The sequence below is a fragment of the Mesorhizobium sp. M0227 genome (genome assembly GCF_040321855.1).
In the GTDB taxonomy this organism is placed as follows: Bacteria; Pseudomonadota; Alphaproteobacteria; order Rhizobiales; family Rhizobiaceae; genus Mesorhizobium.
Genome location: NZ_JAMYSJ010000001.1, coordinates 1 through 57671, shown reverse-complemented (window position 1 = coordinate 57671; position 57671 = coordinate 1). Strand labels below are relative to the sequence as shown.

Annotated in this window: 41 protein-coding genes, 1 tRNA gene and 1 pseudogene (1 of these 43 running past the window's edge); 25 read left to right on the top strand and 18 right to left on the bottom strand. The window is 62.5% G+C overall.

Annotated elements, in window-relative coordinates; translation table 11 throughout:
* The 9 genes in view from tssK to NKJ00_RS00175 are tightly spaced (at most 9 nt apart) and all read left to right on the top strand, a layout consistent with a single transcriptional unit that may run on beyond the window.
* Positions 1 to 654, top strand: partial view of a type VI secretion system baseplate subunit TssK gene (tssK, locus tag NKJ00_RS00215; RefSeq protein ID WP_023809148.1) — the final stretch only. The gene continues 681 nt to the left of window position 1, outside the view; 654 of the gene's 1335 nt are visible here — the last part of the coding sequence; its start codon lies off the left edge, out of view; it ends in the stop codon at positions 652 to 654.
* Positions 655 to 658: 4 nt separating this feature from the next.
* Entirely contained in the window at positions 659 to 1981 is a 1323-nt protein-coding gene (icmH, locus tag NKJ00_RS00210) for a type IVB secretion system protein IcmH/DotU (RefSeq protein ID WP_023809149.1), read from the top strand.
* A gap of 1 nt (position 1982) precedes the next feature.
* A complete protein-coding gene (tssM, locus tag NKJ00_RS00205) occupies positions 1983 to 5519 on the top strand; it encodes a type VI secretion system membrane subunit TssM (RefSeq protein ID WP_352440780.1) in 3537 nt (1178 codons plus the stop codon).
* A complete protein-coding gene (gene tagF / locus NKJ00_RS00200; protein ID WP_023809151.1) occupies positions 5501 to 6049 on the top strand; it encodes a type VI secretion system-associated protein TagF in 549 nt (182 codons plus the stop codon). Before tssM (NKJ00_RS00205) ends, tagF begins: the two co-directional genes overlap by 19 nt.
* The gene (locus NKJ00_RS00195; protein ID WP_023809152.1) at positions 6042 to 6914 is read left to right on the top strand and encodes a DUF4150 domain-containing protein; all 873 of its coding nucleotides are present in this window, start codon (positions 6042 to 6044) and stop codon (positions 6912 to 6914) included. The genes tagF and NKJ00_RS00195 overlap by 8 nt, the downstream gene beginning before the upstream one ends.
* A 9-nt stretch (positions 6915 to 6923) precedes the next feature.
* Positions 6924 to 7349 carry a hypothetical protein gene (locus NKJ00_RS00190; protein ID WP_023809153.1) on the top strand — a complete coding sequence of 142 codons (426 nt, stop codon included), beginning with the start codon at positions 6924 to 6926 and terminating at the stop codon, positions 7347 to 7349.
* A gap of 3 nt (positions 7350 to 7352) precedes the next feature.
* Entirely contained in the window at positions 7353 to 7832 is a 480-nt protein-coding gene (locus NKJ00_RS00185) for a hypothetical protein (RefSeq protein ID WP_023809154.1), read from the top strand.
* Between the two features lie 3 nt (positions 7833 to 7835).
* Positions 7836 to 8921, top strand: a complete 1086-nt coding sequence (locus NKJ00_RS00180) for a DUF2169 family type VI secretion system accessory protein (protein WP_050592625.1) — start codon at positions 7836 to 7838, stop codon at positions 8919 to 8921.
* Positions 8918 to 9961, top strand: a complete 1044-nt coding sequence (locus NKJ00_RS00175) for a hypothetical protein (protein ID WP_023809156.1) — start codon at positions 8918 to 8920, stop codon at positions 9959 to 9961. Before NKJ00_RS00180 ends, NKJ00_RS00175 begins: the two co-directional genes overlap by 4 nt.
* 1 nt (position 9962) lies before the next feature.
* Here NKJ00_RS00175 and NKJ00_RS00170 read toward each other — a convergent pair whose 3' ends face one another.
* Genes NKJ00_RS00170 through NKJ00_RS00160 form a run of 3 tightly spaced genes read right to left on the bottom strand, consistent with a single transcriptional unit; the run spans position 9963 to position 13897 of the window.
* A complete protein-coding gene (locus tag NKJ00_RS00170; RefSeq protein WP_023809157.1) occupies positions 9963 to 11126 on the bottom strand; it encodes a hypothetical protein in 1164 nt (387 codons plus the stop codon).
* A 10-nt stretch (positions 11127 to 11136) separates the two neighbouring features.
* Positions 11137 to 11559 carry a DUF6484 domain-containing protein gene (locus NKJ00_RS00165; protein ID WP_378978123.1) on the bottom strand — a complete coding sequence of 141 codons (423 nt, stop codon included), beginning with the start codon at positions 11557 to 11559 and terminating at the stop codon, positions 11137 to 11139.
* A gap of 10 nt (positions 11560 to 11569) precedes the next feature.
* Entirely contained in the window at positions 11570 to 13897 is a 2328-nt protein-coding gene (locus tag NKJ00_RS00160) for a type VI secretion system Vgr family protein (RefSeq protein ID WP_023809159.1), read from the bottom strand.
* 240 nt (positions 13898 to 14137) lie between these two features.
* Between NKJ00_RS00160 and tagH the strand changes: the two genes are divergently transcribed.
* The 8 genes from tagH (at position 14138) to NKJ00_RS00120 (ending at position 28692) form a co-directional block, all read left to right on the top strand.
* On the top strand, positions 14138 to 15184 hold the full coding sequence (gene tagH / locus NKJ00_RS00155) for a type VI secretion system-associated FHA domain protein TagH (RefSeq protein WP_352628276.1): 1047 nt from the start codon (positions 14138 to 14140) through the stop codon (positions 15182 to 15184).
* Between the two features lie 303 nt (positions 15185 to 15487).
* A complete protein-coding gene (tssL, locus tag NKJ00_RS00150) occupies positions 15488 to 16987 on the top strand; it encodes a type VI secretion system protein TssL, long form (RefSeq protein WP_352628274.1) in 1500 nt (499 codons plus the stop codon).
* A 22-nt stretch (positions 16988 to 17009) separates the two neighbouring features.
* Complete coding sequence (gene tssM, locus NKJ00_RS00145; RefSeq protein ID WP_352628272.1) at positions 17010 to 20567, top strand: type VI secretion system membrane subunit TssM; 3558 nt, start codon at positions 17010 to 17012, stop codon at positions 20565 to 20567.
* A gap of 165 nt (positions 20568 to 20732) precedes the next feature.
* Entirely contained in the window at positions 20733 to 21512 is a 780-nt protein-coding gene (locus tag NKJ00_RS00140; RefSeq protein WP_023809163.1) for a PP2C family protein-serine/threonine phosphatase, read from the top strand.
* Positions 21512 to 23980, top strand: a complete 2469-nt coding sequence (locus NKJ00_RS00135; RefSeq protein WP_023809164.1) for a serine/threonine-protein kinase — start codon at positions 21512 to 21514, stop codon at positions 23978 to 23980. The genes NKJ00_RS00140 and NKJ00_RS00135 overlap by 1 nt, the downstream gene beginning before the upstream one ends.
* 105 nt (positions 23981 to 24085) lie before the next feature.
* Positions 24086 to 24496 (top strand): DUF1036 domain-containing protein, encoded by a 411-nt coding sequence (locus tag NKJ00_RS00130; RefSeq protein WP_023809165.1) that lies wholly within the window; start codon positions 24086 to 24088, stop codon positions 24494 to 24496.
* Positions 24493 to 26862 carry a M23 family metallopeptidase gene (locus tag NKJ00_RS00125; protein WP_023809166.1) on the top strand — a complete coding sequence of 790 codons (2370 nt, stop codon included), beginning with the start codon at positions 24493 to 24495 and terminating at the stop codon, positions 26860 to 26862. Before NKJ00_RS00130 ends, NKJ00_RS00125 begins: the two co-directional genes overlap by 4 nt.
* 216 nt (positions 26863 to 27078) lie before the next feature.
* Positions 27079 to 28692: a caspase family protein gene (locus tag NKJ00_RS00120; protein WP_023809167.1), complete on the top strand. Its 1614-nt coding sequence runs from the start codon at positions 27079 to 27081 to the stop codon at positions 28690 to 28692.
* A 37-nt stretch (positions 28693 to 28729) separates the two neighbouring features.
* Here NKJ00_RS00120 and NKJ00_RS00115 read toward each other — a convergent pair whose 3' ends face one another.
* Positions 28730 to 29266: an OmpA family protein gene (locus tag NKJ00_RS00115; protein ID WP_127321072.1), complete on the bottom strand. Its 537-nt coding sequence runs from the start codon at positions 29264 to 29266 to the stop codon at positions 28730 to 28732.
* 161 nt (positions 29267 to 29427) lie between these two features.
* Here NKJ00_RS00115 and NKJ00_RS00110 point away from each other — a divergent pair, with 161 nt between their 5' ends.
* Positions 29428 to 30057, top strand: a complete 630-nt coding sequence (locus NKJ00_RS00110) for a DUF6931 family protein (RefSeq protein ID WP_245273063.1) — start codon at positions 29428 to 29430, stop codon at positions 30055 to 30057.
* On the opposite strand, the gene NKJ00_RS00105 is transcribed toward NKJ00_RS00110, so the two are convergent.
* The 6 genes from NKJ00_RS00105 to NKJ00_RS00080 all read right to left on the bottom strand — a co-directional run bounded on the left by NKJ00_RS00105 (position 30039) and on the right by NKJ00_RS00080 (position 36859).
* Positions 30039 to 31283 carry a caspase family protein gene (locus tag NKJ00_RS00105; protein WP_352440785.1) on the bottom strand — a complete coding sequence of 415 codons (1245 nt, stop codon included), beginning with the start codon at positions 31281 to 31283 and terminating at the stop codon, positions 30039 to 30041. The two genes, NKJ00_RS00110 and NKJ00_RS00105, sit on opposite strands and share 19 nt — an antisense overlap.
* Positions 31284 to 31290: 7 nt before the next feature.
* On the bottom strand, positions 31291 to 32397 hold the full coding sequence (locus NKJ00_RS00100; protein ID WP_352609935.1) for an OmpA family protein: 1107 nt from the start codon (positions 32395 to 32397) through the stop codon (positions 31291 to 31293).
* Between the two features lie 186 nt (positions 32398 to 32583).
* Entirely contained in the window at positions 32584 to 32883 is a 300-nt protein-coding gene (locus NKJ00_RS00095) for a hypothetical protein (protein ID WP_245273064.1), read from the bottom strand.
* Between the two features lie 17 nt (positions 32884 to 32900).
* Positions 32901 to 35450 carry a caspase family protein gene (locus NKJ00_RS00090; RefSeq protein WP_023809172.1) on the bottom strand — a complete coding sequence of 850 codons (2550 nt, stop codon included), beginning with the start codon at positions 35448 to 35450 and terminating at the stop codon, positions 32901 to 32903.
* A gap of 515 nt (positions 35451 to 35965) precedes the next feature.
* Positions 35966 to 36042, bottom strand: a tRNA-His gene (locus tag NKJ00_RS00085).
* Positions 36043 to 36400: 358 nt separating this feature from the next.
* Positions 36401 to 36859, bottom strand: coding sequence for a phasin (locus NKJ00_RS00080; RefSeq protein WP_013530255.1), 459 nt, complete (start codon positions 36857 to 36859; stop codon positions 36401 to 36403).
* Positions 36860 to 37106: 247 nt separating this feature from the next.
* On the opposite strand from NKJ00_RS00080, the gene NKJ00_RS00075 reads away from it, so the two are divergent.
* Positions 37107 to 40886: a PAS domain S-box protein gene (locus NKJ00_RS00075; RefSeq protein ID WP_352628735.1), complete on the top strand. Its 3780-nt coding sequence runs from the start codon at positions 37107 to 37109 to the stop codon at positions 40884 to 40886.
* A 260-nt stretch (positions 40887 to 41146) separates the two neighbouring features.
* Here the strand turns inward: NKJ00_RS00075 and NKJ00_RS00070 are convergent, their stop codons facing one another.
* Positions 41147 to 43105: an acetoacetate--CoA ligase gene (locus tag NKJ00_RS00070; protein WP_352440787.1), complete on the bottom strand. Its 1959-nt coding sequence runs from the start codon at positions 43103 to 43105 to the stop codon at positions 41147 to 41149.
* A 271-nt stretch (positions 43106 to 43376) separates the two neighbouring features.
* Between NKJ00_RS00070 and NKJ00_RS00065 the strand changes: the two genes are divergently transcribed.
* Positions 43377 to 45230, top strand: a complete 1854-nt coding sequence (locus tag NKJ00_RS00065) for an AsmA family protein (protein WP_352440788.1) — start codon at positions 43377 to 43379, stop codon at positions 45228 to 45230.
* 23 nt (positions 45231 to 45253) lie between these two features.
* Here the strand turns inward: NKJ00_RS00065 and NKJ00_RS00060 are convergent, their stop codons facing one another.
* From NKJ00_RS00060 to NKJ00_RS00035, 6 genes are all read right to left on the bottom strand, one after another.
* Positions 45254 to 46072 carry an ABC transporter permease gene (locus tag NKJ00_RS00060; protein ID WP_013530251.1) on the bottom strand — a complete coding sequence of 273 codons (819 nt, stop codon included), beginning with the start codon at positions 46070 to 46072 and terminating at the stop codon, positions 45254 to 45256.
* A 4-nt stretch (positions 46073 to 46076) separates the two neighbouring features.
* Entirely contained in the window at positions 46077 to 47051 is a 975-nt protein-coding gene (locus NKJ00_RS00055; protein WP_023809176.1) for an ABC transporter permease subunit, read from the bottom strand.
* Between the two features lie 8 nt (positions 47052 to 47059).
* Positions 47060 to 48199: an ABC transporter ATP-binding protein gene (locus NKJ00_RS00050; RefSeq protein WP_013530249.1), complete on the bottom strand. Its 1140-nt coding sequence runs from the start codon at positions 48197 to 48199 to the stop codon at positions 47060 to 47062.
* 82 nt (positions 48200 to 48281) lie between these two features.
* A complete protein-coding gene (locus NKJ00_RS00045; protein WP_352440789.1) occupies positions 48282 to 49379 on the bottom strand; it encodes a polyamine ABC transporter substrate-binding protein in 1098 nt (365 codons plus the stop codon).
* A gap of 334 nt (positions 49380 to 49713) precedes the next feature.
* The gene (locus NKJ00_RS00040; RefSeq protein ID WP_352609933.1) at positions 49714 to 50664 is read right to left on the bottom strand and encodes a DMT family transporter; all 951 of its coding nucleotides are present in this window, start codon (positions 50662 to 50664) and stop codon (positions 49714 to 49716) included.
* A 149-nt stretch (positions 50665 to 50813) separates the two neighbouring features.
* A complete protein-coding gene (locus NKJ00_RS00035; RefSeq protein ID WP_352628269.1) occupies positions 50814 to 52256 on the bottom strand; it encodes a helix-turn-helix domain-containing protein in 1443 nt (480 codons plus the stop codon).
* A 226-nt stretch (positions 52257 to 52482) separates the two neighbouring features.
* Between NKJ00_RS00035 and aceA the strand changes: the two genes are divergently transcribed.
* The 3 genes from aceA to NKJ00_RS00020 all read left to right on the top strand — a co-directional run bounded on the left by aceA (position 52483) and on the right by NKJ00_RS00020 (position 54758).
* Entirely contained in the window at positions 52483 to 53772 is a 1290-nt protein-coding gene (gene aceA, locus NKJ00_RS00030) for an isocitrate lyase (protein ID WP_023809180.1), read from the top strand.
* 59 nt (positions 53773 to 53831) lie between these two features.
* Positions 53832 to 54074: an SMc00767 family acetate metabolism repressor gene (locus tag NKJ00_RS00025; RefSeq protein ID WP_006202762.1), complete on the top strand. Its 243-nt coding sequence runs from the start codon at positions 53832 to 53834 to the stop codon at positions 54072 to 54074.
* A 231-nt stretch (positions 54075 to 54305) separates the two neighbouring features.
* Positions 54306 to 54758, top strand: a complete 453-nt coding sequence (locus NKJ00_RS00020) for an ANTAR domain-containing protein (protein WP_128302648.1) — start codon at positions 54306 to 54308, stop codon at positions 54756 to 54758.
* 67 nt (positions 54759 to 54825) lie between these two features.
* Here the strand turns inward: NKJ00_RS00020 and NKJ00_RS00015 are convergent, their stop codons facing one another.
* On the bottom strand, positions 54826 to 55539 hold the full coding sequence (locus NKJ00_RS00015; RefSeq protein WP_023809182.1) for an HAD family hydrolase: 714 nt from the start codon (positions 55537 to 55539) through the stop codon (positions 54826 to 54828).
* Positions 55540 to 55702: 163 nt separating this feature from the next.
* On the opposite strand from NKJ00_RS00015, the gene NKJ00_RS00010 reads away from it, so the two are divergent.
* On the top strand, positions 55703 to 57139 hold the full coding sequence (locus tag NKJ00_RS00010; protein ID WP_023809183.1) for a glutamine synthetase family protein: 1437 nt from the start codon (positions 55703 to 55705) through the stop codon (positions 57137 to 57139).
* A gap of 62 nt (positions 57140 to 57201) precedes the next feature.
* Positions 57202 to 57566: pseudogene (locus NKJ00_RS00005) on the top strand (four helix bundle protein).
* Positions 57567 to 57671: the final 105 nt, after the last annotated feature.

Here is a 57671-nt window from a genome sequence, read left to right as displayed (position 1 = left end):
AGCGTCGAAGATCTGCTGATGCTCAATCTCGCCAATGCGGCGCGTCCGCGGCTCGCCCACATGCTGGCGCAGGATGTCTTCCATCCGGCCGAGCTTTACCTGGAACTTGCCGGGCTCGCTGGTTCGATGGCGACCTACGGATCGAGCGCGCGGCGCCTGGGCGAATTACCCGCTTACGATCACATGGCGCCAGGCCCCGCCTATTCGGCGCTGGCGGATGCGCTGCGCTCGCTCATCCTCAGCCTGCGTTACATCGAGCCTAAATCGCGTGCGCTGCCTGTCATGCGGCATTCGACCAATGTCTGGAAAATCCGCATCGACAACCCGAAGCTGCTGGTGGCCAGCCGGATCGTCATCCGGGTCGGTTCGGAGCTGTCGGAGGACGCGCTGCGCAAGATATTCGTCAATCAGGCGACTGTCGGCTCGGCCGACCAGTTCGAGGGCCTGTGGAAATCGCGATTGCCCGGCATTCCGCTGAAACCGCTTCATTCCCAGCCGCGCGAGATCCCCTACGATGGCGATCGGCTGTGCCTCGAGCTGGACCAGAAAAGCGAGCATTGGGCCTCGCTGCTCGATGCTCCCGGCTTTGTCATCGGCGTTTCGGGCGTGTTGCCAAGCGAGCCGCAGGTGGACTGCTATTCGGTGAACAGGTGAGATCATGAGCCGCGATGATCCGTTCGGACTGTCGGATGATCGCGAACGCACCCGCATACGACTGACCGGCGCGCCGATGCCGCGACCGATGGCGCCGCTGTTGCCGGGGGCGGTGGTAAAGCGGTCTCGGACCCACCCGAACGCGCTTGTCAACGCATTCGCACCCTTGCTCGAGTTCGCTCCCGAGCTCGAGAGTGCGCTGCCGCCGGAGAATCCGGAAACGTTGCGCACCCGATTGCTCGAAGAACTGGTTCGGGCACGCGACATGGCAATGTCGACGGGATCCTCGATGGAGAGGGCCGACCAGGCAGCCTGGATCGTGGCGGCGTTGCTCGATGATCTGGCTCTGAACACGCCCTGGGGTGGGGCCAGCGCCTGGCCTCGGCAGCCGCTTGTGGTCATGCTGCGTGGCGATGTCGATGCCGGCACGCAGTTCTTCACGCGTCTCGACGAACTGGAACGCCATCCCAACCGCGATCGCGAATTGCTGGAACTGCAGTATGATTGCATGGCGCTCGGTTTCCGCGGCAAATATCGCGTGCCTGGGCGATCAGGCGACCGTTCGCTCAATGCCGTTCGCGTGGCGGCGGCACGCTTCCTGCGCGATGCCGACGCTGAAGGCGCGCCACTGTCGCCAAACTGGAAGGGCGTGATCGCATCCGACGAGCCGCAGCGCTTCATCGTTCCGATCTGGGTCATGGCGCTCGGTGCGGCGGTTGTTTCCACAGCGATCCATATCGGGCTCTCGATGGGACTGAGCAGCCAGGCGGTCGAGCTTTCCGCACTTGTGCGCACCTTGCCGCCGCCTGCACGCGGCGACATCAGCCGTACGTCGCCCAAGGTCGAGGCCCCGCCGCCGGAGAAAGTGGATTTTGCGCTGTTGCCGGAATTTCAGGCCGGTGCACCGGCCGACCTCAGATCCGCCCTCAGCGGCACCGAGAGCGTCTCGCTGGCCAAGCTGATCATCCAGGCCTCCAACCCCGAACTGTTCCAGTCGTCGCGGCCACAACTGACCGAAGGCTTCGAGCCTCTGATCGGTTCGATCGCCAAGGTGATCCTCGCCAATCAGGAGCTGATCGGAAACATCACGGTGATCGGTCATACGGACGGCGTTCCTCTGCAAAAGACCAATCCGCTGTCGACCAACCAGCGGCTGTCCGAGGCTCGCGCCCAGACGATTGCCGACATGCTGGTCCAGAACGGAGTGCCACGGGACCGCGTCCATTCCGAGGGCCGCGCGGCCACCGATCCAGTGGCCAGCGACAGCACGCGCCAGGGGCGAGCCTTGAACCGCCGCGCCGAGGTGCTTGTCGAAAAGAGGCTGTGAGATGTTCATCCTGCGCTTCCTCTGGGCGGTTCTGACATCGCGCTGGCTGTGGACGCTGATCGGCATCACGCTGCTTTCCCTGGTCATCTGGGTGTTCGGTCCGATCGTCAGGGTCGGTGCCTACGAACCGTTCGCCTCTGAAAATGTGCGCATCGTCATCATCGCGCTGCTGGTCATCTTCTGGCTGATCTGGCTGATCGTCGCCCAGCGCCGGGCGATCCGCGCCAACCGCCTGTTCGTCGCCGACATTGCCGCGCCCGCGGTGGAAAAGCCGCTGAGCCCCGGCGAAGAGAACGTCGCTGCCGTGGGTGCCAAGTTCGCCGAGGTGATGGCCGAACTGAAGCGCCGCAAGCTGGGCGGCCGCAAGTTTCTGCGCGACATGCCGTGGTATGTGATCGTCGGGCCGCCGGCCACCGGCAAGACCACGGCTCTGCGGCAGTCCGGACTGAATTTTCCGATCGACCTCACCGACGACCTGCAAGGGGTCGGCGGCACCCGCAACTGCGACTGGTTCTTTTCCGAAAACGCGGTTCTGATCGATACCGCCGGCCGCTATGTGCAGCAGGAGAGCCAGCCCGATGTGGACGCGGCGGAATGGCTGGGCTTCCTCGACCTTTTGAAGAAGCATCGCGGCCGCCGCGCGCTCAACGGCGTCATCGTGGCGCTTTCGATCGACGTGCTTTCGGAGGGCGACGAAGCCATCAAGGCGCACGGCCGCAAGATCCGCCGCCGGTTGGCCGAGCTCAACGACCGGCTCGAAATCCGCCTTCCGGTCTATCTGATGCTGACCAAGGCCGATCTGATCAAGGGTTTCGAAGCCTTCTTCGGCGGTCTGTCCACCGCCTCGCGCGAGCAGGTGTGGGGAACGACCTTCGCGCTGGATGCGCGCGTGGATGCCAAGACCATCGAACGCGAAATTTCGACGCTGGCGACGGAGCTGGAGCGGCGGCTGGTGCCGCGCCTGGAGGATGAGGAAAAACTCGCCGCCCGTGCAGAGATCTTCCGGTTTCCTGCCCAACTCGCAAGCCTGTCCGAACCGATCCAGGTGCTGGTCGAGGCGATGTTCGGCGAAAGCCGGTATGAAGAGGCTGCATGGCTGCGCGGCCTCTACCTGACGTCGGCGACTCAGGAAGGGGCGCCTATCGACCGACTGACCGCGGCGCTGTCGTCGTCTTTCGGTCTTCCGCCACGGCGGGTCCTGCCCGCACCAAGGGTCGAGAAACGCAGCTTCTTCCTGAAGAACCTGCTCACCGAAGTCATCTTCAAGGAAGCAGGCCTGGGTACGTTCGACCCGCTGGCGCAACGCCGCCGCGCCTGGATCTGGCGGGGCGCGGCGGCTGCCTGTGCCACAGCGGGCTTGCTGGCCAGTGCGGTGTTTGCCTGGTCCTACTACGACAACCGCAATGCGATCTCGGCCCAGGCAAGCCAGTTCGAAGCGCTGCAGACGCCGTTGACCTCGGCTGCCGCAAACCCGGCATCGGTGCAGCAGCCTGCCATCGACGGCGCGCTCGAGGCAATGGACGCGGTCTCAAATGCCCGGACAGCACCGCCGGCCGCTGTCCAGGATCTGCTAGGGCCATCGGCCTCGGCGGAACTGGTGCGGGCTCAGACCGACACCTACGATCACGCCTTGCGCAACGTGCTTGAGCCGCACATGGTGGCCCTTCTCGAGGCCACCATGTGGCGGCAGATCCGCGATCCGGATTTCATGCTCGGCGCTCTCAAGACCTATCGTATGATGACGGGTCTGTCGCAGATGGATCCCGACTACACCCAGAACTGGTGGGTCAACAGCCTTCCCGAATTCGCGGCCGCAGCACCATTTCCAACCGCCGATGCCGAAGAGCATCAGCTTGCGGCCATCCGCCGGATGACGGTCGACGAAAGCTATATCGAGCCCGACCAGGCGCTGGTTGCCGAAGCGCTGAAAACGGTATGCACGATTTCATTGCCGGCGCGTGCCTACAAGCAATTGCTGGCCGATCCGGTAGTGGCCGGGCTCAAAGAATGGATTCCGGCGAATTTCGCCGGTCCCAACGGCGCCAAGGTTTTTGCGCGTCGCTCCGGCAAGACGCTTCGCGTCGGCATTTCGGGAGCATTCACCTATGCAGGCTTCCATGACGCCGTTCTCGACCGGATCGAGGATGTGGCAGCACAAGCGGCGCTGGATCGGGCGGTCTTCGCCGGGGGCTGCTCCGAGAACTCCGAAACGTCCGTGTCGGCGCTGTCCGAGGACATCCTGAAGCTCTACTACGACGACTATATCGCACAGTGGGACAGCTTCCTGCGCGATATGAGGCTGGCGCCGTTGAGCGACCTCAATGTCGCCAGTGAGAATCTGAAGGATCTTTCCAGCGCCGATTCAGCGCTGAAACGCCTGCTCACGGCGGTCGTTCAGGAGACCGAGCTTACCCGGTCCGATGAAGCGCCGGCCGACGACAAGGCGGCGGCCAAGGGCGGCTCGAAACTGCTCGGCAAACTCGGCAAGCTCGGCAAGATCGTCAAAACGGGGGCAAAGCTGCTTCCACGCGCGGGCTCAGCTGACGAGGTGGATCTTACCGGCAACCTGGTGGCCGAACACTTCAAGCCGCTCAAAGGTGCTATTGCCGAGGTCGACGGCCAGCCGCCAGCACTCGACGCCGCGGTGGTGGCTTTGACGGCGCTGTCCAACGTTTTGCAGACGGTCACGGCCAATCCCGATCCCCAGGATGCCATCAAGAAGCAAGGCGGCCTCGCCGAACTGACGGGGGCGGTCGCAAGGCAAGCGCAAATCCTGCCCGACCCGGTCGACGACTGGCTCGGCGGTGTCGCCGGCGACACCAGCGGGTTGACGCAAAAGGCGGTCACCTCGGAGCTCAACGCCATCTGGCGCGCCGACATCCTGCCCTTCTGCCAGGCGGCGCTCAACGACCGCTATCCGTTCAGTCCCGAAAGCGCGGTGGACGTCAATGTCCGCGACTTCGCCCGCCTGTTCGGACCGGCGGGCCTGATCGACGCGTTCACCAACGACCATTTGATCAGCTATGTCGACACCGCCAGCCAGCCGTGGAAATGGCGTGCCGATTTCGGCCTCGACCCTTCGGCGCTGGCGGCTTTCGAGCAGGCCAGGCGGATACGCGACGATCTCTTTCCCGGCGGTACAGGACCGGTGATGAGCTTCACGCTGGAACCCAAGGACCTGTCTCCGAACGTCACGCGCGTAACGCTCAATCTCGATGGCCAGACCCTCGTCTACTTCAACAACGCGACGCGGCCGCAACCGATGACCTGGCCCGGCAAGGACGGCACCGGGGTCATCTCGCTCGCCTTCCAGCCCATCGATGGTTCGCCCGAAATCATGCTCAACGAGACCGGCAGCTGGGCGTGGCTGAGGATGCTGCGCAGCGGCCGATTCACTGGAACCTCGCTGTCCGATGTCTACAGCCTGCGGCTGGGCACGAAAGGCATGTACGCCGATTTCGAGCTCAAGGCCGCCAGCGTCGAAAACCCTTACAACCTGCAAATGTTCAAGAAATTCTCATGTCCGCCGCAGATATGAGCACCGGCTTCTTCGGCAAGATTCCGGCGACCGGAGATTTTGTCGCCGCGAACTTGCCGCGAGCGTTCATCGACCGCTGGGACCGGTGGATGTCGATGGAACTGCGCGAGAGGCCAGACGAGGGGGAATTGGATTCGCGTGTCTGGCGCTTCATCGTCAAGGGCGGCATTTTCGGCGACCAGCCCTGTGCCGGCGTCTGGCGCATGAGCGAGGATCGCGTCGGCCGCCGTTATCCGTTCGCCATCGTCCGGCTTGGGGCCCCGCCGGAGCCGGGCGACCCGTGGTACGATGCAGTGGCCTCGCTTCTTCAGAACTGCGTCGACAACTACTGGGCGCAGACCCGGCTGGCCGAAAGCCTTCAGATTTTGCCACCTCCGGGCGCCGCCGCCGCGACCGACAAGATCGCATTCTGGAGCGACGACTGGGAGGTCAGGGAGTTCGGCTTCGCCGACATCCACGACCTTGCTCAAAATGCCCTGCCCGCGATGCGCGGCATCGCCGGAGACGGCGGGGTCCTGAGCCATGGGTAACACGGTCTACGCCGAAAAGATGGGCTTCTTCCACCAGGCAAGCGGCGGCAAGGGCGTCGCGCCGGGCGACGTCTGCCTCAGCCCGCCGCCGCCGCCAGCGGGACCGGTGCCGGTTCCATATGTCAACATGCTTTCGGCCAGCGATCTCATCAAAGGCAGCAAGAGCGTCAAGGTGCAGGGAACACCGACGGCGCTGGAGAACTCTTCCGAAGTGGCGCTGAGTACGGGCAACGAAGCGGCCACGCCTGGACTTGGCGCCGGCGTGGTCACCCATCGCATCAAGGGTAAGGGCTCGTTCAAGCTCTGGTCGTTCACGGTCAAGGTCGAGGGCAAGGGAGTCTGCCGCCACGGCGATCCGATGGAGCAGAATACCGCGAGCCCGCTGCCGAACACGGTCGACGTGTCCGCCATGGTCGACTTCTCGGTGGTGCTGGGCAAGGACGCGATGAAGGAAGACTGCCCGCGCGACTACAAGTACTCGGAGGACTATACCCCCACGACCGAGACCCAGCGCGCTTCCGTGCAGGGGCAGACCTGCTGGCAGTGCAAGAAGGACCGCGCCAACATCCTTCGTCGGGCTTCAGGCCCAGCCAAGGACAAGGCGCTGAAGGACATTGACAAGAAAATCAAAAGGCAGACTGACGGCAAGGTCACGATGATCGCCGATCACCAGCCGCCGCAGAAGACCGCGTGGGAGATGGGAGCGTGCCACGATCCGGGCAGCTTCGCCCAGCGGATGCGCGACCTTCCGTGCCAGCCGCATTGTCATGCTCACAGCATGGAGCAGTCCCAGGATATGCGCGCACTGGATCGCCGCGAGCTTTACGATGCGATGAACAAGCACATTGGCGGCCTGGGCATATAGAGATATGAAATGATCTCGATAACGTATCAAGACATCTATGATCGTTGGACAGACGAGTTGAAGATCGTCGTGCCACCATTGCTGGAATGGTGGCATGACCTTCGTGCGCAGGAAGTCAACAGGGAGCTTGTCGACGCCCGCTGGCCGGCGGGACCAGCGAGTCACCCTCGGGTCATTGCCCTGTTTCGGAAGTACTACTTCGAAACGACGCGACTGAACGACTTGCTTTCGGGCGGCGGGCCGGAGCCCGGGAGGAGCGAGATGTGGGGCTCCGAGGCCAAGCAGTTGTCCGAAGGGAGCGAGGGGGACGGGCCGGTCCCACCCGTGACGTTGCTCCTCTCCTGGCTGGGCGACACCGAGCCCGAGCTGGCGGACTTCATGAGGCCGTTCGACTTCATTCCCATCGGGGAAGATCCGGAATTCGAGGAGTCCTGAGCGATGGCACTGCTCGTCAACCACAACATCCAGAACGGGACCTACCGGCTGCTGCGCGCGCCCGGTGACGTCCGAGGCCGCGCGGAAGGGACGGCGCCGGGGACCGGCTCGGCTGGACATCGCAGCCTGTTCGCCGCCTATCTGCTCGATTTCGTGGACGTGTTCGCTGTCGCGTCCGAGACATGGAACGCGAGTGTCGAGGAGCGCATGGAGACCGGCCTGCCGATGGGCGAGGCAATCCTCCGAACGATCGAGGCCAAGGGGCTTGCCGGCCCCGCCGGCCACCCGAGGGTGGTCTGGCTCGTGCGCAAGTACTGGCTCGCGTGCGACAAGGAAAACCGGCGTTCCGCGTCGAGTGCGGTGCCTCCCGAAGTGTTACTTCTCGAGTGGCTGATCCAGGGCGGCCATGACGACTATGCGACGCTGCTGACCGCGATGCCCTACTGGCCGATCGGCCTCGACGAACACGGCAATTGGTGCTGAGCGATGGCGTTCGCGGTCGGGATCGAGAATCGCACGCCGTTCGCCACCGCAACACATGTGCAACTCGACGCCGACGGCCAGGAAGTCCTGGTCGTCATGTTCTCGGCAAGCTTCGATGCGCTCGACGGCGCACCGGCACTGGACGTCTGCGAAGACCAGATGCCGGTCGCGCTCTGGGATATCCCGTTCGGCGATCCAGCCAATTCCTCCAATCGCTACGAAGCCGATATTGCGCCGCATAAGCCGGCCGCCGAAATCCTTGTCAACGGTTCGGCGCACGCGCCGAACCGCCGTCCGGTGGCGGAGATGCAGGTCGGTTTCCGCGTCGGTGGCTTGCAAAAGGTGCTCAACGTTGTCGGAGACCGCATCTACGATGCCGGCGGCTACAGTGCGCCGGCCCTGTTCCGAACCATGCCGATCGTTTACGAGCGCGCCTATGGTGGGACGCTGCCAGATGGCCGGCTTGACCGACGCAACCCGGTCGGCGTCGGCTATCACCATGCCTCGTCCGCCGATCCGGCAGTGCGAACACAAGCCCCGAATGTCACCTACCCCGCCGAACCTTATCTCAGTCCCTCCGATCGGCCCAGACCGGCCAGCTTCGGCCCGCTCGGGCGGGGTTGGATGCCGAGACTGCCGCTCGCGGGCACCTACGACCAAGCCTGGATCGACACGCAGTGGCCACTGCCTCCCGGGGATTTCGATCCGCGCTACAATCTGTGCGCCCCGGCGGACCAGCACCTGCCGGCAATCCATGGCGGTGAGACTGTCACGATCATCGGCATGACACCGAACGGCCGCTGGGACTTCCGCCTGCCGCGCATCGTTGCGCCTGTGCGGCTGATCTATGACGACCGGGTCGAGGAACGTCCGTTTGCCGCGGACACGGTGATTGTCGAGCCGGATCTGTGGCGCGTCACACTGAAAGCGCGCTTTTCACACGTGACAAAACGGAACACGCCGGCGCTGCGGGAAATCGTCTTCGGCCATGTCACGCCCGCCTTTCTCGTGGCCCGGCGCAAGCGCAAGAGCTATCTCAGCCCGCGTGGCGGCGACGGCACAGTCGACCGCGCCGTGTGGCAGCCATGAAGCGGCCGCTCTACGTCGCCGGCGGCGGCGCCGTCACGCCCGCCGGGCTGAACGCGCGGCAAACGATCGCAGCCATTCGGGCGAGCCTTTCGGCCTTCGAGGAAATCACGCTCGCCGAACCGTTCGGAGTGCCACAGGTAGTCGCGCGCATACCCACTCACCGGCATCTGCGCCGCAACGAAGGCGAATGGCTGGTCAACATGGCCGCCCGCGCTATCAACGAAGCGCTCGGCGCGGGCGAGCCGGGGGTCGCGGCGGCCACCGCGCTGCTCATCACGACGCCGGAGAGCTTTCGCAACCATCCGGCTTTCGTTGATATTCCGGCGCGCGATTTCCTGGCCGCGGTTGTCGACGCAACAGGCCTGAGATTCCACCACGCCTCGTGCGTCATCGACGGCGGCGCGGCGGCAAGTGTGGGACTGATAGAACGGGCGCTTGCACTGATGGAGGATCAAGGCGCCGCACAAGTGCTGCTCGGTGGCGTCGACAGCCTCGTCAACCACACCGACCTCGGCCGGCTCAGCCGGACCGGACGTTTACAGGGCGCGGACAACGCCCAAGGACTGGTTCCTGGCGAGGCGGCCGTCTTCGTGCGGCTGCTGCGGGAACCTGGCCGCGAGCCTGTCGTGGCCGCTATCCATGGCATCGGCATGGCCCAGGAGACGGACAGCATCCTTTCCGAGCGCTACAGCCAGGGCCGCGCCATGCTCGGCGCGCTGCGCGACGCCGTTTCGGGATCGGGACCATCGGAACCCGACATCGACTTCGTCGTCTCGAACGGCAATGGCGAGCGCTATCATGGCTGGGAGATGCTGATTGCCCGACCGCGCTTCTATCGCACGCACCGCACCCTGATGGCGACGGCCTATCCGGCGATGACGGTCGGCGACACCGGCGCGGCCAGCGGCGCGCTGGCGCTGATGCTGGCCGCCGACAGTCTTGTCCAGAATTATGCGCCGGGATCGATTGCCATGTGCGAAGTCGCATCCGAGAACGGATTGCGCGCCGCCGCCGTCGTGGCGCGGGCGAACCGCCGATAGATTACATCCAGGCCGGGAACCGGCGCGTCCTGCGCCAATCGGTCAGCGGCGTATCGGTTGCCGCGATGGCCGCGCGCAACGCGTCGAGCCGCAACCGGCGCATCGAATGGAAAGGCGTGCGGCCGCGCCCGCCCCGTCCCTCGTCCCACCAAGCAGCAACGCGATCGGCGACAGGCAACGGGCTGTGGTTCAGAGATTCAAACGCCTTCCCCAAATCGGCCGGGTCTATCGTGAACAGGTCGGTGTCGTTGAAATCCACCTCGAACAGATCGCGCATCGCCAGCCCGGCGGCAAAGACAAGTTCCGGTTCGCGCATCTTCTCGATCAGCCAGGGCATCACCGACGGATCGCCAAACAGGCCGATCGACGCCGTTGCCGCCACGCGTAGCAGGGGCTGGCCGAGGCGCGTCTGCAACCAACCTTTCGCGGCCTTGGGCGGCGTTGTCAGCAGGCGTATCTCGATCGCCGCCTCCGCTTGGTCCGTCTCCGTCAGCACGATCTTGTCGATCACTGGGTGCGCGGACCGCGCCTCACCAAGCAGGCAAGCGGCGAAGGCGGCCGCAAGACGTTCTCTCGCCGTCTCGCCATCAAGGCCAGCCAGGACTGCCGGAAGCAGGTCGCGCCGCCCGAGCCCACCGGCGAGCCGAACGGCGCGCCGGCGGACGTTCGCGTCGGAATGGCTGGCCAGATCATGCAGGCGCGGTCCCGGATCGACGCGGTGATGCCAGAGCGCAGACAGCCCAAGGCAGCGTAGTCGCGCATCGCTTGTGTCCAGCCATTGCGCCACGAAGGGACGCAGGTTATCGCGCGGCGTGCGCGCGATCGCAGCGGACAAGCTTGAAAAGCCGGCTTCACCCACGCTTACGCCGGCGTCGATTGCGGAGGTTACCAGTTTGGCATCGCTCCAACGCATTGCCAGAGTGCCGAGCACGAAAAGTTCGCCTGGTTCGGCGTAGTCAGCAAAGCGCGCTTGAGCAGCTTCCCAACCGGCCTTGCCGGCTGCCATGAGCCCTTCAAGATTGGCTTCGAGACGCTGGTCTATGCGACCGATATCGGTTTCGTCGAGGATTGGACCGTCGATCTCCCGACGACGGCGCAGCCACAGGAAAGCCGCGTCCTCGGCATGCTGATCCACGATGGCGGCGATGGTCGCGACGCGGTGCATAGGCAACGCCTCAATTGAGATGCACGGCCCCACCGCGAATACGGTTGGTCCCGCTGGCCTGGCTCGTCAACTGGCTGCCGCGAATGGTCACGCGGCCATTCTTTTCCAGAATGATCGACGCCAGGCCGCAGCGCAGTTCTATGCGCTCGTCTCCGGTGATGACGACACGGTCGCCTTCGCGAGCGACTTTCAGCTCCCTGTTCTTGTGCGCCGGATCGACGATGCGTCCAACGACCAACGGCCGCGTTGGATCACCCTCCTCGAACAGAAGGGCCAGTTCTGAACCGATCGCCGAAATGTCCAGTTCAGTCAGGCTGCGCGCCGCAATCGCCGTCTCGCGCGGATTGCCAACGAAGACAACAAGCGGTGCCCCGCCCTCGAAACCGATCAGCAGGCCGATCACGACGCCGTCGATACGATCCAGCACTTCCATGATGACGCCCTCAGTTGTTGTTGATGGTGCTTCCCTTGACGATCACGTCGCCGTCGGCCTTGACGGTAATCTTGCCGCTGCCCTTGAGCGTTATGTCCTTGCCGTCGGCAACAATGGTGCCGTCCTTTTTCATCGTGATCGACGCCGAGCCGCATTTGAGTGTGATCGAGTCACCCGCCTCGATCACCAGGTTCTTGCCGACCTTGATCGAGCTGTCGTCCGCAATCTGGATTCCGCTGCCCTTGCCGACCTTGAGCGCGTGCCCGCCTCCGACATCGGTTGCGTCGTCAGCGCCGATTTTTGCCGACCTGCCTTTGCCGATTTGCGACGACTGCGCGCCGCCGATGGCGAAACTCTGGTCCGCGCCGATTTTCACGCTCTGCGCGGCCGCGATTGTCCAATTGTCCGCCGCTCCGATGGTGTGAGTCTGTCCGGCCCCCACTGTCATCGAGCGCGATGCGCCGATCTGATTCGTCTGGACGGCGCCAACGCTTCGGGTTTCCGCTGCGCCCACTGAATCCACTCGCGCCGCGCCCACGGTGATCGTCTGGATCAACCCGACGGTCTGCGTGTGATTGGACCCGATCGTCTCCGTCGAGTTCGCGCCGATGCCGATCGTCTCGTTCGAGCCAACCGTAAGCGAGCGGTTGACGCCCACCGTCTCGGTATCGTTCTTGCCGATGTCGGTTGTCTGGTCGACGCCGACCTTGACTGTCTTGTTGTTGCCGACGTCCTCGTCGAGGTTGTGGCCGACGGAATGCTTGGCGTCGTGGTCGATGCGGTCCGACTGATCGTGCTGCACCAGCTTGGTACGGTCATGCTTGATCAGAAGGTTGTGGTCCTTCTGCGCCTGGAAATTGACCAGTTCGGAGCCGGCCTTGTCCTCGAACATCAGCTCGTTGTAGCCGCCGCCGCCGAGCGAGGAGTCCGACTTCCAGCCGGATTGCGTGGCACTCGCCGGCAGCCCGTAGGGCGGCATCTGCGAGGCATTGTAGACCCGGCCGGTGATGATCGGCAGGTCAGGGTCGCCTTCGATAAAGTCGACGATCACCTCCTGGCCGATGCGCGGTATCTGGATGAAGCCCCAGCCGCTGCCGGCCCAGGTCTGTGAGACCCGCACGAAACAGGAGCTGTTCTCGTCCTTCTTGCCCAGGCGATCCCAGTGGAACTGCACCTTCACCCTGGCGTATTTGTCGGTGAATATTTCCTGGCCTGACGGACCGACCACGGTCGCCGTCTGCGGCCCACGCATGATCGGTCGGGGCGTGATCCGTGGCGGACGATAGGGCAAGGCGGTCGGCGCCACGCCCAGGATCACCTTGAAGTTCTCGCTGTCGACGTCGGCATGGCTTCTGTATCCCGGATCGAACAGCCTGTATTCGGCGCTGACCACCAGATACTCCTGGTTCTGGTCCTCGCGCGGAAAGCCATCGAGCTTGAACGTACAGCCCGAAAACAGGCCGCGCACGGTGCCGACCGCGGCGATACGCTGGTGGACGGCCTGGATCTCCTCGCGTCGGATCGCGGCCAGGTTGTCGCCCCGGCCGACTTCGAGATGCGCGCCGGGCTGGCGGTAGTTTTCGCCGGCGGCCAGCTTGTGACTGAACGGCTGGGCCGACTTGGCCATAAGGTCGGCGCCCGGCTTCTTGAAATCATAGTCGGTGTGGGCATAGGCGCCCGGACGCACCGAACTGCCCGGTATCCATTCGGTGATGTATTCGACATCGCGCCGGGAGCCCTGCCCTTCAAAATGATAAGGTACTTTCTCGTAGCCCGGCGCCGGCTTCAGCTTGCTCATCGCATCGGTCAGGACAAGCGTGTGTTTGCCCTCGTCATGCTCGAAAAAATACAGGATGCCTTCATGCTCGAGCAGCCGCTGGACGAAATCCAGATCGGTCTCGTCATATTGTACGCAGTATTCGCGCGGAGGGTAGGAACCCTGCAGACGCAGATCGAACTCCGCCGTGCTGTATTTCTTGAAGACGTCCTTGACGATGTCGACGACGCTCTTGTTCTGGAAAATACGGCAATCGGTGGTGTTGCCGAGGAACCAGAGCCACGGCCTGACGACCGCTTCGTAGTAGGCCAGCCGGTCTTCTATGCGGGTCAGGCGAAACTCGGACACAAGGCCGCTGAACCAACGTTTCGGATCGGATTCGCCTTCCACCGAAACGACACCCCCCAGCATCTTCAGCGGATCGATATCGGGGCTGGGGCTGACGAACCCTACCGTATAGGCCAAACAACGGCTGATCTCATCGCGACCGACAAGATGCGTGAAGGTCAACAGCTCGGCGCCAACCGGTGTTTGCACAACCGTGGCACGTTCGTTCGGCATGGGTCGTGCCCCTCCTGGACGCGGCCGCCGGCAGTGGGTTTGAAGTTCCCGCATCCAGGAACTTTTTGGCCCGCCGCACCAGGCTATGTTGAGCCTACCACATGTTGTCCGGCCGACCAAAGAGATGCACAGCGGAAAAACCTTACCCTGCCGATGCATTGGCTCGAAACGCCGCTGTCCTGTTGGATGTGCAAACTGCTAGAATGTGGAGTATCGATCAGCGTTCGACGGCGATCCTCGATGTATATCAGTCTGCAAATCAACAATGTCGACGCCTTGCCTGCGGGCATCTCGACCAGTTACGCGGCGCGTGATCGCGGCTTCGAAATCGGACGCGAGGCTTGTGATTGGACCTTGCCGGACCCCGACAAGTTCATCTCCGGCCGGCATTGCGAGGTTCGCTACGAGGCAGGCGCTTTCTGGCTGCACGATGTCTCGCGCAACGGAACCTACATCAACGGATCGAGCCAGCGCATGACCGGCCCGCATCGGCTGAGCCATGGCGACCGGGTGCTGATCGGCCGCCATGTCATCTTCGTATCGATCGACGACGAGCCCGCCACGACAGGCCATATCAGTTCGACACAACGAGAAATGCCGGCCGCGACAGGCCGGCCGCTCGAATTCGCCGCCGAGCCGTTCTTCACTCCTTCGGAGCAACATTCCGGGCAGCGGGTTCCGGCTCCGGCGTTCTCGTCGCAACCGCCTCTCCCCTCGACCAGAGACGAAGTGCTGCGGGAAATCGCGATCGCGGCCGGCATCTCGCCGGAATTGCTTCAATCGCGCGATCCGCATGAAGTTGCCGCCGAAATCGGCACGGTCCTGCGGACTGTGGTCGAGGAACTGACCATGCTTTTGAAAGCGCGCACGGCCGCGAAAATACTGGCCAAGAGCACACAACGGACGATGATCAGCGCCGCCGACAACAACCCCCTGAAGTTCGTCCCGGGAACCGACGACATCCTCGAAATCATGTTCGCCCGCCGCAGGGCCGGCTATCTGGATGCCAGGCGCAGCATCAAAGATGCATTCCGCGATCTCAAGACGCACGAATTCGCCACCTATGCCGCCATGCAAGCTGCGCTGTCGCGGCTGCTCGACGATCTGTCGCCCGAGGCGATCGGAAAGAAACTCCCCCCGACATCGTTCTCGTCTAAGAAAAGCCAGGCCTGGGACGCTTTTGTCGCGACCTGGCGAACCATGGAGGAAGCCCACGAGAACGGCATGCTGGACATATTCCTGGCCTATTTCAGCGAGGCCTATGCCAAGGCCGACAAGCAGAAATAGACAGGCCCAAAGGGGGATGCGAGGCTGAAGTCGACGAAGAAAACCTCTTTGGTGCGCGGCATCCGGTTCCAATCGAGAGTTTGTGAGATTACGATCGCATACGACAATTCGCTAAGCGGCTAAGGCTGATCGACCTGGGGGTCTGCGGCAAATGTCATCTTTCGGCGGGATAGTAAGATATAGCCTACCTTCCTCCGGACACTGTCAGGGTCGGCAGGGGTTGCGTTTCCTTCACCTGACGAGAAACCGTTTTGCGCCTGTCTCACCCAGTCGCGGGCACACCGCCTGCACGGACGATCGTCCATGAGTTCGAAGGACGATCCTTTCGGCCCGGCTGGCAAGACCGTCATTCGCGCCCCTCCACGGCGTGAGCGAAAACCGGCGCCGGTCCCTCAAGTGCCCGTCGCGGATGACGGGCAAACCTCGCAGATCAAGGATTCGACCGTATTCGATCCCGGCATCGGCCGGCATACACCGCCGGGCTGGGCATCCGGGACAGTGATTTATCAAGGAGCCCCTTCCGCTTCGGCAGGAAGCGGCGCTTCCGAGGCAGCTCTACGGCAGGAGACCCTGCTCAATGTCACGGACAGTGTCAGATATTCCGCGGCAAACCCGATCCTTGCCGCGGCCGCACCATTGCTGATGCTGTTCGGCCAGTTCAGGCTTATCCCCGTCGAGAGACAAGCCGAGCCGTTGGCCGAACATGTCACTGAGGCGATCGATAGGTTCGACAGGACAGTCGAGAAATCAGGTGTTGCCGAAGAGGATGCGCGGATTGCGAAATTCATCCTCTGCGAAACCGCCGACGATCTCGTCGGCAACCTGCCTTGGCCACAGAAAGATACTTGGGCGCAGCACAGCATGCTGTCGCAGTTCTTTCACGTCGAGCCCAGCGGCACAGGCTTCTTCGAAGCGCTGAACAAGGTCCTGGCCAGTCCCGAGGCACACTACGATCTGCTCGAACTGATGCATGTCTGCCTGTCGCTGGGGTTCGAGGGCCAGTACCGGGGCCTGACGCGCGAAGACAGCAATCTCGAACGCGTTCGGCGCGACGTCTACGAAACGCTTCGCTATTTCAGGGCACGCGCGGACGCGGACATCTCGCCCCACTGGCAGGGCTTGGCGTCGACCATGACGCAGCCGTCGACACGCCTGCCGCTCTGGGTCGTCGCGGCAGCCGTGTCGGCGCTGCTGACTGCTGCGTTCTTCGCACTGCGGGTCTTCATCACCAACGAAGGCGACGCTGCCGCCGGTGAATTGCTGGCGCTCAACCCATCGACGCCGATTACCATCGAACGGGCCAGCGTGGCGCCGTTGGCGGAGCCGGCGAAAATCGTCCCACCCGTCGCCACAACCACGCAGATCGATCGCATCCGTTCGGCACTGGCCAAGGAAGTCGAAGGCGGCGGGCTGACCATCGGCACGAAGGGCGACTTCATCGTTGTGGAAATCAACAATCTCCTGCTGTTCCAGTCCGGCAGGGCCGAGGCGAAGCCGGAGTTCCAGCCCATTGCCGCAGATATCGCCGCGGCTCTGGAACCCGAGCGCGGACCGATCAGGATTGTCGGCCATACGGACAATGTGAAGCCGCGGAAATCGAGCCCATTCAAGTCCAACTTCGATCTCTCCGTCGCCAGAGCGAAGGCCGTCGAAGCAATGATGGCACCGAAGCTCAGTGATCCTTCGCGACTAACGGTGGACGGCAAGGGCGAGGACGAACCGATCGCCGACAATGCGACGCCGGAAGGCCGCACCAAGAACCGCCGTGTCGATGTGATGATCGCCAAGGAGGAAACATTGTGAGCACGGCCAGTCGGGAGCGGCCATGACGCGTTGGCTGCTGCGGATATTCAGCATGATTGCGCTGGCCGGCTTTGCGGCGGCAGTGTGGTTTGCCGGACCCTTGATCCGCTTCGCCGATACCCGTCCTCTCGGGCCTGCCTGGCTGCGCGCGACTATCATCGGGGTGATCGTGGCAGCGCTCACGCTTTTCTACGGCCTGCGTTTCTGGCAAGCGAGAAAAGCGCAAAAAGCACTCGAAACCGTGGTCACACACAATGACGACCGCGATGACGACTCGCGGGTGCTCGAGGCCCGCGTGAATGAGGCCGTGGCGGCGCTCAAGCGGTCGAGCGGCAAACGCAATTTCCTTTATGAGATCCCCTGGTACATCGTCATCGGCCCGCCCGGTGCCGGCAAGACAACGGCGCTGGTCAATTCGGGTCTGAATTTTCCGCTGGCCGGTTCGGGTGATGCCCAGCCAGTTGCGGGCGTTGGCGGAACACGCTCCTGCGACTGGTGGTTTACCGACCAGGCCGTCCTGATCGACACAGCCGGACGCTACACGACGCAGGATTCCAATGCCGAGACCGACAAGAAGAGCTGGCTTGCCTTCTTGTCACTGCTCAAGAGAGCCCGCGCACGGCAACCGATAAACGGCGTCATCCTGGCCATCAGCCTCGCCGACCTCGTCAGCCTCGACGATCAGCAGCTTGACGCTCACGTCGTCGAGATACGCAGTCGTCTGCGGGAAATCCACGAGACGCTGAAAATCCAGTTTCCGGTGTACCTGCTGTTCACCAAGGCCGACCTGGTTTCAGGGTTCATGGATTACTTCGGCGGCTTCGACGAGCCGCGCCGGCGCAAGGTCTGGGGCGCGACATTCCAGACCACGGATCGCAACAAGAATATGGCCGCCGAGGCTCCGGCCGAATTCGATGCACTGGCAAGACGCTTGGTGGAGGAGATGCCTGACCGCCTCCAGGAAGAGGCCGATCCGGTCGCGCGTATATCCATCTTTGGCTTTCCGGCGCAGTTTGGCGCGCTGAAGGAGCGAATTACCAATTTCATCGCCAGCCTGTTCGATCCGACCCGCAGCCAGGTGAATGTCAGCTTGCGTGGACTCTACTTCTCTTCAGGCACGCAAGAGGGAACGCCAATCGATCAGGTGTTGGGCGCGATCGGTCGCAATTTCGGCAGCAGCCCCCGCGCCCATCTTTCCGGAACCGGCAAAAGCTTCTTTTTGCACGATCTGCTGACGGGCGTCATTTTTGCCGAATCCGGATGGGTTTCGTATGACAAATCAGCTGTAAGACGTGCAACGATCGCCAGGTTCGCCGGCCTTGGCGCCATCGCGTTGATCGCTGCGGCGGCCCTCGGCACCCTAGCCCTGAGCTTCACAGCCAACAGGTCGCTGATCGCCTCCACCACGCAGGCCATGAGCCAGTATCGCCAGACGGCGGACGCGTTGCTCAAAAGCACCGAGGTCACCGATGTCGACCTCGAAAACGTCATTGGCCCGCTCGACCAGTTGCGCAATCTGCCGGCTGGGTTCGAAACCGGCGACGTGCCGACACCGATCGAGGAGACGTTCGGCCTCAGCCAGCGGGAGAGACTTCTTTCGGCATCCAAGACGGCTTACCGGGAAGCGCTGGAACGAATGTTCCGATCGCGCCTGCTGATCCAGGCCGAGCGGACGATCCAGGCCAGGATGGCCGATCCCGCCGCGCTCTACGAGCCGTTGAAAATCTACCTGATGCTTGGCGGCAAGGCGCCGAAGGTCGACGACGCGTTGATCATTTCCTGGATGAAGCACGATTGGGAGCAGAACCGGTATCCAGGTGAAAACAACCGCGAAGGACGCGAGCATCTCGAAAAGCACCTGGGTGCCATGCTTGCCTTGGACGACGCCTACGATCCGGTTTTCGAACTCAACCAGCCGCTCGTCCAAGCCGCTCAACGGTCGCTCGGGCGCATGAGCCTTGCCGACCGTGCCTCGGCTTTGGTCAAATCCGCAGTATACGCGGCAGCTCTGGATGATTTTTCTGTTTCCCTGAAAAGCGGCCCGGAAGCCCCGTTACTGTTCGAGCGGGTCGATGGCGGCGATCTGTCAGGCCTTCGTGTTCCCGGCCTCTATACTTATGCCGGCTTCAACAGCTTCTATCTCGTGCAACTCTCGCGCATTGCCCAGACGCTCGTCGACGACCAGTGGGTCCTCGGTGGCGGCGGCGAGCAAGGCGGCATCGATCAGGAGTTGCCCAAGCTCGGTCCCGAACTTCTCGACCGCTATGGCAAGGAGTTCGCAACGGCGTGGAACAGCGTTCTCGACGGGTTGAAATTCAAGGCGATGCTGAAGGACAAGCCGCGCTATATCGCGCTTTCCGCCGTCGCCTCGCCAACCTCGCCGATCGAACTGCTGTTTACGGCGATCGCCGACGAAACCGCTCTGACGCGGGACGCTGCTTCCGGCAAGGACTCAGCCACCGGGGTTGAAGGCGGCGCGGGCCAGTTACAGGACGCAGCAAGCGTGGCCAAGGGTCTGGCTCGCATCGGCATACAAATCGCCACCGGAAAATCGCAAACCCGTGCCGGCACGGGATCCTTAAGCGCGCAAAACCAGAATCCCGGGGCCAACATCGAAGCGCAATTCAGGCCGTTCCAGGCCCTGGTGAGCGGTGCTGCCGGACACCGCCCGATCGATGCCTTGACCCAGAATTTCCGCGATATCTACCAGAGCCTGCAACTGGCGACCGACGTCCCCTCCCAGACGGAACGCGTCAACGCAAACCTGCAGCTCCAGATAGCCACCCTTCGCGCCAATGTCTCGCGACTGCCCAAGCAACTCGGCCGGATGGTCAATGCGACGGCAGACGAGTTTGAAGGCAACGTCACCGAGACCTCGGTGGCAAATTTGAACCAGATGCTCGACCAGACGGTCACACAGCCCTGCGAGGCGGCGGTCAACGGCCGTTATCCTTTCGCCCGCAATGGCACCGAGGACATCGCGATGGCGGATTTCGCCAAACTGTTCGCTCCGGGCGGGCTGATGGACCGGTTCTTCGCACAGAACCTCGCATCGCTGATCGATATGACCGGTCAGGACTGGAGCTGGAAACAGGATGCTCGCTTCGGCCGCGACCTGTCGAAGTCGACGCTGAAGAACTTCCAGCTGGCGGCCGAAATCCGTAGCGCCTTTTTTCCCCAGGGCGGTTCGGTGCCCTCGGTGAGCGTGACCTTCACGCCCTTCTCACTGCATGGCGATGCCGATGCGGCGGTGCTCGATGTCGACGGCCAGACCGTCCAGAGCAACCAAGCGGGCAACATGCCGAGCATAGTGACCTGGCCGAGCGGCGCGGCTTCCGGATCCGCCAGTCTGAGCCTGACGCCGGAGATGCCAGGCCGCGAATCCGCCATCAAGTTCGAAGGGCCGTGGGCCCTGAAGCGACTTCTGGACAAGGCTGCCGTCACCGGCCACGACAGCAACATGCAAGCACGCTTCGTGATTGGCGGACGCGACGTTACTTATACGCTCCAGACAGGTTCAGGCTCCAACCACTTCTTCCTCCCGGCCCTTTCCGGATTCAGCTGTCCCAAGGCGTTTTGAGATGGGTTTGATCTGCTGATCATGGCGCCGATCCGCTGACCAGAGTTCAAACCCCGGTTTTCCTTAGTTTTCGGTACTTTAATGTTCGAGCCTGTGGCAAAGTGGCGCCAGCGAGCGTCCAAAGGTGCGCCGCAGAAGGACGCTTGAAAAGCGCTTGGTGGCAATTTGAATACTGTCGCCCTTTCCATCGAAAGCTTCGGCGTGAGCCACAAAGGCTGTGTCCGTGAGCTCAATGAAGACAGCTATCTAGTCGAGCCACAAACTGGCCTCTGGGTGGTAGCCGACGGAATGGGTGGACATGACGCCGGAGAGGTCGCTTCCGCCAGTATCGTCGATCATCTGTCAACAATCGGCATCGCGAGCTCGGCACCCGATCTTCGGGCCCGCTTCGAGGACAGGCTGAGCCGGGCCAATGCCGAAATCCGCAGCATATCGGAATCGCGCGGCATCACCATCGGCTCCACGGTCGCCGCCCTGTTGGCGATGGACGGACGATTTGCCTGCCTGTGGGCGGGCGACAGCCGGGTTTATCTGATCCGCAACGCCGCGATCTCGCAGATTTCGAAAGACCACACCGAAGTGCAGGAACTCTTGGATCGAGGCATGATCAGCGCGGTCGAGGCGCTCACCTGGCCACGCCGCAATGTCATCACACATGCGATCGGGGTCAGTGACGACTTCGTCATCGATTTCCAGCAGGGCGAACTGATGCCGGGAGACATTTTCGTGCTGGCCACCGATGGGCTGACGGCACATGTCACCGACCCCGAGATCGAGGCCGCCGTCGTGTCGGCTACACCTCAGGCGGCCGGAGAAAACCTGCTGGAAACGGTTCTGGCGCGAGGCGGAACGGACAATGTCACCATTGTGCTGGTTAAGATTGGGAACGGGCGCAATGGACAATCGCTCCACCCTGATCTGTCCAGAGCGGAGGGCCGAGGCTGATGAGCGCCGATGACAAGACGCGAATATCGCCGCAAGTGGCCAACACCGCTGTCGGTACGCAGCTCAGCGGCATCTACGAACTTGACGAACGGATCGCATTCGGCGGCATGGGCGAGGTCTATCGCGGCCACAACATCCAGACCGGCGACCATGTCGCGATCAAGATCGTGCTGCCCGAATTTGCCCGTGACCAGACGATCTTGTCCTTGTTCCGCAAGGAGGCCTCGATCCTCAACCACCTGTCGCATGATGCGGTCGTGCGATACCACGTCTTCACCATCGATCCCGGGATCGGCCGTCCCTACCTTGCCATGGAATTCGTCGACGGCGAGTCGCTGTACGACATCATGCGACGTGGTCCGATGCCGACGGATGAGGTGCGCAAGCTCTGCCATCGCCTCGCATCCGGCCTGAGCGCCGTGCATCAAGCGGGAGCAATCCATCGCGACCTCTCGCCGGACAATATCATCCTGCCGGGGGGCCGGGTCGACCGCGCAAAGATCATCGATTTCGGTATAGCGCGATCGGCGACCGTGGGCGGGGAGACACTGATCGGCGGGAAGTTCGCGGGAAAGTACAACTACGTTTCGCCCGAACAGCTCGGGCTGTACAGCGGCGACGTCAGTGAACAGTCCGACATTTACAGCCTTGGGCTGGTGCTGGCTGCCGCTCTGCGCGGGAAACCGATCGACATGAGCGGATCGCAGTTCGAGATCATCGAAAAGCGCCGGGCCGTGCCTGACCTCTCTGATATCGACGACGATTTTCGTGACATTGTCGAAGCCATGCTGCAACCGGATCCGCGAGACCGGCCGGTCAGCATGGCTGATATCGCCAGGATGACGCGTGGCGAAGACGAAGGAACAACGCCGCCGACGTCCATCACACCCCGCAACCGGCCAGCCGGGCAAACCCTTACTCCTGATCCCAAGGGCGGCCAGGCATCCAATGTCGCGGGACGCAACGCGCCGACGGCAACGGGCCCGGGCGAGCAGCGCTTCGTCCCGCATGTCCGGCCCGCGCATTTGTCCGAACCGCTGCCTTCGCCGGTCGCCGGCCCTCCGCGCGCGGTCACTGCGGATATGCCCAAGAAATCCACAAAGACCCCAACTATCGCGATCGCTGCCCTGGCGACACTAGCTGTCGCCTCAGGCGCGGGCCTGTATCTGAGCGGCTTCATGACGCCGGCAACGCCGATTGCCGGCAAGACATCGCTTTCCGCGCCCGAACCGTCAAAGCCTACACCGGAAACTTCGGCGCCGACCCTCACGGACAAAGTCGCGAACGCCCCTGAGCCGGCAAAGCCAGTTCCGCCCGTGCAGCCGGAGGCCAGCGTACCGCCGGCTGAAAACCAGCCAGATGCCTCGGCGGCTCAAAAGCCGCAGCCGGCCAAGCCCGCCGAACTCCCTTCGCAGACCGAGGAATCTGAGAAACCGCCGGCAATGGAAGCGCAACCGCAAACAGAGGCGGGCGTGCCGCCGGCTGGAAGCCAGGCAGATGCCAAGGCAGTGCAAACGCCGGAGCCGGCCAAGCCCACTGTCCCCGCGCAAACCGCGGGCCCCCCGGAGTCATCGGCAACGGACGCGCAGCAGCCATCCGAAAAGACACCGCCGGCCCAGCCAGAGTTTGTGGAGAGCCCAAAGCCCAAACCGGAGCCGCAGATCAGCCAGCCGGCAGAACCCAAGGTTGCCGGGCCGGCGCCCAAACCCACTGCAAGCCAGACGGATGCCGCGAACGCCGAGAGCCAAAAGACTGTGCCACCGGCGGCCAAGCAGCCGGACCAACCTGTCGTCGCGTTGAACGTACCCAAACCGGCCATTCCTCCGGCCGTGGACGACATCGCGCAACGAGTCTCCTGGGTTCGCGACTTCGGCGGCGGCGACTGTTTCTATGCGACCATGAATTCGCCAACCGACACCGCAGCCGCGATCGAAGGATTTGGAACAGCGGTCCAGCCATTCGAACGCATGCTGGGCGATTTCCAGGCGAAATTCCATGTGGAGCCCGACATCAGCGTCCGCCTCATTGAGCCGAGCCAGTGCGAAGTCACCAATTTTCTGCGCTTTCTGGGACAGACCGCGGCCGACAAGCCGCAGCTTGTTCTCGACCGGACGTCGGTGCCGAACGGTACGCCGATCAGCGGCACGCTGGTGACGCGTGGCGGGCTCATTTCCAGCGTGTTGCTGATCGATCACAAGGGCATGGTGTTTAATCTCGACGATCGCATCGTCGCACAGTCGGACAAAGCCACCTTCAGCATCCCGATTGGCCTCGGCGCCGCCGACAAGGCCGCTGGAAAGGCCGTGCCGCAGATCATAATGGTGATCACGGGACCCCAGGATATTGAGGCGGCCGCATTCTCGGCGCCGACGCCAGCCTCGGCGCTGCTACCCAAAATTCTCGAGGAAATCGAGACCAACGGATCTCAGTTCTCAGCCACTGCCAAGTATTTCCGGCTCGGCGGATAGCATGGGCGCCCGATGGAACGCTGCTCGTGTTTGCCCCACTCGTCTGCCGACCTGCCCATAAAGCAGTGTGAACCGGTTCGCGCCCTGCTCGCCTTGGCGGGCCACATGAAGCTTGCGGTCATCGCGGGCGCCGCGCTGCTGGCTGTGCTGTCATCCGGCGAAGCGCGAGCCGAATTCACGGTCTGCAATCAGACACTCGACGTCGTCAATCTCGCAGTCGGCCAGAAGGTCGACAATGCCGATCAGACAGACGGCTGGTGGACCATCGGCGCCAATCAGTGCGTGAATGTCATTCGCGAGGAACTGACCAACCGCTACATCTACATCTACGCAACGGACGTCTTCGGCCACGCGATCCTGACGGGATCGACCGAAATGTGCATCGAGCGAAGGCGTTTCTCGACCCGCGGCATCGACGAATGCTGGCAACGCGGCCATATCGCGGCGCAATTTCTCGAAGTCGATACGCTCGAACAGGCGCGGTGGACGTTCTTCCTGACCGGAAACAGCCCGTGACGCACACTATCGACACGAGCTTCAGGCAGAAGAAGCAGGCGCGCCTTGCGCTTCGCAGACGCAGGCTCTGGCGCCGGCTGCTTGCCGGTCTTGCCGCGATCATCATGCTGTCGATCGCCGTGGGCTTCTACCTCACCGCCGATTATTGGTCGTTCGGCGACGAAGACGAAGAGCTTCACGCGGTCGAAGGGGTGGACGACGTGCCGGCCGATGCATCGGTCTATGTGCCTGCCATTATCGACCTTGCCGGGGACCCGATGTGGATCACCCTTGCCCCCGACGCCGACGCCACGTCGAGGGGCCGTTCGATCGCGAAGCCGGCGGATCTCGATCAGGCCGGGATTTCTCCGCAGATCGAAATCCTGTCGGATGTGATGCTCAGCGCCAGCGAAAAATTCATGACGACGATACCGTCGACGCAGGAAGACTTCGCATTCTTCCAGGCGCAACGGCAGACCGCCCCGCCGCCGTCCAACGATCTGCAGGACGATCTTCAGCCGCCGGCGGGGGATCTGCAGAACGATCTTCAGCCCTCGCCTGCTCCCAACGAGGCTCCGGCTGCTTCGGGGCAGCAGATGGGCACCGACGATCCCGAAGCCGGCTGGGGTGAAACAATCGATGCAGGCGAAGCAGCCCTGCCCGCATTCCAGAAGACACAGATCGAAAACAACACGAGTGTCGCAACCGTCACGAATGAGTATCAGCGGTTCGAGGCGACCGAAGACACGTTCGTGAAAATCCTCAACGACCGCAGCCTGGACAGCGTTGCGCTCGATGCGCATTTCTCCGTCGAGGACGCCAGGCGGGCGGGCGAAGCGCTGAAGGCGCTTTTCAACCGGGAAGGCCTGGAACCGGGTTATGTCGTCGCCATGCGTGGTTTCAGGCCGACGCGCGAGACGACAACAATGTCGCTCATGCAGGTGTCGATCTACGCCAAGAGCGTCTTTGTCGGCACGCTGACGCGCAACGCCGCGGGTGCATTCGTATCGGGTGTCGATCCCTGGGTCCGCGAAGATCTGTTCAACTATTCGGGTGCACCGGAAGAAGGCACGCACAAGCGGCAATATCGCCTGCTCGACGCAATCTATTCGACGGCGGCGCGCAACAAAGTTCCGACCGGCGTGATCGGCGAAGCGATCATGTACCTATCGAGAGGACGGGACCTGGACGCCTTCGCCAGCGAGGACCAGCGCCTTGTCCTGATCTATTCACAAACGCCGCGCGGCAAGGGCGAGACCGACGGACGCGTGCTGTATGTCGGCGTGCAGGGTGCTGAAAAGAGCTTCGAATGCTTCGTCTTCCAGCAGAGCGACGGTCAGTTTGCATGCGTTACCGGCGACGATCAGATCCGCTCGCTGACGGTCATCAACGGCATGGTCACGCCGGTCAACGGGGTCATGACGTCCACCTTCGGTCCACGCAAGCACCCAATTCTGGGCGTGGTTCGCATCCACAAGGGCGTCGATTGGGCGGCTCCGGTGGGTACGCCGATCGCGGCCGCTTTCGACGGCGAGGTCACCTTCCAGGGCGACGGCGGCGGTTATGGCAACCTGGTGAAGATTGCGCATGCCAACGGACGCGAGACGCGCTACGCGCATATGCAGAAATTCGCGATAGCAAGCGGTGTCGGCACAAAGGTGAAGGCCGGCGACATCATTGGCTATATCGGCACCACCGGCCTGTCGACCGGGCCGCATCTGCATTTCGAACTCTATCAGAATGGCGGGGCGATCGACCCGCTGGGCACGGTGACCGCCGCGGTCGCAACGAGCGATCCTGCTGTCGAAACACTGACCGACCGTATCGTTCATGTCGAAAGTGGTGGCAGCGCCCGCGCCAAGAACCCGCTTTCTTCAGCAACCGGTGCCGGCCAATTCATATCGAAGACCTGGATCAGGATGATGAACACCTACCGTCCCGAACTGGCGCGCACACTTTCAAATGCGGATCTCCTTGCTCTGCGCTACGACTACACGATCTCGCGCGAGATGGTGCGCAATCTTGCGCGCGAGGGTGAAGCCTATCTTCGGGCGCGAGGCCACCAGATCACAGCCGGCCGGCTCTATCTCTGCCATTTCCTGGGCATGGAAGGCGCCCATCAGGTATTGTCGGCGTCGAGTTCGGCGCAATTGAGCGCCGTGCTCGGGTCGGCCGTCATTCAGGCCAACCCGTTCCTCACCGGCAAGACCGCCGGCTATGTCGTGGACTGGGCCGAAAGGAAAATGGGCCGAAAGCTCAGCCCCGCGGGGACCGGCGCAGGCCAACCGGTATCGACCACGACGGAAGTGCGCCAGACGTCGCCAGAGTTCGAAGAATACAAGCAAGCCATCACGGCCGTCATAAGCTCGCTTCAGAATACCCTTTGAACCTGCCCTCGCGGTTCATGAGTTCACCGTCAGACCATTGGTGTTCCGGCTGCAAAGTGTTACTATGGACAACTTTTTTCGGGTCCTTTGTGAACCAAGACCGTGGTCAGGATCACATACGCCCAAGAGCCATTTTGGCATAAGCGACATTGTCGCTGACGAAATTGAGCATGCGCAGACATCAACAGTGCGCCCTGCTGGGCGGAGGGCTGGTCCATGAAAGCGTTCATCGTATTTCTGAGCGGATTTCTCCTTTTTATCCTTGCCGCGTTCAGCGCTGAGGCAGCCGCGCCCGACGCCAAGCGCGTCGCACTGGTCATCGGCAACAGCAAGTATGTTCATGCTGTCGCTTTGCCCAACCCCGCCAACGACGCGCACCTCATCGCCTCCACGCTGCGCAATGCCGGCTTCGAGGTGATCGAGGGGATGGATCAGGACAATGCCGGCATGCACAGCCTCATCAGCCGGTTCACAGAGCAGTCTTACGATGCCGACCTCGCCGTCATCTTTTATGCCGGGCACGGCATGCAGGTCGACGGCAAGAATTTCCTGATACCGGTCGACGCCGAGTTGACGTCGCCGGCCTATCTCAAGACCCGCACCATTCAGGTCGAAGACTTCCTGGCGGCGCTGCCGCCTGATCCGGCGGTCGGCGTCATCATACTCGATGCCTGCCGCGACAATCCACTCGCCAGGACGTTGGCCGCCTCGCTGCCGAAGTCGCGTTCGTTGGGGTCCGGTCTGGCACCGATCGAAGCAAGATCGGACGGCGTAGGCACGGGCGGCATCCTGATCGCCTATGCAACGGATCCGGGCGCCATCGCTTTCGACGGCAACGGCGTCAACAGCCCTTACTCCACGGCGCTCGCCAGGCACCTGACCGAACCCGGCATTGAGATCCAGAGCGCGCTGACGCGCGTGCGCGGCGAAGTGACCGAGACGACGCAAGGTCGCCAGAGGCCTTGGCACAACGCGTCGCTGGGGCGCGAGGTCTTCATTGGAAAACCCGTTGTCGTGGCGGCGCCTGAAGCACAGCCTGCCAATGCCGGGGCGGCAACCGCCCCCACGCTGGTGGTTGGTGACCCGCCTTCCTGGGAAGTCGAGCAGCGGCTCTGGGATGAAGCCTCCAAGCGCAACTCGGTGCCGTTCTACGAGGCCTATCTCGAGCAGTTCCCAAACGGCCGCTTCGCCACGGTGGCGCGGCTGAACATCGACGAATTGAACGACCCGGAAGCCCAGAACCGGCAGGTCGCGGCACTCGATACGGACCAGGCGAACGCCAGTTCCGGCTCCGCAGTGCGCACCTCGGTCGGCGTCCCCGACGAGGTGAAGCAAACACCGGGCACCGAGTTGACGGAAAATGCCATTGGCCTCGACCGCCAGGGTCGCATCGACTTGCAATTGCGCATCGAAGCGTTGGGCAACGAGCTTGGCCGCGTCGACGGAAACATAGGCCCACAGACCCGCCAGGCGATCGGTATCTGGCAGGTGGAGAACGGCCTGCCGCAGACCAGCTATCTGACACGCGAGCAACTTGCATTCCTCGTGATCCAGACTGATCCGATGATGGAAACCGTGCGCGCCAGATATGCTGCCGATCAGGCCCGTGCGACGCAGCCGAAAAAACAGGTGGTAAAGAAGGTCCGCACGCAGAGACCGGTGGCACAGAAACCCCGCAAACAACAGCAGGTCGTTCAGAAGCGGCGCAACCGGGACACAGTGGTGCGGCAGGATGATGATCTTCCGCCGCCCCGGGATAACAACGACTTCCTCACCAAGGCGCTGATCTTCGGCACCGGTGTGGCTGTGGGCGGCGTGCTCAAGAACTGACCGCCGGCGTTCCTGGAACAGTGGCACGCGGTAGGTGCTATTGCGTCTTTATCCGCATTTCCACGCGGCGGTTAGCCGGATCGTACGGGTTGGGGCTGCGCGGATTCTTTTCGCCCATGCCGATCGGGTTGATGCGGGCGGCCTCGACACCATTGGCCGTCAGGAAGGCTGCCACCGATTGCGCTCGCCGTTGCGACAGGCCCTCGTTGTAGTGGACCGTGCCGGTGGCATCGGTGTAGCCTTCGACAACGAAGTTGAATGTGCTCAGCCGCCTGTCCTTCAGGGCCTTGGCGAACTCGTCGAGTTCACTGCGCGCTGTCGCGTCGAGTTCGGCCGAATCCAACCCGAAATTGATCAGCATATCGAGGCTGGATTTTTCGGCCGGCGCGTCTTTTGCCTTGGTCTTGCTCTTGCACTCTTCCTCGGTTCCTACACAAATTCCTCGCGACTTGCCGAGGTCGGCGGCGCCGGCAAAAAACTTCACGATGTCTTCTGATTTCTGAACAGGGTCGGCGGAAGCGTGAGTCGAGAAAAACACGACTGCCAACACCAAGGCTGAACTGCCCCACTGCATAGCGGTTACTCCTGTTTGAGCATCCGATTTCGATGGTGGTGATCATACCAAATTCCGGGGCAATTGTCTGTCGATAAACGCCAGGGGATGCGGCGGTGCCGGCAGTTGTTGCAGCGTCACCGGTTGAGACTTGACCCGCGCCGCGCCTGGGGCTTGAGTGGTTGGAGCTTCTCGATGAAGGCGTGGCGGTCATGGCCAATGAGCTCCGATTCAAAACGGCACAGGATCTCTTCATGGCTTGTCCCGCTATTGCCCGGGACATGAGAGCCCTTCCAACCGAACAGCAATCGATCGAGTTTTGCCGCGACCTGCTCGCCGGGCGCGTTCCCGAAGAGGCGATCACGTTCTGTGCCTACCTGCTTCCCGACCGGGCTGCGGTCTGGTGGGCGCATGAATGCCTGAGCCATCTGAGCGAGTTGCTCGATGGAACTGATCACGAGTTGCTCGCCTATGTTCGCGACTGGGTCGGTGAACCGGACAGCCATCGCCCCGCGGTGAGCCAGGCAGAGGCAACGCCGCCAACAACGCCGGGAGCCTGGATTGCCCGGGCGGCGGGATGGCGTGACAATGGTTCCTTTATTGTCGGATCTGTTGTCGGCGCAGAAGCACCATCGGCCTTGCAGCCGTTTCCTGCCGCCCATGCAATCAATGCGGGTGTTCTGGCCGGGCTGGCGCGTGTCGCACTGGTGGACCGCTTTGCCGTTCTTTCCGCGTTTGTCGAAATGGGCATCCAGATGGCCGAGATCGAGGCCCTGCGCCAATCGGCGGATGCTTACTTGCAGCCACCTTGAGCCCATTTGGCAAGCGCCACCTTGAAGCGCGTTCCAAGTGGATGTTGCAGGCGCAAAACAGAAGCATCGTTGGTGGCGAAATTTTTCGCCTGTTCGCATAGCCGTGCCTCGTCCCATTCATGGCAGCCGTCGCAATGTTTGTCCTCCCATACCGACTTGTCCAATCCCTCCACCGGGCTGAACAGGGGTTTGCCCTTGATCAGCTGGGCGATGCTCTTGCCATCGATTGCCGGATCACCGAAATCGATCGGATGGTCGAAAAAGATCGGATCGTCCGAAGCCAGCCTGGGGATCTTCTGACGCAGCACATCGAGCGCAAGCTGGTCGTCACTTTGGCCTGATGCGCCTGCAGCGCCGGTGTTGCTTGCGTCGGAGCCGCCTTCGGTTGGAGGTGCGCTCGCCTCGCCCACGATCAACGGCGCATTGAGATCGACCTTGTGCAGAACGACATCCGTTTTCAGCGAAACGTTGATCCAGGGACGCTGCTTGCCGGAGGTTGCCTTGAAGACGTCGCTGGTGACCCTGTTCATGGCGTCGGTGATGGAGACGTTGGATTCGCCGATACGCTTGAGGAGCGCCGAGGTGAAAGGCGAATGTTCGCCCGACCCGTCATAGGCAAGTTGATTGGGACTGGCGGCGAAAGCGACGAGCGTGCCGGTGCCACCATTCTCTACCGGGATCTCGGCAAGGCCGCTGCTGGCGCCGTTGACGCCCGCGGTCTTGGCCAGCACCTCGGCGAGGGGATTGTCGCGGCAAGCGTCGAGAAACACCAGACTGATGCTGGTCTCTCGCGACATCTGGCGCAAAACGAAATCAACCGACACGGCTTCGAAGTCGACGGAGGTTTCATCTTCCAGCGCAGCGTCGACTGGAAGCAGATAGTTCTTGCCCGAAACCTGCAGGCCGTGGCCGGCATAGAAAAACAGCGCGATGTCGGCACCGCGCACCTGTTTCGCGAACTGCACGATCGTCGCCTGTGTCTGCAGCTTGGTCAGGTCGAAGCCGGAAACGACCTCAAAATCGAGTTTCTTCAAGCGTTCGGCCATGGCCTGGGCGTCGCGCACCGGATTGGCGAGCGGCGCCGCGTGCTGGTACTGGGAATTGCCCAGAACCAGCGCGATGCGGCGCTCGGCACTGGCGGCTGTTACAGTCAAAAGCAAGGCAAGCGCGGCAAGCCCGGCGGCACGAAAGAGGCCACCGCAACAGGCGATCAGATCGGACCTCACCGGAACCTCAGTTCACGGGCTTGGTGGCGGAAAACTCGATCCGCCGATTGAGCGCCTTGTTCTTCGGCGTATCGTTGGCGGCAACCGGCCGCTCCTCGCCATAGCCGGCGGCGCTGACCTGATTGCGCGGAATACCCTCGGCAATCAAGGCGTCGGCAACCGCGTGGGCGCGCCGCTCCGACAACTGCTTGTTTGCGTCCGGCGATCCATCGGAATCGGTATAGCCGGAGATCTCGACCTTCAGGCTTGGGCATTTGCCAACGACACCTTCGACCTCCGTCAGCAATGGGCGGCTTTTCGCATCGAGCCGCGTGCTGGCCGGCCGGAAGTAGATGGCGCCGGTGCGTGAGAGCACGGCAAACCTGTTCAAGCATTCCTCATCGCTGAAGTTCGCCTTGGCGGCGTCGGTGGCAACGGGACCTACATCGGTCGAACTCGCCGCGGCGGTCTGGGTTGCAGCGGGCTTGCTGCCGTCGGCGGTGAAGACGAAATCGAACGACACCGACGCGGTGGGCACGATGTTGGTGACGTTGGCCGCCTGCTGGAGTTTGTCCACGTTCGGCAGCAAGCCGAAATCCTCCACGTGAACCGCGACGGGAGCTTCCGAAGCAACGGAGACCATGTCGTCACTGATCATGGTGACGACGATGCTGGCCTCGAGGTCCTTGTCGACGCCGTGCAGATTGAGACGGAAAGGCAGCGTCGACTTCACCCTGCGTTTTGTCGCGAGATCGGCGAATGCGGCGGGATCCACATTGGCCGTCAGCTCGGCCGTCGGGTATTTGAATGTCTCGAAAAACAGGAAGCGCATGCGGACATTGCGCAGGTCGACGCCGGTATCGACCGAATTGAGGTCGAAGGTGACCTTGGCATCACCCGCCGAGCTGAGCGTGCCGGTGATGTTCCTGATCTTGTTTGTCTCGACGATCGTGTTTTTCTTCACCGACTGGTAGGTGATCACCGAAGCCGTGGGATCAAGCGTCCAGTTCGGCGCTGCGTTGGCGGCTTGCGATGCGAGTAGCAGCAAGCCGGAAAGCGCGACGATCAGGCCAAGACCTCGTGTGGCGGGGCCTTTCAGCCTCGTCTTCCACCAGAATGCGACGACTTCGAACATGGAACGCCCCCTGACCAGGACCACCGTATCGACACGACACCTGGCGAGAGCATAGAGCACTTGCGGCTGGTTGGCGAGCAGTTGCAGCCGGTCTTCCGGTCAAGGTCCGGGGGCAGAGTTGGCGTGTCAAATGGTGGCAGGCGGCCTCGGCGAGCGGTGCCGCGAAACCCTGACCTGCTGTTAGCATTATCCCCAGCCGCCGCCTCCGCCACCAGTGCCACCGGTGCCGCCATTGCCGCCGCCCAAAGGTGGAACGACGACAGGTGCGGTTTCCTCAGTCGGTTCGACGAGTTTCTTGGCGATAGCCTTCTTCTGCCTGGTGATCTTTGGCGTGGTCGTCGTGCGAATGAGCTTCGGCCTGTGCTTTGTCGTCGTCACCGTCGGTTCGGCCTTGGGCGCGGGCGCAACGGACATGCAGCCCGCTACTGCCACCAGAGCGCCGGATAGAACTGTGGCGATCAATGCCTGCTTCACTGCCCTGCCCACGATTGCCTCCTCACTGATCAAAACAAGTCCCGACGCGGATTGGCTTGCTCCCAGACCGCTCTGGCCGCATTGACCAGTTGGTCGTCAAGCGAGCCCTTCGCCGGGATCTTCGACTTGAGTTCGCCACGCAATTGCTTGAGCGCGGCCGTTTTCGTCTTCACTTCGAATTTCGTCAGCGTCGTCTGGGCACCCGGCAATTCCTTGCGAAGATCAAGCGCGACCGCAAAGGCCAGATAGCGCACCGCTATCGTCTGGTCGGCATTGGCGCCCTTCTGCATTTCGAGCGCTGCGCGATCATATGCGCCGGACTGATCGCCGCGTGCCGTGGCCAACTCGAACAGTCTTTGCGCTTCGTCGAGGTTTTGCTCGACACCAACGCCATCCCGGTACATGCGCGCAAGGCTGGCCGGAGCGTAGGGCTGGCCCAGATCCATAGCCTTCTGGAATAGCCCCTGCGCCTGCTTGGGGTCCTTTTCGACACCCACGCCGGCCAGGTAGTTACGGCCGAGAAGGTTCATAGAATACATGTCCTGTCGCTGGACGCCGGCCTCCAGGAAGGCAACTGCACGGGCCGGGTCGGCGGTCACGCCGTTGCGGCCTTCCGTGAAGATCGCGGCGAGATCGTTCATGGCATAGGTGTGCCCCATCGCGGCCGCCTTGAGCAGCAGGTCCAGACCTTTGGCGGTATCAGGCTTGACGCCATAGCCATTGAACAAGGCGCGGCCCCACGACGTCATGCCGTAGGGATCGCCCTTGTCGGATGCCGCGGCGTAAAGCGCGTTGGCCTGCGTGCGGTCGATGACCAGACCGGTTCCCGTCGCATACATGTAGCCGAGTTCGAACACAGCACGCACATGTCCCTTCTTGGCGGCCTCCTCGATGGCTGTCTTCGCTTCCTCGACCTTGCCAGTTGCGAGCAGCGCGCGCCCCAGTTCGTAGCGGAAGCGTGGGACATCGGGATAAGCCTTCACAGCGGCTTCGCAAACCTCCACGGCGCCGGCGCCGATTTCGTTCGGCAGCAGGCCGGGAACGACGCCTTGCAGGTCCAGAGGCTCGCCGGCGGCGGAGTCGCACGGATCGACGGTTGGCGACAGTTTCATCGTGGCGGGCTTGGACGAACTGCTGTCCGCACGGATTTCGAAGCCGACCTCGACCGGCGCGGCTACGCCGATCTGAGGTTCGTAGCGCAGGCGGTCGACTTCAGCGGCCATCAGGCTGGACTGAGGTGACAGGGTTCTGTCGGGGAGCGAAAGGGTTCCTGTCGCGGGATATGCCGAAACTTTGAGACTGACCGCGGGATCGTCGGTCGGGAAATCCAGGTTAAGCGCAACCGGGCCCACGCCAACGGGAACATCAATGTCACGGTTTTCGATCGCCTCGGCGGCACCTGTGATATGAATGCCGCGCTCCACCACCTGTTGCTTTTGCTCGGCCGCGAGCGAGGCCATGACCTGTTCGCCATGGGCGCCTTCGCCGCTTTTGACCCGGAACACCAGGATGCCCTGGCTTTGACCGCCCCAATTGTCATGCGTGGCGTAGGCCAGCATATCCACCTCGTCCTGCGCGTCGACCCCCTTGGGCACATCCATCTGCAAACGCGGCAGGTCCTTGCCCTGGATCGGTTCGCCAACCTCGACAGGTTCGCCGTCCAGCATGAGGCGGCCGAGAGCAGGTGGTCTCTCGATGCTCACGGTGATCGTTCCGCCGTCGACATCGACCGGTTCCGGCAGGCCGAGATCGACTGGGCCCACTCCCGACAACACGATTTTCTCCAGCACCGGCGGCAGCGAGGGGCGGTTGCTGCGGCGCATCAGCACCACTTCGTCGATCAGCGACGAGTTCTCCCAGGGAACCTGCAGGCCTTTTGTTGCCTCCACCACATCCCGGCGCACCGCCGCCATGACCGTGCGGATCTCCTGGTTCGGGGCCAGCGCGCGACGGGAAAACGCCGCCGAAAACGGACTGAGGTCGCCGCTGCCGTCATAGGCCGCCGCCCCAGGCTCGGTGGCAAAGGCAATGAGCGTGTTCAGCGAGCTTCTGACCTGCGCGAGCCCGGCGTTGCCGGAGGTGATAAGCTGGTCTCTCAGCCAGTAATTCTTGCGCGGGAACGGATTGTTGCGGCAGGCATCGAGGACGATCACCTGGATCTTCGATTTCGAACGCATCTGTTCCAGGACATCGTTGAGCTTGATGGCCTGGACCTCGATGTCCGCCGCCTGCTTCAACGAGGCATCGACGGGAATCAGGAAGTTTTCGCCGCCGATCTGGAAACCGTGACCGGAATAGTAGACGACGGCGAGGTCGGCGCCATCGATCGCGGCAAGATAATTGCGGAACTGCTCTTCGAACTGCAGCTTGGTGAGATTGCTTGCAACGAAAACTTCGAACCCTGCCAGTCGAAACGTCTTGGAGACGTCCTCGGCATCCTTGACCGGGTTCTTCAGCGCCGGGAATTGCCGGTAGTCGGAATTGCCGATCACCAGGGCGACCCGTCGATCGGCCGACGCATCGAAGGTCGTAAGGGCCGCTACGAAGAAGACCGCGATGAATCCGCAAAGTCGGAGCATGGCCTGTTTCCACCGTCGCTACCTGATGACCACAAGCCCCCAAGGTTGCGGTATCAAGGCTGTTAAAGAGCTCACAATCAGCCGAGACAGGAACAGAAAACAAAAAACCGTCGCGACAGCAGGCACTTTCCCATCCGATCAGGATCTAAATTACCTCAGAGCCGAGCCATCCGCAATGAGTGTAAAACGGCGCCGGCATGGCTGTCTGGATCCGACGCACCCGCCAAGTCCCAATCCAACGACGGGTGCGCCTGATGCCATCCATCGGCTCCCACGGTGGACGGGAAGCGGTCCACCGAAGCCTTTCCGGTTCGATTTTCTTCGCCAAGAATCCTGCGGTTTCCGACAATGATCATCGCGTGTCGCAAAAAAGCTTTTTGGTATCAATCACTTCGCGTCGCTTCCGAGCGCACCCAGTTCCTATTTGTGATACACATTGTGAGACCTACTGTGATACAAATTATGTCCCAAAGGTAAACTTTTACAATAAATTCAATTACTTACTGGAAAACCGATGGTACCGTTGGCTGGGATCGAACCAGCGACCTCCGGATCCACAATCCGGCGCTCTAACCATCTGAGCTACAACGGCACGTTGCCCGAGCGGATCGAAACAGAAACTCATCCGCCCGCTCTGTCGTTCGGCGATGCGTCCTTACGGGCTTATGGATTCTAATTCAAGGCTTTTGGAAAGCAAAGGTCACTTCCCCACATCGACGCGGCATTTGCCTGGCAAGAAGACCAGGCGCCGGACAAAGAAAAAGGCCGGCGGGAGGAGGTGCCGGCCTTTTCCTGTTACGAGCCAGCGGGAGGAGGTGCTGGCTGGTCACCCCGGGGAGCAGAGGGAGGAGGTTCCACTCACCGGGTATTCCTTGATGGCTGCCATCATACACCCGATCGTTTTTAAGAAAATGCGACCTTTTGTTGCATCTTCCGATCATGCGCAAATGTTAGGCAACCTTGATTTCCTTCATCGCCTTCTCGAAGGCGGTCTTGATCGGCTTGGAGACGTCCTCGGCCGCCTTGGAGGCAACGGCCTGGAAGTCCTTGGCCTGCTCGACGGTCGATTCGACGCGCTTGCGCAGGAAGGCGGTCTGCAGCTCGACGACTTCCGACAGCGACTTGGCGCCGATCAGGGCCTCGAGGTGGGAAAAACCGGCCTCGGCATTGGCACGCAAAGCGGAGATGGTCTTGAGCGACAGGTCGTTGGAAACGGTCTTGGCGGTCTCGTAGGTCGACTCCAGAGCCTTCTGGGTCTCCTCGGCGCCGGTCTTCAGCTTGGCGTAGGCCTCTTTCGACTGCTCAACGCCCTTTTCGGCGAAAGCGCGGATCTGGTCGGTGGCCTTGGAAGCGTCGAAGCTCGGGAATTCAACGTTTTCGATCGTCTCGGCGGTCTTGGTCCTGGACATTTTCCATCCTTTTCAGCGGCAGCGGCTTTGACAGAAAGCCGTCTCGTTCATGTATGATGGCAATATAAAGGCAAATTTTGTGCATTGCAATATCTTTGTTGCAGTGCACCATAAATTTCTTTGGGCCGTTAACCAAGAGCCCAGATTCCGGCCTTTGCACGTTCTGGCTTGTGGACCTTCGCGCCTCCGGCTTTTATTAACAAAGCGTTAACTGAAAAATCGCCGCTCCGTGAGGTCCGCCAAGCGCATGCCGTCCGAATACTCCTTCCTCGATGTCGCCGTGCTCGACGCGGTCCGCCAGCGCTTTGCGGCAGGCGACGCGATCGCGATCCTGTCGGCGGATCTGGAGCAGGTGATCTGGGCCAACGGGCCAGGAGCCGCGATGTTCGGGTATCCCGACATCGAGGCGATCATCGGCGCCTCGGCGCAGTTGCCCGTGATCGCCAGGCGCCAGATCATGGCGACCAGCGGATTTCCCGAGATTGGCAGTGACCGCGCCATCATGGTGCGGCTGGCGACCGGAATGACCAGCCGCGCCGTCGGCTTCCTGGCCAGTGCGGTGACCATGCCGGACGCCGAAAAGGCGATCATGCTGGCAGTCCCGGCGGCTCAGACCGGGTCACGCAATGCCAGCGAAATCGCCGCGCGCGCCATTAGCGGCTTCACCGAGGATGGTCATTTCATCGCCTTTGTCGATGCCAGGGGCAGCGTCGAGGCGGCCTCGGAAGGATTTTCGGCACTGGGCATCCTGCCGGAGACGCTGGCGGCACTGGTTGCCGACGTCGCAGCCGAGAGCGACCGCATCGTCAAGCGCCTTGTCCCCGGCGGCACGGCCTCCTATCCGGCTGGGCTGGCAAGATTAACCGAGGAGCGGCATCTGCTGGTGGTGATCGACGAGGACCAGCTCGACGACACCGCCCCCGCGGGCGAACATCCTACACAAACCATTGCCGAGGGGGCACCTGCTGGCGATGCGGCTTCCCAGCCGGAACAGGGTCGCCAGACACCGACCGACGAACCAGGCGCCGCGTTGCCGACCGAGGACGTCGCCGGATCGCGGCCGCATGCGATCGCCGACGCGACCTTACAGACGCCGACAGCGGCCAATAGCGATCAGCCGGCATTGGAGCGCACGCCGGCGCAGCACGACCATTGGTACTTCAACGCCGGCGAGGACGGAGGGCAACAGGCGCCGCGACCCGCCGCGCCCGGACCTGAAGCTCCGGCCGAACCGGCGGCCCTGGAAATCCAGTCCACTTCCGCGGCCACGCCGGCGACCGTCTCGGCGATGGACCGCGCCGCGGCGCCGGTGCGTTTCGTCTGGCGCACCGATGCCGAAGGCAAGTTCAGCGCGCTGTCGCCGGAATTCGCCGACATCGTCGGCAAGCCGGGGGCCGACGTGATCGGCCGCCGCTTCAGGGATGTCGCCGCTACATTCGGCCTCGACCCCTCCGGCGAGATATCGGGGCTTCTCGAACGGCGCGATACCTGGTCCGGGCGCTCCGTGCTGTGGCCGGTCGTCGGCACCGACCTGAAGATACCGGTCGACCTGGCGGCGCTGCCTGTCTATGGCCGCAGCCGCGCCTTCGAGGGTTTCCGCGGCTTCGGCGTCGCCCGCGCCAGCGACGCGGTCGTCGATCCGGAGGCCATCGGCATGGCGCTGGTGCCCAATAGCCAGGCGCCGGCAACGCCGGAACCACAAGCCATCCAACCCGCACCCGAACAGCCGAACGCTGAGGAGCCCAAGGCCGAGGACACGCAGGCATCGGATCCGTTCAAGGGCGAGGTGCCGGCGTTGACTATCGTGCCGAAACAGGAGCGGCGCTTTGCCGACAAGGTGATCCGGCTCGCCGAACACCGCCAGCCAGCCAATGACAAGGGTCTGTCGACCCTGGAACGCAGCGCGTTCCGCGAAATCGGCGAGCGGCTGAAGAAGGATAGTGCTCCGGTCGAGCCGCCTGAGGCTGAGACTGCGGAGGCGTCGACAGCGGAGGCCGAGGCTCCGGTCAAGCCGTCCGACGACCCGATGCACAGCGGCGTCATCCCTGCGTCAGGGCCAGAGAACGAACCGGTCGAGCCACCCGATGTCGATGCCGAAGACGAGCGGGATCTGGTACGGCTTGACGGTCACGCGGACGAAGCGGCTCGTGAAGCCCCCCCTGGGATGAATGTGACGGGCTCGTTGCTCGACTATGCCGGCCAAGATGACGAACGTGGCCCCGTGGCGGCGGAACCAGAGAACACCGCTGCCGTTTCGCCCGGCGAAAAGCCTGAAGCCACTGACGCGACACATGATGGCCTCGATGACGGCAGCATGACGTCAGCAGATTTTCGCGATGCCGAAGACAGTGAGGATTGGGCGCAGCCCGACGAGGAAGCCGCGCCGCCCGACGAGCAGGCGGTTGCCGAGGAAACCGTCAATGCAGGCGGCGACGCGGCGGAAATACGCGTCGAGCGCCCTCGCCTGCAGGTGCCGCCGCTCAAGGCCGAAGGGTTCGTACCGTCGGCGTTTTCCGCCGGAGATGAGCACAAGGCTCCGGACACGTCGCTGCTCGGCAAGCTGCCCGTGCCGCTGCTCATCCATTCCGGGGACCAATTGCACTATGCGAATGAGGAATTCCTCAGCCTGACCGGCTACGAGGCGCTTGACGATCTGGCGGATGCCGGCGGCCTCGGCGCGTTGTTTGCCGACCCCTACGCCGATGACGGCGTTTCCGACGGCACCGATCGCGCGCTGCGGTTGAAAACACGCGACGGACAAGAATTCCCGATCGAGGCCATTTTGCGCTCGGTTCCCTGGCGCGACGGCAAGGCGCTGATGCTGGTCGTGCGACGCTCCGGCGAGGATGATGCGCCGGCGAGCCTGCATGTGGTTGGGGACGAGCAGACGCAGCCGGACATTTCCGAGCTCAAGGCGCGCATCGCCGAGATGCGCACCATTATCGACACCGCCACCGACGGCGTCGTGCTGATCGGCCGTGACGGCACCATCCGATCGATCAGCCGGCCGGCCGAAGCGCTGTTCGGCTTCGACAGCGACGATGTGACCGGCAAGCCGTTCGCCTCGCTGTTTGCGATTGAAAGCCAGCGCGCGGCACGCGACTATCTCAATGGGCTGTCCGAGCCCGGCGTGGCGAGTGTCATGAACGACGGCCGCGAGGTGATCGGGCGCGAATCGCAAGGACGCTTCATTCCGCTGTTCATGACCATCGGCCGGCTGCCCAACGACAGCGGCTTCTGCGCCGTCGTTCGCGACATCACGCAGTGGAAGCGGGCCGAAGAGGACTTGACGCAGGCACGTGCGGTGGCCGAGCGCGCGTCCTCGCAGAAGACCGATTTTCTGGCCCGCATCAGCCACGAGATCCGCACCCCGCTCAATGCCATCATCGGTTTTTCGGAATTGATGGTCGACGAGAAATTCGGACCTGTCGCCAACGACCGCTACCGCGACTATCTGCGCGACATCAACCGCTCGGGCAATCATGTGCTCGACCTGGTCAACGACCTGCTCGACATCTCCAAGATCGAGGCTGGCCAGCAGGAGATGGCCTATGAGGCGGTGTCGCTCAACGACACGCTGGCCGAAACGGTGGCGATGATGCAGCCGCAGGCCAACCGCGAACGGGTCATCATCCGCTCCAGCTTCGCTTCGCGGCTGCCGGAAGTGGTGGCGGACCTGCGCAGCGTGCGCCAGATCGCGCTCAACATCCTGTCGAATGCCATCCGCTACACCCAGGCCGGCGGCCAGGTGATCGTCTCGACCGCCTATGAGACGTCGGGCGACGTCGTCATGCGGGTGCGCGACACCGGCATCGGCATGAGCCATGCCGAGATCGAGCAGGCGCTGAAGCCGTTCAAGCAGATCAACGCCCTGAAGCGCGGACGCGGCGACGGGACCGGGCTTGGACTGCCGTTGACCAAAGCGATGGTGGAAGCCAACCGTGCCCGGTTCACCATCAATTCGACACCGGGCGAAGGCACCCTGGTCGAGGTGGCTTTTCCGTCGACCCGTGTGCTCGCGGAATAGGTCAGCCCTCTACGGTCCCGATAAAAAGAAAAGGCGCCCAAAGGACGCCTTAAGAGATGGGATTGCTGTCACAACGGGGCTTGAGCGAATTCGGATCCTCGGGGCTGAGGAACGGGATTTCTCCCTCAAGTTACGTGCGACTATCGACGCCGGACCTTAACAACTCCTTACCGGGGCGCCGGAAAATTTACGAATGTGTACCACTCATGAAATCTAGGTAAATTCTAGCGAGATATTTCGTTAACCATGCCGGCTGCCAATTACTCGGCCAGCTGAGGCAGGTTCTTGAACAGCTCGAGCGCCTCTGGATTGGCGAGCGCCTCCTTGTTCTTGATGGCGCGGCCATGCACGACATCGCGCACCGCGAGTTCGGTGATCTTACCCGACTTGGTGCGGGGAATATCCGACACGGCAACGATCCTGGCCGGGACATGGCGGGGACTGGCGCCACTGCGGATCTTAGCGCGGATGCGTTTTTCCAGATCCTCGTCGAGCTGCACGCCGGCGGCTAGCCGCACGAACAGGATGACGCGCACGTCGTTGTCGAAGTCCTGTCCGATGCACAATGCTTCCAGGATCTCAGGCATCTGCTCGACCTGATTGTAGATCTCCGCCGTGCCGATCCTCACCCCGCCCGGGTTGAGCGTGGCGTCGGAGCGGCCATGGATGATGAGGCCGCCATGCTCGGTCCATTCGGCGAAATCGCCATGACACCAGACATTGTCGAAGCGCTCAAAATAGGCCGCCCGGTACCTCTTGCCATCGGGGTCGTTCCAGAAGCCGATCGGCATAGCCGGAAAGGCTTTTGCGCAGACCAGCTCACCCTTTTCCTGCCGGACCGGCCTGCCGTCGTCGTCCCAGACATCGACTGCCAGGCCGAGGCCGGGTCCCTGGATCTCGCCGGTCCAGACCGGCTGCGTCGGCACGCCGAGCACGAAGCAGGAGACGATGTCGGTGCCGCCGGAGACCGAGGCCAGGTGCACGTCCTTCTTGATGCCGTCATAGACGAAGCGAAAATCTTCCGGCGACAGCGGCGAGCCGGTGGAGGAGATTGCCCGCACCGTGGCCAGATCATGCGTGCGGATCGGCTTGAGACCAGCCTTGCGCACAGAATCGATGAATTTGGCCGAGGTGCCGAAAAAGGTCATCTTCTCGGCATCGGCGAAATCGAACAGCACATTGCCGTCGGGATAGAAGGGCGAACCGTCATAGAGCAGCAGCGTGGCACCCGAAGCGAGCCCCGACACCAGCCAGTTCCACATCATCCAGCCGCAGGTGGTGAAGTAGAAGAAGCGGTCGCCATCGGTGAGACCGGCATGCAGCCGGTGTTCCTTGACATGCTGGATCAGCGTGCCGCCGGCCGAATGGACGATGCATTTGGGAATGCCGGTCGTTCCCGACGAAAACAGGATGTAGAGCGGATGCGAAAACGGCAGCGGCTCGAAAGTGACAGGCTTGCCGGCGAAGGGCGACAGCGCCTCTTCCAGCGCTACCGCCTTGTCGATGGTCCCGGCGACATCGCTCGATGTGCCGAGATAGTTGACGACCAGGATCTTGCGGACAGTGCCGAGCTTGGCCGCGACCGCGGCGATCTTGTCGGCGACTTCGATCGCCTTGCCATTGTACCAATAACCATCCGGCGCGATGAAGACGACGGGCTCGATCTGGCCGAACCTGTCGAACACGCCCTGCTCGCCGAAATCGGGAGAGCAGGACGACCAGACGGCACCGATCGAGGCGGCGGCCAGCATGGCGGCGACGGTCTCCGGCATGTTGGGCATCATGGCGGCAATGCGGTCGCCCTTCTTCACCTTGAGCGACAGGAAAAGCTGCTGCAGCCGCGAGGTCAGCGCGTGCAACTCGTTCCAGGACAGCCGGCGCTCGACCTTGTCTTCGCCGCGAAACACGATTGCGTCGCCTGAGCCGGTCTTCTTCAGCAGATTCTCGGCGAAATTCAGTGTCGCATCGGGAAAGAAAGAAGCGCCGGGCATCTTGTCGCCGTCGACGAGCAGGTTATCGCCCTTGTCGCCGACGATGCCGCAGAAATCCCAGATCAGGCTCCAGAACCCTTCACGGTCCTCGACCGACCAGGCGTGAAGCTGCGAATACGAGGAAAACGCTACGCCGGCTTTCACTCCGGCGGCCTTGGTGAAGGCGGTCAAGGGTGCTGCGTCAATCTGGTCTTGCGTCGGGGTCCAGAGCGGTTGTCCGGCAGCCATAATCGTTCCTCCACGGTCGCCATCGCTTATGCATATCGCAGCGCAGCAGAGCAAGATTTTGTTCGGCTGATGCGACCAGATGTGCGCAAATGCCATCGCCGGGCCATAAAGACTTGAAATGCCTCAGCCCTAAGTCGTAGTGACAACTTGAAGTCGTGGTGGCGGCCGGAAGTGTGGTCACGACTGCAGTCGTAGTGACGACTGGGGGTCGTGGTGACGACTGGGTTACACCCGTCGGGCGATTTGTCGGAATGGAAGCATACGGGGCCATATGCCATCATCTATGATCCGGCGCGGAATATGGGCGATCGGCGCTGCCGTGATCGTCATCGCGCTGGTCGTTGCCGCCCTGCCGCTGATCGCCTCCACCCGTATCGTGCGCGACCGCATCGCCTGGGAAATGAGCGCGTGGAGCGGCTTCCGGGTCGCCATCGACGGTTCGCCGCGCATCGAGGTCTGGCCGACATTCCGGGCAATCCTGACCGATGTGACGCTTTCACAATGGACCGACACCGAGGCGCCGCCTGTGGTCGAGGCAGAACGGGTCGAGGTCGACCTTTCCGCCATGGCGGCGCTGCGCGGCGACGTGGTGTTTTCGACGGCGCGGCTGGTGCGGCCGACGATCCGGGTCCAGCGCACACCTGCCGGCCTTTTCCTGCCCGCTGTCCCCACCGGCGGGCGCATCACGCGTTCCATCGACACGGCGCGCGGCGTGGTCAATGCCGACCCCGCCAAGCCGGACCTCGACAAGCTGCCTACCGACACCTTCGGCACGGTCGAGTTTCGCGACGGCCGTATGGTCGCCTCCATCGGCGGCAAGGACGTCGAGATCCTGAGCAGTTTGAACGGTCAGGCGAATTGGGCGGCGATGAACAGCAATGCGACGCTGTCGGCAACAGGGATCTGGCGGGGCGAAAGCGTCGCGCTGGACGTCGCCTCGGCCAGACCGCTTGTGCTGTTTGCCGGCGGCACGGCGCCGCTGACGCTGTCCTTCAAGGCGGCACCCGCCACCTTCTCGTTCGACGGCACGGCCAGCATGTCTGAAAATACCTATTTCGACGGTCAGGCGAAGTTCTCGGCACCCTCGCTGCGGCGTGTCCTGGAATGGTCGCAGGCCGGCATCGCTCCGGGTGCGGCGATCGGCTCGGTCAGCATTTCGAGCAAGATCACCGCGACCGGCGGGCGCGTCAAGTTCGACAACACGGCGATTGCGCTCGACAACAATCCGGGGATGGGTGCACTGGACCTCTCGCTTGGTGAAGCACAACCGGTAATCTCCGGCACGCTCGCCTTCGACACGCTCGACCTCAGATCGTTTCTGTCAGCCTTCACCCCGCTGGTGCCGACCGGAGGGGCGGGGCCCGGCGAAATCGACACAAGTTTCGCCGACAAGATCAATCTCGATCTCAGGCTGTCGGCGGCGCACGCCACGGCGGGGCCGATCCAGCTCGCCGACGTCGCCGCCACCGCCCAGGTCAAGGATGGTCTGTCCGTCTTCGACATCTCCGATGCCTCGGCCTTCGGCGGCAACATCCAGACCAGCCTTCGCTTCGATCGCAAGCCGGAAGGCTCGCAGGTCGAAATCCGCCTTCTGGCGTCCGACATCGACGGCGGTGCTTTCGGTACGGCGGCAGGGATGACGCGGCTGGTGCCGGTCGGCACGGGCACCGTCTCGGTGATCCTCAAGGGGCCGGGCAGAACCTGGGATTCCATCTTCGACAATGCCGACGGCTCGGTCTCGGCGACCTTCGGGCCGGGTGCGTTGAGCAAGCTCAACCTGCCGGCCTTCCTCAAACATACCGAACAGGGCGGCTTCTTCGCGCTCGACGATGTCTCTGACGGAACATTGCCGATCGACGGCGCCGAGATCAAGGCCACCATTTCGAAGGGCGTGGCGCGGATCGACAAGGCCGAGGCCAATTCAGCGAAGTACAAGATCTGGCTGTCCGGCATCGCGTCCTACGCCGGGCGCGGACTGGCCTTGTCCGGCGGCGTCATTCAGCCTGAGCAGGCGGCAACGCAGGCCAACGGCCAGCAAGGTCCCAACCAGTCGTCGTTCTTCGTCGGCGGGACATGGAGCACGCCGTTCATTTCCCCGATCAGCCGCGGCGTTTCGGGGGAATAGGCCGCCACCGCGCCTCCTATCTTTCACCCGCGCTGCGCGGCCTGCTCGTCGAGCTGGCGCTGCACCTCACGCCGTTTGTTGGCAAGCGAGGCGATGATGACGCCAATCGCCACGACGGCGATCAGAATGGTACAGGCGGCGTTGATTTCTGGCGTCACGCCGAGGCGAACCTGGCTGTAAATCTTCATCGGCAGCGTCGTCGCGCCCGGCCCGGAGGTGAAGCTGGCGATGACCAGATCGTCGAGCGAAAGGGTGAAAGCCAGCATCCAGCCGGAGACGATCGCCGGCATGATAACCGGCAATGTGATCTGGAAGAAGGTCTTCACCGGCGTTGCGCCAAGATCCATCGCGGCTTCTTCCAGCGAGCGGTCGAAGGTCATGAGGCGCGACTGCACGACCACGGCGACGAAGCACATGGTCAGCGTGATGTGGGCGAGCGTCACGGTGAGGAAGCCGCGGTCGAGCCCGACGGCGACAAAGAGCAGCAGCAGCGACAGGCCGGTGATGACTTCCGGCATGACCAGCGGCGCAAAGACCATGCCGGAGAATAGCACCCTGCCCTTGAAGCGCGTGTAGCGGGTCAAGGTGAGTGCCGCCAGGGTGCCCAGCACCGTCGCAACCGTGGCCGAGATCAGGCCAACACGCGCCGTCACCCAGGTCGCGTCCATGAGGCCTTGGTTGTGGAACAGCGAGACGTACCATTTGGTCGAGAAACCGCCCCAGACCGTGACCAGTTTCGATTCGTTGAACGAGAAGACGATGAGCAGCACGATCGGCAGATAGAGAAAGGCAAATCCAAGCACGATCGAGGTGATGTTGAAGCGGCTCCAGGTGGCGTTCATGAGGTCACCTGTCCATTTCCTGAGCGCGCGCCTGGGCCCGCTGGAAGAGCATGATCGGCACGATCAGCAGCAACAGCAGGATGACGGCGACGGCCGACGATACCGGCCAGTCGCGATTGGCGAAGAACTCGTTCCACAACGTCTTGCCGATCATCAGCGTCTGCGATCCGCCGAGCAGATCGGGAATGACGAACTCGCCGACGGCCGGAATGAACACCAGCAGACAGCCCGCGATGACGCCGGGCAGCGATAGCGGGAAGGTGATCTTCCAGAACGCGCTGGTCGGCGGACAGCCGAGATCCTTGGCTGCCTCGATCAGCGAATAGTCCATCTTCTCAAGCGCGGAATAGAGCGGCAGCACCATGAACGGCAGGTAGGAATAGACGATGCCGATGAAGATCGCCGTATAGGTGTTGAGGATGATCAGCGGCTGGTGGATGACGCCGGTGGCGAGCAGCAGCTGATTGAGCAGCCCTTCGGGCTTGAGAATGCCGATCCAGGCGTAGACGCGGATCAGGAACGAGGTCCAGAACGGCAGGATCACCAGCATCAGCAAGGTTGGGCGGATCGTCGCCGGCGCGCGCGCCATGCCGTAGGCGATGGGATAGCCGACGAGCAGTGTCAGGACCGTCGAGACCGCGGCGATGATGACGCTGGTCACATAGGCGTTGAAGTAGAGCGCGTCCTGCGTCAGCCAGGCGTAGTTGTCGAGGCTGAGTTGTTTCAGCTGGGCGAGGAACCCGGAAACTCCGCCGCTGAAATCGAGCGCCGGCGTATAGGGCGGAATGGCGATCGCCGTCTGCGACAGCGAGATCTTGAAGACGATGACGAACGGAATGAGGAAGAAGAACAGCAGCCAAACATAAGGGATGATGATGACCAGTCGGCCAACGAAGGCAGCACCCAGCCTGGCGAGGATGGATTTGCCGGCATTGGTCGTCGGAGAGGCTGATGCGGTGGTGACGGCGGCGCTCGACATGGTCGCCCCTACCGCGTCAGCACGACGCCGGCGTCGGGCCGGAAGGAAACCCAGGCGCGGTCGTTCCAGCTCAACGGATCCTCGGTGATGCGGGCCGCGTTCATGGTGCTGGCGCGCACCACCTGGCCGTCGTCCAGCCTGACATGATAGACGGTCATGTCGCCGAGATAGGCGATGTCGTAGACCTCGCCCTCGATGGCGTTGACCGCCTCGGCCGGTTTCTTCGACGACACCTTGATCTTTTCGGGCCTGATGGCGAAGGTGACGGCCGTCCCGGCGCCGGCGGTGCCGGCATTGTCGGTGCGGATGGTGATGCCGTTGCCGGCATCGATGCTGGCGCTGCCGGCCTCGCCACGCGCGATCTTGCCCTCGAACATGTTCACATTGCCGACGAAGCCGGCGACGAAGCGGGACCCCGGCGCCTCGTAGACTTCGGCCGGCGTTGCCACCTGCATCACCTCGCCCTTGTCGATGATGGCGATGCGATCGGCCATGGTCATCGCCTCTTCCTGGTCGTGGGTGACGACGACGAAGGTGAGGCCGAGGTTCTGCTGCAGGTCCATCAGTTCGAACTGCGTCTCCTCGCGCAGCTTCTTGTCGAGAGCGCCAAGCGGCTCGTCGAGCAGCAGCACTTTCGGCCGTTTGGCGACCGAACGGGCGAGCGCGACGCGCTGGCGCTGGCCGCCGGACAGCTGATGCGGCTTGCGCTTGGCGAACTGCTCGAGCTTGACCAACTTCAGCATCTCGGCAACGCGCGACGCGATCTCGGGCTTCGGCATGCCGTCCTGCTTGAGGCCGAAGGCGATGTTGTTCTCGACCGTCATGTGCGGGAACAGCGCGTAGGACTGGAACATCATGTTGACCGGCCGCCGGTAGGGCGGGATGCCGCGCAGATCCTGGCCATCGAGCAGGATGCGGCCGGCTGTCGGCTCCTCGAAGCCGGCGAGCATCCTGAGCAGCGTCGATTTTCCACAACCAGAGGCGCCGAGCAGGGCGAAGAACTCGCGCTCGAAGATGGTCAGCGACAGATTGTTGACGGCGGTGAAGTCACCGAACTTCTTGGTGACGTTGTCGAACTGGATGTACGGCTTGGCATTCGGGTCGTTCCACGGTGCAAAATCCCTGCGGATGCTGCCAAGCGATTTCATGTCCCACTCCGTCCTGATTCTTGCTTCTTACCCCAGGTAGAAACGGTCCCGGCAGGTGGCTGCCGGGACCGTGTCGGATTGCTTACTGGCCAGTGACGATCTTGGTCCAGGTGCGCGTGATGACGCGCTGGGTCTTGGGATCGTATGGCGAGACGGTGTAGAGCTTCTTTATGGTCTCGGCATCGGGATAAACCGAAGGATCCTCCAACAGTGCCTTGTCGACGAATTGCTGCGAGGCCTTGTTGCCGTTTGCGTAGAGCACGTAGTTCGACGACTTGGCGATAACTTCCGGCTTCATCATGTAGTTGATGAACTCGAGCGCCTCCGCGACATGCGGCGCGTCGGCAGGGATCGCCATCTGGTCGAACCACATCTGCGCGCCCTCCTTCGGCACGGAATAGCCGATTTCGACGCCCTGCTTGGCCTCGACCGCGCGGTTGCGGGCCTGGAACACGTCACCCGACCAGCCGACCGCCAGGCAGATATCGCCGTTGGCAAGCGCGTTGATGTATTCGGAGGAGTGGAACTTCCTGATGTAAGGCCGGACCTTGAGCAAGGTCTCCTCGGCCTTGGCGATATCATCGGGTGACGTGCTGTTCGGGTCGAGGTCGAGATATTTCAACGCCGCCGGGATGATGTCTGCCGGCGAGTCCAGCACGTAGACGCCGCAGTCCTTCAATTTCGCCAGGCTGTCGGGATTGAAGAAGACATCCCAGCTGTCGATCTTGTCGGTGCCGAGTGCCGCCTGCACCTTCTTGATGTTGTAGCCGATGCCAACCGTGCCCCACATGTAGTTGACCGAGTATTCGTTGCCGGGGTCGTACTTGGCGGTGCGCTCGGTTACCGTATCCCACATGTTGGAAATGTTGGGCAGTTTCGACTTGTCGAGCTTCTGGAACACACCGGCCTGGATCTGGCGCGCGAGGAAATTGCCGCTGGGCACGACGACGTCGTAGCCGCTGCCGCCGGCAAGCAGCTTGGTCTCCAGGATTTCGTTGGAATCGAAGGTGTCGTAGACAACCTTGATGCCGGTTTCCTTGGTGAAATCGTCGATGATCGAACTGTCGATGTAGTCGGACCAGTTGAAGACGTTGACGACACGATCCTCGGCGTGACCGCCGACGGTGAACAATGTCAGGAATGCCGAGGTTGCCGAAAGCCAGAGCGCTTTGCGGATCATGCTATTCTCCTTTGATGAGTGTTCCTTCACCGGCTCGTCGCGATATCAGCGCGACCGGCATTTTCTTCAGACTATTGAGCTTTCCAAGGGGCGACAAGCGCGAACTGCCGAGACCATGCAGGCGGTTCGATGAGATGGCTCGATGCCCCTGAGGCGGCCTGGGAGGCATACCGTCATAGGCTTTCGCCGTGGCGCGGGCAGAGATACGACGATATGGTCCGGTCTCGATCGGACCGGCTGGGAGACTTGGCAAGATACGCCTGTCTTGTTGTTGCCGTATTCCCAGCCTGCCCGTGCTGCAGCGACGTTGTCAATGGCAAAGCTGCAGGCCGCTTCAATTAGGCGACGGCACCCCGGTGACCCCGGCGCGTTCGGGCCGTGCCTGGCGCTTGAATTCGAGCCCGATATGGACGAGCAGCGCCGTGACAACCACCGCGCCACCGATGATGGTGCGCCCCGACGGCACCTCGGAATGGATGAGCCAGACCCATATCGGACCGAGGATCGGTTCGAACGTGCCGAGCAGCGCCGCGATGGCCGCCGGTATCAGCCGCGCGCCGGTGGCGAAGAAGGCGAGGCCGAGACCGAGATTGACCACGCCGAAGGCAAACAGAAAGCCCATGTCGCTGACCGACACGGCGAAGGTCGATGCCTGCGAGACGGCAAAGCCGGCCGCGAGCATGGTGCCGAGGCACGTCGCCGGCGTCATGCGCACGCCGGAAAACCGCCGGGTGATGACGGTGGCGACCGAGAACATGACCGCGATCAACAGCGCCAGCCCATCGCCTATGGGCGAGACGGCGCCATCAAGCGATTCCGACACCATGGTGGCGACGCCGGCAATGACGGCGGCAATCGCCACCCAGGTCGCGGCACCAACCCTTTCGCGGAACAATGCCCAGGCAAACAGCGCCGCCAGAAGCGGCACGCCGGCCTGCATCAACAGGATGTTGGCGACGGTGGTGTAGGCCAGCGCCACGACGAAGGCGGTCGATGCGGTGGCAAAGCAGATCCCGACGGCAAGGCCGGGCAGACCCATGTCGCGGAACAGCTTCAGCGTGCCACGCCAGCCGTCGCGCCAGACCATGAAGCAGACCAGGAAGGCGGCTGCCCAGACGGAGCGCCAGAAAATGACCGTCCAGCTGTCACCGACAGTGATGAAGCGGGCGATGGTGCCGCCGAAACTCCACATCAGCGCCGACAGGAAGACCAAAAGCATGCCGACGCGTTCCTCGCGCGGCGAGACGGCTGGCGATGCGACGATCGGCGATGCGGTATCGATCATGAGCGCGACTGTCGGGCTTTTGTGGACGGGACGATGCGCAAGGGACGACAAAAAGATGCTCTGTTCGCGTACCGCAAAGGCGCAGGCCGGAACTGAGCCAGCGGCCGGCGACAATTGTGGCACCTTGCTCCTATTTCAGAGGAACACGGCTACTGGAAATCGAAGGCACTCAGGCCCGTCACCATCTCGTCGAGGCCGAGCGGACGCGTCACCGGCGGCTCGGCGCGCGCCAGGCAGCCGACGCGCTCGCAAAGCCGGCAGGCGGGCCCGACCGGCGTCGCCGCGACACTGCCGGCCTTTGCGGTGACTGCCGCGCCGGGCAGTGCGGCGCCATAGACGATGTCGTCGCGAAAGCCGATGTCGCAACCAAGCAGCAGCGCCGTGCGGCGCGGGCGTTCCGAGAACGCGCCTTGCGGTCCTTCCAGCGTGCGGGCGATGCACAGGAACTCGGCGCCGTCGGGCATTTCCACCGCTTCGACGAAGATCTGGCCGGGCTGGGTGAAGGCGACATGCACCGGCAGCTTGGGACAGGCACCGCCGAAGCGGCTTTGCGGAAAGCCCTGGCTGCCGGCCTTGCGGAAGCGGTTGCCGGCATTGTCGACTTCCAGCATGAAAAACGGCACGCCCGAGGCCCCCTGCCGCTGCAGCATGGTCAGCCGATTCGCCGCCTGTTCGAAAGAGACACCGAAACGCGAACGCAGGACGTCGATATCGTAGCGGGCGCGCACCGCAGCCGCGTGAAAGGCCTGGTAGGGCATCATCAGCGCATGCGCCGCATAGCGGCCGAGTTCGAAGCGAGCGAGCCGGCGGGCCTCGTCGGTGGTCAGCTTGAGCGCCTGGATCTCGCCGGCGACCGCGACCGTCATACGGATCAGACAGGCCTCCATCGCGACTTCGCGCAGCTGGTCGAACGGCGACAGCCGTTCGGACAGGAACAGGCGCTGCGAATGACGATCATAACGGCGGCGCCAGTTCGGCATGGTCGCGACCGGCAGCACCTTGACCACGATGCCATATTCGCGCTTCAGCCAGGCCTTCAGCGCGCCGAACAGATCGTCGCCGGGATCGAGCACCGAGGTGAACGCCGCGGCCTCCTCCTCGAGGGCAGCAAAATGGTTCGGCCGGCGCTCGAAAATCTCGTGCACCTCGTCGATCGGCAGGCGGGCGCCGGAAAGCGCCGTCGCCCGACCTTCGCGCGCCAAAAGCTCGTTGAGATCGGACAGGCGCTCGGCCTGCTCGCGATAGGCGCGGAACAGTTTTATCACCGCCGCGGACGCATTGGGCGCCGCCTCGGCAAGCTCGATCAGTTCCTGATCACCCGGCAACTCGCCGACCAGCAGAGGGTCGGTGAACACTTCCTTCAAGGCAGCGACAGATCCCCTCGCCTCGCCCTGCAGCTCGTGTGGATCGACCTTGTAGACGGAGGCCAGCCTGAGGATCAGCTGCACCGTCAGCGGCCGCTGGTTGCGCTCGATCAGATTGAGATAGGATGGCGAAATGCCAAGACCCTCGGCCATCGCCGTCTGGGTCAGGCCCTTGGCGTTGCGGATGCGGCGGATGCGCGGCCCGGCGAAGATCTTCTGGTCAGCCACGGACTGTCCTTTACAGCATTTACACGAATTTTCTGGGCTTTGGCCTTTTACAACAATGACAAATTACAATGCACCTCTGTCAAACACAACACAGGTTTTCTCTTATATTCTGCCGGCTTTGTGGATTTATGTGGCTGATTTCGCGCAGAAATGTAAATCCAGTCATACCCAACGACCCCAAATTCTTGACGCCTTGACACAGATCAGCAATCCCTCGGAGTGACCAATGACTGATTTTTACAACCTCGTCCCATCGGCCCCGGAAGGTCGCTTCGACGGTATCGAACGGCCCTACTCCGCGGCGGATGTGAAGCGCCTGCGCGGTTCGGTGCAGATCCGCCAGAGCCTCGCCGAAATGGGCGCCAACCGGCTGTGGAAGCTGATCCACGAGGAGGACTTCGTCAACGCGCTCGGCGCCATGTCCGGCAATCAGGCGATGCAGCAGGTGCGCGCCGGGCTGAAGGCGATCTACCTGTCGGGCTGGCAGGTTGCCGCCGACGCCAACACGGCTGGTGCGATGTATCCGGACCAATCGCTCTACCCGGCCAATGCGGCGCCCGAACTGGTCAAGCGCATAAACCGCACGCTGCAGCGCGCCGACCAGATCGAGACCTCCGAAGGCAACGGGCTTTCGGTCGAGACCTGGTTCGCGCCGATCGTTGCCGACGCGGAAGCCGGCTTCGGCGGACCGCTCAACGCCTTCGAAATCATGAAGGCCTTCATCGAGGCGGGCGCCGCCGGCGTCCACTATGAGGATCAGCTTGCGTCGGAAAAGAAATGCGGCCATCTCGGCGGCAAGGTGCTGATCCCGACCGCGGCGCACATCCGCAACCTCAATGCCGCGCGCCTGGCGGCGGACGTGATGGGCACGCCGACCCTGGTCGTCGCGCGCACCGATGCGGAAGCCGCCAAGCTGCTCACCTCCGACATCGACGAACGCGACCAGCCTTTCGTCGACTACGACGCCGGGCGCACGGTGGAAGGTTTCTACCATGTCAGGAACGGCATCGAGCCCTGCATCGCCCGCGCCATCGCCTATGCGCCTTACGCGGATCTGATCTGGTGCGAGACCTCGAAACCCGACCTGGCACAGGCCAGGAGATTCGCTGAGGGCGTGCGCAAGCATCATCCCGACAAGCTGCTCGCCTACAATTGCTCGCCCTCGTTCAACTGGAAGAAGAACCTCGACGACGCGACGATCGCCAGATTCCAGAAGGAGCTCGGCGCCATGGGCTACAAGTTCCAGTTCATCACGCTCGCCGGCTTCCACCAGCTCAACTATGGCATGTTCGAGCTGGCGCGCGGCTACAAGGCACGGCAGATGGCGGCCTATTCCGAGTTGCAGGAAGCGGAGTTCGCGGCCGAGGCCAATGGCTACACCGCGACCAAGCACCAGCGCGAGGTCGGCACCGGCTATTTCGACGCCGTGTCTATGGCGATCACCGGCGGCAAGTCGTCGACCACCGCCATGCATGAATCGACCGAGCATGCGCAGTTCAAACCAGCCGCGGAATAGCGGACCACAGAAATACAGAGGAAACGCCCAACAGGGCTTGGAACACAAGGAGAAGACCAATGGCATCGATAAGCCGCGTCAAGGAACGCGCCGAGGAACAGTCGACGACGATGAGCGTCGACCAGCAGGCGACGATCCGCATGCTGGCCAACGACCTGCACCGCCTCAACCAGTCGGTGATGAAGGCGGTCGAGGCGGGCGTCTCGGTCGAGCTCGTGCGCTCGGCACGACATCACGGCGGCGACGGCAACTGGGGCGATCTGCTGATCCCGGTCATCGTCACGCAGCAGAGCCACGGCTGACCGAAATCCATGCAACCGACCCTTCACCTGCGCAGCCTCTGCGCAGGTGAATTTTCTTTTCATCAAGCTCACGTGTGGACAGTTGAGTACAGTAGCGTTGCTTGAAATTCACTGCTCCCGGCGATGATTTAGGGTACTTTTATTTCAACTTGACATAGGCTCCGATCTCACGCCAATTGCGCTCCGGATTCAACTCTGCATTGAAATAGGGGCGAGCTTCTTGGCCGACTTGTGTGCCCGGTGAACCGCGAAGGCGAGACTCCAAGACATCCGAATCTGGCGACCCGTGACTCGAGCGCCGAGGCGATCCGTGATCCGTCGCAGGTGCTTGTCGTCGGGAAATCGCCAATCAATCGCGTGGTGATTTCAAAGATCGTCGAGCGATCCGGGCTCAAGCCGATTTCGGAATCTCCCGACACGGCGGCAAGGATCTTGCGGTCCCTCATTCCCGGTGTGGTTGTCCTTGACGGCGGCGCCGACAACAAGGACTGCGAGAACCTGATGTCCAGCATCGACGCGTTGCGCCGCGCCTCGGGCAAATCGCTGCCACCGGTAATCCTGCTGTCAACCAAGAATGGCGCGACGGAAAGTCTGGGCCTGTCTGGTATCATCGACGTGGTGGTCGCCAAGCCGATCACGCCCGAACGGTTGCAACCGGTGATCGATCGCCTCATCGGCCGCTAAGCTAATTGCGGGAAAGTGTGTAACGGTTTTCCGTCCGGAATTGAGCAAATTAGGTAAGGCCCGGCAATCACGGATCGATGATGCTTTCGATCAATCCGGGCAGTTGTCCGAGATCGGATATCTGGCGGAACCTCGATTCGGTTACCGGCGCTTCGACATGCTCCAGCACCCAGGTCAGTTCGTGCGGCACATGGACACCCCAGCCGCCGGCCTCGATGGCCGGCACCACATCCGACTTCAGCGAGTTGCCGACCATCATGCTTTTCGCGGCACCATCGCCGTGGCGGCTGAAGATCCTCCTATAGGTGGCGGCATTCTTGTCGCTGACGATCTCGACCGCGTCGAACAGATCGCCAAGGCCAGAGCCAGCCAGCTTGCGCTCCTGATCGAAGAGGTCGCCCTTGGTGATCAGCACAAGCCGGAATGCGCCGGCAAGCTTTTCGACCGTCTCGCGGGCGTGCGGCAAGGCCTCGATCGGATGACTCAGCATTTCGCGGCCGGCATCGAGAATCTCTGCTATGACCGAGGCCGGTACGCGGCCTTGCGTGACCTCGATCGCCGTCTCGATCATCGACAGGGTAAATCCCTTGATGCCGAAGCCATAGACGGCGAGGTTGCGCCTTTCGGCCTCCAGCAATCGTGCCGAGATATGCTCGGCTTCGCCATGGTCGACGAGCATGGCGGCAAAGCGCTTTTCCGTCAGCCGGAAGAACTGCTCGTTCTGCCACAGCGTGTCGTCGGCATCGAATCCGATCGTCGTCAGTTTGCCGTTGGGCCGCATTCAATTTCTCGATTAAGATTTGGGCCTCGATTGGAATTGCGACGGCCGAAACTAGGCCGATTGGCGTGATTTTCAACCGCACCGGCCAATGCCCGACGCGGCTCCCCTTCCCTTCCACAGGGGGGCACGGCTATACTCCACAATCCGCAACCCAATCTGGTGAATGATGCCGCCTGCAAAAAAGGAAGTCCGTCCGTCGAGCCGCGGAGGACGTGTCCGTACGCCTGCCTTCGTGAAAAACCAACGGGGCGTCAAGAACTGGAAGGAAGTCAGCGCCTGGCTGGAGTGGCGCGGCATCGAGGATATCGAGTGCATCACGCCTGATCAGGCCGGCGTCGCGCGTGGCAAGATGATGCCGTCGAAGAAATTCACCTCCAACACCTCGCTGGCGCTGCCGTCGGCAGTTTTCATGACAACGATTTCCGGCGGCTACCCCGAGGATGGCAACGGCTTCCATTACCCGGAAGACGACGGCGACCTCAAACTGATGCCGGACCTGTCGACGCTGACGGTGGTGCCCTGGGAAGAAGACCCGACGGCCGCGGTCATCTGCGATCTCGTCCACCAGGACGGACGCTCGGTCGAGTTCACGCCGCGCAACGTGTTGAAGCGTGTGGTGGCTGCCTATGACAAGCTCGGCCTGAAGCCAGTGGTGGCGCCCGAGATCGAGTTCTACCTGGTGCGCAAGAATCCCGATCCGGACTATCCGCTGACCCCGCCTGTCGGCCGGTCGGGACGCGCGATCGGCGGCGGCGCCGGCTATTCGATCGCCGGCGTCAACGAATTCGACGAACTGATCGACGACATCTACCATTTCTCCGAAAGCCAGGGCCTGGAGATCGATACGCTGATACACGAGGAAGGCGCCGGCCAGTTGGAGATCAACCTGCGCCACGGCGACCCGATCGAACTGGCCGACCAGGTGTTCATGTTCAAGCGCACCATTCGCGAGGCGGCGTTGAAGCACGAGATCTACGCCACCTTCATGGCCAAGCCGATCCAGGGGCAACCCGGCTCCGCCATGCATATCCATCAGTCGATCATCGACAAGAAGACTGGACAGAACATCTTTTCGGCCGCTGACGGCTCGGAAACCGACGATTTTTTCCACTTTATCGGCGGCATGCAGAAGCATGTGCCGAACGCGCTGGTGATGTTCGCGCCCTACGTCAATTCCTACCGCCGGCTGACACAGGCGGCGTCGGCGCCGGTCAACAACAAATGGGGCTATGACAACCGCACCACGGCATTTCGCGTGCCACGTTCGGATCCGGCGGCTCGGCGCGTCGAAAACCGCATCCCGTCCTCCGATGCCAACCCCTATCTAGCGCTTGCGGCATCGCTTGCCTGTGGGCTGATCGGCATCACCAACAAGATCAAGGCCGAGCCTCCCGTGCTGACCACCGCCAATGCCGACGAGATCGACCTGCCGCGCGGCCTGCTCGAAGCCGTCGACCTGTTCGAGGGCGACGAGGAACTCTGCGCGCATCTGGGCAAGTCCTTCGCCGCCACCTATGCGGCGATCAAACGGGCGGAGTTCGAGACCTTCATGGAAGTGATCAGCCCGTGGGAGCGGGAGTATCTGTTGCTGAATGTTTAGGGGAGTAGGGGAGTAGGGGAGTAGGGGAGTAGGGGAGTAGGGGAGTAGGGGAGTAGGAACGAATGGCCGAAAAAACAGGTTCCTACAAGGACTTGCTGGTTTGGCAGCAGGCGATGGACCTTGCAGTGGCTATTTACGGCGCAACGAAATCTTGGCCAAAGGAAGAACTTTATGGACTGACCAGCCAAGTGCGACGCGCTGCAAGCTCGGTGCCGGCAAACATAGCGGAGAGGGCAGAGAAATTCGAGGCTCCTACCTGCAGTTTCTCCGTATAGCTCAAGGATCATTGAAGGAACTGGAAACTCAGCTTCTGATTGCTGAACGCACCGGCATCGCGCCGAAAGCGACGACGGCCTCGTTGTTGGCGAACACCGAAAGTGTGGGAAAGCTTCTTCGACTTCTCATCCGTAGACTTGCAACCGAATAGCCTCCCCTACTCCCCTACTCCCCAAAACCCCCGGTCGCGGAAAACCATAAGAGGGCCACCGGGGCCCCGGGGGGGGAGGGGATGCCGAAGGGGGGGGTATAAAGT

What these genes read in the sequence shown, in the direction of transcription:
- icmH (WP_023809149.1), top strand. Translation starts at nt 659, where the DNA reads ATGAGCCGCGATGATCCGTTCGGACTGTCGGATGATCGCGAACGCACC.
- tssM (WP_352440780.1), top strand. Translation starts at nt 1,983, where the DNA reads ATGTTCATCCTGCGCTTCCTCTGGGCGGTTCTGACATCGCGCTGGCTG.
- tagF (WP_023809151.1), top strand. Translation starts at nt 5,501, where the DNA reads ATGTCCGCCGCAGATATGAGCACCGGCTTCTTCGGCAAGATTCCGGCG.
- NKJ00_RS00195 (WP_023809152.1), top strand. Translation starts at nt 6,042, where the DNA reads ATGGGTAACACGGTCTACGCCGAAAAGATGGGCTTCTTCCACCAGGCA.
- NKJ00_RS00190 (WP_023809153.1), top strand. Translation starts at nt 6,924, where the DNA reads ATGATCTCGATAACGTATCAAGACATCTATGATCGTTGGACAGACGAG.
- NKJ00_RS00185 (WP_023809154.1), top strand. Translation starts at nt 7,353, where the DNA reads ATGGCACTGCTCGTCAACCACAACATCCAGAACGGGACCTACCGGCTG.
- NKJ00_RS00180 (WP_050592625.1), top strand. Translation starts at nt 7,836, where the DNA reads ATGGCGTTCGCGGTCGGGATCGAGAATCGCACGCCGTTCGCCACCGCA.
- NKJ00_RS00175 (WP_023809156.1), top strand. Translation starts at nt 8,918, where the DNA reads ATGAAGCGGCCGCTCTACGTCGCCGGCGGCGGCGCCGTCACGCCCGCC.
- NKJ00_RS00170 (WP_023809157.1), bottom strand. Translation starts at nt 11,126, where the DNA reads ATGCACCGCGTCGCGACCATCGCCGCCATCGTGGATCAGCATGCCGAG.
- NKJ00_RS00165 (WP_378978123.1), bottom strand. Translation starts at nt 11,559, where the DNA reads ATGGAAGTGCTGGATCGTATCGACGGCGTCGTGATCGGCCTGCTGATC.
- NKJ00_RS00160 (WP_023809159.1), bottom strand. Translation starts at nt 13,897, where the DNA reads ATGCCGAACGAACGTGCCACGGTTGTGCAAACACCGGTTGGCGCCGAG.
- tagH (WP_352628276.1), top strand. Translation starts at nt 14,138, where the DNA reads ATGTATATCAGTCTGCAAATCAACAATGTCGACGCCTTGCCTGCGGGC.
- tssL (WP_352628274.1), top strand. Translation starts at nt 15,488, where the DNA reads ATGAGTTCGAAGGACGATCCTTTCGGCCCGGCTGGCAAGACCGTCATT.
- tssM (WP_352628272.1), top strand. Translation starts at nt 17,010, where the DNA reads ATGACGCGTTGGCTGCTGCGGATATTCAGCATGATTGCGCTGGCCGGC.
- NKJ00_RS00135 (WP_023809164.1), top strand. Translation starts at nt 21,512, where the DNA reads ATGAGCGCCGATGACAAGACGCGAATATCGCCGCAAGTGGCCAACACC.
- NKJ00_RS00130 (WP_023809165.1), top strand. Translation starts at nt 24,086, where the DNA reads ATGAAGCTTGCGGTCATCGCGGGCGCCGCGCTGCTGGCTGTGCTGTCA.
- NKJ00_RS00120 (WP_023809167.1), top strand. Translation starts at nt 27,079, where the DNA reads ATGAAAGCGTTCATCGTATTTCTGAGCGGATTTCTCCTTTTTATCCTT.
- NKJ00_RS00115 (WP_127321072.1), bottom strand. Translation starts at nt 29,266, where the DNA reads ATGCAGTGGGGCAGTTCAGCCTTGGTGTTGGCAGTCGTGTTTTTCTCG.
- NKJ00_RS00100 (WP_352609935.1), bottom strand. Translation starts at nt 32,397, where the DNA reads ATGTTCGAAGTCGTCGCATTCTGGTGGAAGACGAGGCTGAAAGGCCCC.
- NKJ00_RS00090 (WP_023809172.1), bottom strand. Translation starts at nt 35,450, where the DNA reads ATGCTCCGACTTTGCGGATTCATCGCGGTCTTCTTCGTAGCGGCCCTT.
- NKJ00_RS00080 (WP_013530255.1), bottom strand. Translation starts at nt 36,859, where the DNA reads ATGTCCAGGACCAAGACCGCCGAGACGATCGAAAACGTTGAATTCCCG.
- NKJ00_RS00075 (WP_352628735.1), top strand. Translation starts at nt 37,107, where the DNA reads ATGCCGTCCGAATACTCCTTCCTCGATGTCGCCGTGCTCGACGCGGTC.
- NKJ00_RS00070 (WP_352440787.1), bottom strand. Translation starts at nt 43,105, where the DNA reads ATGGCTGCCGGACAACCGCTCTGGACCCCGACGCAAGACCAGATTGAC.
- NKJ00_RS00065 (WP_352440788.1), top strand. Translation starts at nt 43,377, where the DNA reads ATGCCATCATCTATGATCCGGCGCGGAATATGGGCGATCGGCGCTGCC.
- NKJ00_RS00060 (WP_013530251.1), bottom strand. Translation starts at nt 46,072, where the DNA reads ATGAACGCCACCTGGAGCCGCTTCAACATCACCTCGATCGTGCTTGGA.
- NKJ00_RS00055 (WP_023809176.1), bottom strand. Translation starts at nt 47,051, where the DNA reads ATGTCGAGCGCCGCCGTCACCACCGCATCAGCCTCTCCGACGACCAAT.
- NKJ00_RS00050 (WP_013530249.1), bottom strand. Translation starts at nt 48,199, where the DNA reads ATGAAATCGCTTGGCAGCATCCGCAGGGATTTTGCACCGTGGAACGAC.
- NKJ00_RS00045 (WP_352440789.1), bottom strand. Translation starts at nt 49,379, where the DNA reads ATGATCCGCAAAGCGCTCTGGCTTTCGGCAACCTCGGCATTCCTGACA.
- NKJ00_RS00040 (WP_352609933.1), bottom strand. Translation starts at nt 50,664, where the DNA reads ATGATCGATACCGCATCGCCGATCGTCGCATCGCCAGCCGTCTCGCCG.
- aceA (WP_023809180.1), top strand. Translation starts at nt 52,483, where the DNA reads ATGACTGATTTTTACAACCTCGTCCCATCGGCCCCGGAAGGTCGCTTC.
- NKJ00_RS00025 (WP_006202762.1), top strand. Translation starts at nt 53,832, where the DNA reads ATGGCATCGATAAGCCGCGTCAAGGAACGCGCCGAGGAACAGTCGACG.
- NKJ00_RS00015 (WP_023809182.1), bottom strand. Translation starts at nt 55,539, where the DNA reads ATGCGGCCCAACGGCAAACTGACGACGATCGGATTCGATGCCGACGAC.
- NKJ00_RS00010 (WP_023809183.1), top strand. Translation starts at nt 55,703, where the DNA reads ATGATGCCGCCTGCAAAAAAGGAAGTCCGTCCGTCGAGCCGCGGAGGA.